The 55,883-nt window shown below is 66.2% G+C and carries 53 protein-coding genes (1 of these 53 running past the window's edge); 30 read left to right on the top strand and 23 right to left on the bottom strand.

The window, feature by feature from the left end; all coding sequences use genetic code 11:
- On the bottom strand, positions 1-490 hold the 5' portion of the coding sequence (locus tag ACTHN1_RS17985; protein WP_440472290.1) for an N-acetylmuramoyl-L-alanine amidase. Its footprint begins 77 nt before the window's first position; only the first 490 of its 567 coding nucleotides appear in the window; it begins with the start codon at positions 488-490; the stop codon falls past the left edge of the window.
- Between the two features lie 88 nt (positions 491-578).
- Here ACTHN1_RS17985 and ACTHN1_RS17980 point away from each other — a divergent pair, with 88 nt between their 5' ends.
- From ACTHN1_RS17980 to rlmKL, 4 genes are all read left to right on the top strand, one after another.
- On the top strand, positions 579-1,070 hold the full coding sequence (locus ACTHN1_RS17980) for an MOSC domain-containing protein (protein ID WP_440472289.1): 492 nt from the start codon (positions 579-581) through the stop codon (positions 1,068-1,070).
- A complete protein-coding gene (locus ACTHN1_RS17975) occupies positions 1,067-1,606 on the top strand; it encodes a hypothetical protein (protein ID WP_440472288.1) in 540 nt (179 codons plus the stop codon). Before ACTHN1_RS17980 ends, ACTHN1_RS17975 begins: the two co-directional genes overlap by 4 nt.
- A 181-nt stretch (positions 1,607-1,787) precedes the next feature.
- Positions 1,788-3,401, top strand: a complete 1,614-nt coding sequence (locus tag ACTHN1_RS17970; protein WP_440472287.1) for an ABC-F family ATP-binding cassette domain-containing protein — start codon at positions 1,788-1,790, stop codon at positions 3,399-3,401.
- A gap of 94 nt (positions 3,402-3,495) precedes the next feature.
- Positions 3,496-5,628: a bifunctional 23S rRNA (guanine(2069)-N(7))-methyltransferase RlmK/23S rRNA (guanine(2445)-N(2))-methyltransferase RlmL gene (gene rlmKL, locus ACTHN1_RS17965; protein WP_440472286.1), complete on the top strand. Its 2,133-nt coding sequence runs from the start codon at positions 3,496-3,498 to the stop codon at positions 5,626-5,628.
- 44 nt (positions 5,629-5,672) lie between these two features.
- Here rlmKL and ACTHN1_RS17960 read toward each other — a convergent pair whose 3' ends face one another.
- Complete coding sequence (locus tag ACTHN1_RS17960) at positions 5,673-5,888, bottom strand: SymE family type I addiction module toxin (RefSeq protein WP_440472285.1); 216 nt, start codon at positions 5,886-5,888, stop codon at positions 5,673-5,675.
- 699 nt (positions 5,889-6,587) lie between these two features.
- On the opposite strand from ACTHN1_RS17960, the gene ACTHN1_RS17955 reads away from it, so the two are divergent.
- The 5 genes from ACTHN1_RS17955 (at position 6,588) to ACTHN1_RS17935 (ending at position 10,356) form a co-directional block, all read left to right on the top strand.
- A complete protein-coding gene (locus tag ACTHN1_RS17955) occupies positions 6,588-7,034 on the top strand; it encodes a type II toxin-antitoxin system YafO family toxin (protein ID WP_440472284.1) in 447 nt (148 codons plus the stop codon).
- Positions 7,035-7,061: 27 nt separating this feature from the next.
- Positions 7,062-8,345 carry a hypothetical protein gene (locus tag ACTHN1_RS17950; RefSeq protein ID WP_440472283.1) on the top strand — a complete coding sequence of 428 codons (1,284 nt, stop codon included), beginning with the start codon at positions 7,062-7,064 and terminating at the stop codon, positions 8,343-8,345.
- Between the two features lies 1 nt (position 8,346).
- Positions 8,347-8,577 (top strand): hypothetical protein, encoded by a 231-nt coding sequence (locus ACTHN1_RS17945; RefSeq protein ID WP_440472282.1) that lies wholly within the window; start codon positions 8,347-8,349, stop codon positions 8,575-8,577.
- An 88-nt stretch (positions 8,578-8,665) separates the two neighbouring features.
- Positions 8,666-9,160, top strand: coding sequence for a DUF4440 domain-containing protein (locus ACTHN1_RS17940; protein WP_440472281.1), 495 nt, complete (start codon positions 8,666-8,668; stop codon positions 9,158-9,160).
- A gap of 650 nt (positions 9,161-9,810) precedes the next feature.
- Positions 9,811-10,356: a CbrC family protein gene (locus tag ACTHN1_RS17935; RefSeq protein WP_440472280.1), complete on the top strand. Its 546-nt coding sequence runs from the start codon at positions 9,811-9,813 to the stop codon at positions 10,354-10,356.
- 73 nt (positions 10,357-10,429) lie between these two features.
- Here the strand turns inward: ACTHN1_RS17935 and ACTHN1_RS17930 are convergent, their stop codons facing one another.
- Positions 10,430-10,864: a winged helix-turn-helix transcriptional regulator gene (locus ACTHN1_RS17930; RefSeq protein ID WP_440472279.1), complete on the bottom strand. Its 435-nt coding sequence runs from the start codon at positions 10,862-10,864 to the stop codon at positions 10,430-10,432.
- A gap of 51 nt (positions 10,865-10,915) precedes the next feature.
- Between ACTHN1_RS17930 and ACTHN1_RS17925 the strand changes: the two genes are divergently transcribed.
- Positions 10,916-11,497 (top strand): hypothetical protein, encoded by a 582-nt coding sequence (locus ACTHN1_RS17925; RefSeq protein ID WP_440472278.1) that lies wholly within the window; start codon positions 10,916-10,918, stop codon positions 11,495-11,497.
- A gap of 82 nt (positions 11,498-11,579) precedes the next feature.
- Here ACTHN1_RS17925 and ACTHN1_RS17920 read toward each other — a convergent pair whose 3' ends face one another.
- Positions 11,580-13,223: an FG-GAP repeat domain-containing protein gene (locus ACTHN1_RS17920; RefSeq protein ID WP_440472277.1), complete on the bottom strand. Its 1,644-nt coding sequence runs from the start codon at positions 13,221-13,223 to the stop codon at positions 11,580-11,582.
- A gap of 169 nt (positions 13,224-13,392) precedes the next feature.
- On the opposite strand from ACTHN1_RS17920, the gene ACTHN1_RS17915 reads away from it, so the two are divergent.
- The 3 genes from ACTHN1_RS17915 to ACTHN1_RS17905 all read left to right on the top strand — a co-directional run bounded on the left by ACTHN1_RS17915 (position 13,393) and on the right by ACTHN1_RS17905 (position 17,054).
- Complete coding sequence (locus tag ACTHN1_RS17915) at positions 13,393-13,827, top strand: hypothetical protein (protein WP_440472276.1); 435 nt, start codon at positions 13,393-13,395, stop codon at positions 13,825-13,827.
- Between the two features lie 73 nt (positions 13,828-13,900).
- Positions 13,901-14,944 carry a helix-turn-helix domain-containing protein gene (locus ACTHN1_RS17910; RefSeq protein ID WP_440472275.1) on the top strand — a complete coding sequence of 348 codons (1,044 nt, stop codon included), beginning with the start codon at positions 13,901-13,903 and terminating at the stop codon, positions 14,942-14,944.
- Positions 14,945-15,035: 91 nt separating this feature from the next.
- Positions 15,036-17,054 carry a serine hydrolase domain-containing protein gene (locus ACTHN1_RS17905; RefSeq protein WP_440472274.1) on the top strand — a complete coding sequence of 673 codons (2,019 nt, stop codon included), beginning with the start codon at positions 15,036-15,038 and terminating at the stop codon, positions 17,052-17,054.
- A 15-nt stretch (positions 17,055-17,069) separates the two neighbouring features.
- Here ACTHN1_RS17905 and ACTHN1_RS17900 read toward each other — a convergent pair whose 3' ends face one another.
- The 9 genes from ACTHN1_RS17900 to ACTHN1_RS17860 form a co-directional block, all read right to left on the bottom strand.
- Entirely contained in the window at positions 17,070-17,645 is a 576-nt protein-coding gene (locus ACTHN1_RS17900; protein WP_440472273.1) for a hypothetical protein, read from the bottom strand.
- A 51-nt stretch (positions 17,646-17,696) separates the two neighbouring features.
- Complete coding sequence (locus ACTHN1_RS17895) at positions 17,697-18,152, bottom strand: hypothetical protein (RefSeq protein WP_440472272.1); 456 nt, start codon at positions 18,150-18,152, stop codon at positions 17,697-17,699.
- A gap of 52 nt (positions 18,153-18,204) precedes the next feature.
- Entirely contained in the window at positions 18,205-18,570 is a 366-nt protein-coding gene (locus tag ACTHN1_RS17890) for a cupin domain-containing protein (RefSeq protein WP_440472271.1), read from the bottom strand.
- Between the two features lie 82 nt (positions 18,571-18,652).
- On the bottom strand, positions 18,653-19,213 hold the full coding sequence (locus ACTHN1_RS17885) for a dihydrofolate reductase family protein (RefSeq protein ID WP_440472270.1): 561 nt from the start codon (positions 19,211-19,213) through the stop codon (positions 18,653-18,655).
- A gap of 72 nt (positions 19,214-19,285) precedes the next feature.
- Positions 19,286-19,840 carry a gluconate 2-dehydrogenase subunit 3 family protein gene (locus tag ACTHN1_RS17880; protein WP_440472269.1) on the bottom strand — a complete coding sequence of 185 codons (555 nt, stop codon included), beginning with the start codon at positions 19,838-19,840 and terminating at the stop codon, positions 19,286-19,288.
- Positions 19,837-21,522: a GMC oxidoreductase gene (locus tag ACTHN1_RS17875; RefSeq protein ID WP_440472268.1), complete on the bottom strand. Its 1,686-nt coding sequence runs from the start codon at positions 21,520-21,522 to the stop codon at positions 19,837-19,839. The genes ACTHN1_RS17880 and ACTHN1_RS17875 overlap by 4 nt, the downstream gene beginning before the upstream one ends.
- 2 nt (positions 21,523-21,524) lie before the next feature.
- Positions 21,525-22,469 carry a 3-keto-disaccharide hydrolase gene (locus ACTHN1_RS17870; protein ID WP_440472267.1) on the bottom strand — a complete coding sequence of 315 codons (945 nt, stop codon included), beginning with the start codon at positions 22,467-22,469 and terminating at the stop codon, positions 21,525-21,527.
- Between the two features lie 212 nt (positions 22,470-22,681).
- Positions 22,682-23,251, bottom strand: a complete 570-nt coding sequence (locus tag ACTHN1_RS17865; RefSeq protein WP_440472266.1) for a cytochrome b — start codon at positions 23,249-23,251, stop codon at positions 22,682-22,684.
- Positions 23,248-23,919, bottom strand: a complete 672-nt coding sequence (locus tag ACTHN1_RS17860) for a dioxygenase family protein (RefSeq protein ID WP_440472265.1) — start codon at positions 23,917-23,919, stop codon at positions 23,248-23,250. Before ACTHN1_RS17860 ends, ACTHN1_RS17865 begins: the two co-directional genes overlap by 4 nt.
- Positions 23,920-24,044: 125 nt before the next feature.
- Between ACTHN1_RS17860 and ACTHN1_RS17855 the strand changes: the two genes are divergently transcribed.
- Entirely contained in the window at positions 24,045-24,596 is a 552-nt protein-coding gene (locus ACTHN1_RS17855; protein ID WP_440472264.1) for an RNA polymerase sigma factor, read from the top strand.
- On the top strand, positions 24,589-25,599 hold the full coding sequence (locus tag ACTHN1_RS17850) for a hypothetical protein (protein WP_440472263.1): 1,011 nt from the start codon (positions 24,589-24,591) through the stop codon (positions 25,597-25,599). The genes ACTHN1_RS17855 and ACTHN1_RS17850 overlap by 8 nt, the downstream gene beginning before the upstream one ends.
- 76 nt (positions 25,600-25,675) lie before the next feature.
- On the opposite strand, the gene ACTHN1_RS17845 is transcribed toward ACTHN1_RS17850, so the two are convergent.
- From ACTHN1_RS17845 to ACTHN1_RS17830, 4 genes are all read right to left on the bottom strand, one after another.
- Positions 25,676-26,158: a hypothetical protein gene (locus ACTHN1_RS17845; protein ID WP_440472262.1), complete on the bottom strand. Its 483-nt coding sequence runs from the start codon at positions 26,156-26,158 to the stop codon at positions 25,676-25,678.
- A gap of 249 nt (positions 26,159-26,407) precedes the next feature.
- Positions 26,408-27,274: a type II toxin-antitoxin system RelE/ParE family toxin gene (locus ACTHN1_RS17840; RefSeq protein WP_440472261.1), complete on the bottom strand. Its 867-nt coding sequence runs from the start codon at positions 27,272-27,274 to the stop codon at positions 26,408-26,410.
- 136 nt (positions 27,275-27,410) lie between these two features.
- Positions 27,411-27,800 (bottom strand): Na+:solute symporter, encoded by a 390-nt coding sequence (locus tag ACTHN1_RS17835; RefSeq protein ID WP_440472260.1) that lies wholly within the window; start codon positions 27,798-27,800, stop codon positions 27,411-27,413.
- Complete coding sequence (locus tag ACTHN1_RS17830) at positions 27,797-28,885, bottom strand: alpha/beta hydrolase family protein (protein ID WP_440472259.1); 1,089 nt, start codon at positions 28,883-28,885, stop codon at positions 27,797-27,799. Before ACTHN1_RS17830 ends, ACTHN1_RS17835 begins: the two co-directional genes overlap by 4 nt.
- A 212-nt stretch (positions 28,886-29,097) precedes the next feature.
- Here ACTHN1_RS17830 and ACTHN1_RS17825 point away from each other — a divergent pair, with 212 nt between their 5' ends.
- Complete coding sequence (locus ACTHN1_RS17825) at positions 29,098-29,490, top strand: GFA family protein (RefSeq protein ID WP_440472258.1); 393 nt, start codon at positions 29,098-29,100, stop codon at positions 29,488-29,490.
- 244 nt (positions 29,491-29,734) lie between these two features.
- Complete coding sequence (locus ACTHN1_RS17820) at positions 29,735-30,331, top strand: GatB/YqeY domain-containing protein (RefSeq protein ID WP_440472257.1); 597 nt, start codon at positions 29,735-29,737, stop codon at positions 30,329-30,331.
- Between the two features lie 109 nt (positions 30,332-30,440).
- Here ACTHN1_RS17820 and ACTHN1_RS17815 read toward each other — a convergent pair whose 3' ends face one another.
- Positions 30,441-31,217: a DUF3011 domain-containing protein gene (locus ACTHN1_RS17815; RefSeq protein WP_440472256.1), complete on the bottom strand. Its 777-nt coding sequence runs from the start codon at positions 31,215-31,217 to the stop codon at positions 30,441-30,443.
- A gap of 214 nt (positions 31,218-31,431) precedes the next feature.
- Between ACTHN1_RS17815 and ACTHN1_RS17810 the strand changes: the two genes are divergently transcribed.
- On the top strand, positions 31,432-31,836 hold the full coding sequence (locus ACTHN1_RS17810) for a VOC family protein (protein WP_440472255.1): 405 nt from the start codon (positions 31,432-31,434) through the stop codon (positions 31,834-31,836).
- 97 nt (positions 31,837-31,933) lie between these two features.
- On the opposite strand, the gene ACTHN1_RS17805 is transcribed toward ACTHN1_RS17810, so the two are convergent.
- Positions 31,934-32,416 carry a LuxR family transcriptional regulator gene (locus ACTHN1_RS17805; protein WP_440472254.1) on the bottom strand — a complete coding sequence of 161 codons (483 nt, stop codon included), beginning with the start codon at positions 32,414-32,416 and terminating at the stop codon, positions 31,934-31,936.
- 272 nt (positions 32,417-32,688) lie between these two features.
- Between ACTHN1_RS17805 and arr the strand changes: the two genes are divergently transcribed.
- A complete protein-coding gene (gene arr, locus ACTHN1_RS17800; RefSeq protein WP_440472253.1) occupies positions 32,689-33,090 on the top strand; it encodes an NAD(+)--rifampin ADP-ribosyltransferase in 402 nt (133 codons plus the stop codon).
- Between the two features lie 166 nt (positions 33,091-33,256).
- Here the strand turns inward: arr and ACTHN1_RS17795 are convergent, their stop codons facing one another.
- The gene (locus tag ACTHN1_RS17795; protein ID WP_440472252.1) at positions 33,257-34,060 is read right to left on the bottom strand and encodes a winged helix-turn-helix domain-containing protein; all 804 of its coding nucleotides are present in this window, start codon (positions 34,058-34,060) and stop codon (positions 33,257-33,259) included.
- A gap of 45 nt (positions 34,061-34,105) precedes the next feature.
- On the opposite strand from ACTHN1_RS17795, the gene ACTHN1_RS17790 reads away from it, so the two are divergent.
- The 3 genes from ACTHN1_RS17790 to ACTHN1_RS17780 all read left to right on the top strand — a co-directional run bounded on the left by ACTHN1_RS17790 (position 34,106) and on the right by ACTHN1_RS17780 (position 37,632).
- Positions 34,106-35,062, top strand: a complete 957-nt coding sequence (locus tag ACTHN1_RS17790) for a hypothetical protein (protein WP_440472251.1) — start codon at positions 34,106-34,108, stop codon at positions 35,060-35,062.
- Between the two features lie 88 nt (positions 35,063-35,150).
- The gene (locus ACTHN1_RS17785; RefSeq protein WP_440472250.1) at positions 35,151-36,605 is read left to right on the top strand and encodes a serine hydrolase domain-containing protein; all 1,455 of its coding nucleotides are present in this window, start codon (positions 35,151-35,153) and stop codon (positions 36,603-36,605) included.
- A gap of 130 nt (positions 36,606-36,735) precedes the next feature.
- The gene (locus tag ACTHN1_RS17780; RefSeq protein ID WP_440472249.1) at positions 36,736-37,632 is read left to right on the top strand and encodes a hypothetical protein; all 897 of its coding nucleotides are present in this window, start codon (positions 36,736-36,738) and stop codon (positions 37,630-37,632) included.
- Between the two features lie 3 nt (positions 37,633-37,635).
- Here the strand turns inward: ACTHN1_RS17780 and ACTHN1_RS17775 are convergent, their stop codons facing one another.
- Complete coding sequence (locus tag ACTHN1_RS17775) at positions 37,636-38,535, bottom strand: AraC family transcriptional regulator (RefSeq protein WP_440472248.1); 900 nt, start codon at positions 38,533-38,535, stop codon at positions 37,636-37,638.
- 96 nt (positions 38,536-38,631) lie between these two features.
- On the opposite strand from ACTHN1_RS17775, the gene ACTHN1_RS17770 reads away from it, so the two are divergent.
- From ACTHN1_RS17770 to ACTHN1_RS17760, 3 genes are all read left to right on the top strand, one after another.
- Positions 38,632-39,375 carry an SDR family oxidoreductase gene (locus ACTHN1_RS17770; RefSeq protein ID WP_440472247.1) on the top strand — a complete coding sequence of 248 codons (744 nt, stop codon included), beginning with the start codon at positions 38,632-38,634 and terminating at the stop codon, positions 39,373-39,375.
- Between the two features lie 230 nt (positions 39,376-39,605).
- A complete protein-coding gene (locus tag ACTHN1_RS17765) occupies positions 39,606-41,804 on the top strand; it encodes an EAL domain-containing protein (RefSeq protein WP_440472246.1) in 2,199 nt (732 codons plus the stop codon).
- 157 nt (positions 41,805-41,961) lie between these two features.
- On the top strand, positions 41,962-43,428 hold the full coding sequence (locus ACTHN1_RS17760) for a GGDEF domain-containing protein (protein WP_440472245.1): 1,467 nt from the start codon (positions 41,962-41,964) through the stop codon (positions 43,426-43,428).
- Positions 43,429-43,456: 28 nt separating this feature from the next.
- Here ACTHN1_RS17760 and ACTHN1_RS17755 read toward each other — a convergent pair whose 3' ends face one another.
- Entirely contained in the window at positions 43,457-44,086 is a 630-nt protein-coding gene (locus ACTHN1_RS17755) for a LysE/ArgO family amino acid transporter (RefSeq protein ID WP_440472244.1), read from the bottom strand.
- Positions 44,087-44,191: 105 nt separating this feature from the next.
- Here ACTHN1_RS17755 and ACTHN1_RS17750 point away from each other — a divergent pair, with 105 nt between their 5' ends.
- From ACTHN1_RS17750 to ACTHN1_RS17735, 4 genes are all read left to right on the top strand, one after another.
- A complete protein-coding gene (locus ACTHN1_RS17750; RefSeq protein ID WP_440472243.1) occupies positions 44,192-45,088 on the top strand; it encodes a LysR family transcriptional regulator ArgP in 897 nt (298 codons plus the stop codon).
- 79 nt (positions 45,089-45,167) lie between these two features.
- On the top strand, positions 45,168-46,895 hold the full coding sequence (locus ACTHN1_RS17745; RefSeq protein WP_440472242.1) for an amidohydrolase: 1,728 nt from the start codon (positions 45,168-45,170) through the stop codon (positions 46,893-46,895).
- Positions 46,896-46,935: 40 nt separating this feature from the next.
- A complete protein-coding gene (locus ACTHN1_RS17740; RefSeq protein ID WP_440472241.1) occupies positions 46,936-47,556 on the top strand; it encodes a glutathione S-transferase family protein in 621 nt (206 codons plus the stop codon).
- A 306-nt stretch (positions 47,557-47,862) separates the two neighbouring features.
- A complete protein-coding gene (locus ACTHN1_RS17735; RefSeq protein ID WP_440472240.1) occupies positions 47,863-48,498 on the top strand; it encodes a DUF6348 family protein in 636 nt (211 codons plus the stop codon).
- A gap of 318 nt (positions 48,499-48,816) precedes the next feature.
- Here ACTHN1_RS17735 and ACTHN1_RS17730 read toward each other — a convergent pair whose 3' ends face one another.
- The gene (locus ACTHN1_RS17730) at positions 48,817-49,218 is read right to left on the bottom strand and encodes a VOC family protein (protein WP_440472239.1); all 402 of its coding nucleotides are present in this window, start codon (positions 49,216-49,218) and stop codon (positions 48,817-48,819) included.
- 764 nt (positions 49,219-49,982) lie between these two features.
- Here ACTHN1_RS17730 and ACTHN1_RS17725 point away from each other — a divergent pair.
- Positions 49,983-55,883: toxin TcdB middle/N-terminal domain-containing protein (locus ACTHN1_RS17725; RefSeq protein WP_440472238.1), on the top strand; the 5,901-nt coding region annotated here is incomplete at its 3' end.

Genomic DNA, 55,883 nt, shown 5'->3' with positions numbered 1-55,883 from the left:
GCTGCACCTGCACCGACGGATCATCGCTTGCCGGCTCCAGCGTCCGATCCAGATCCTCATGTCCGGCCACCCACCGCAACGTCGGCACCTGCGAAGGCAGCCAGCGCAGCAAGCCAATCAACGTTTCAACCTGCGCCTCGGTATACGGCTCATCCATCCCCTGGTGATCGCTCGCCAGCCAATGCGGATAACGTCCCGTGTTCACCAGTTCGATCCCGATCGCCCGCGGGTTGTACCCCCGCACGTGATGGGCCACCCGATCCAGTGCGACGTACTGGTGAATGCTGCCGTCGCGATCGATGTAGTAGTGCCCGCTGTTGCCCGTGCCCGAGCCCGGGTACAGGATTTCCTCGCCGAATCCGCGCGCCATCGCCAGATCCGGCAGCTCGGTGCAGTGGATCACCACCAGATCCACCTGCGACAGCGGACGCGCGTCCAGCCGCGTTTCATAGGGCAGGGGATGGGGCAGGATGCGGGGCGCGTCGGACATGCCGCGCATGCTAGCAGGGGCCGATGCGGGCGCGCGGCTCAAGTAAACTGGCGGCCTGCGCCGCGGCCGTCGCGGCGGGATGCCCGCCATGCCCCTGTCTCCCGATTCCCCGCTTGCCCAGTTGATGGCCCGCCTGCCGCGCGCCGGCCAGGTTGAATGGATTGGTCTGCGTCCCGCGCGTGACGTGGCGATGGTGCCGGTGCAGCAGGTCGAAGCCGTCACCGGCATCGGCCTGGTCGGCGATCGCTACGCCAGCGGCAGCGGCAAGCGCGGCATCACCCTCATCCAGGCCGAACACCTGCCGGCCATCGCGGCGCTGGCCGCGCGCCCGGATCTGCAACCGGCGCTGCTGCGGCGGAACGTGGTGGTTTCCGGCATTCCGCTGATCGCGCTGAAGGAGCGCCGCTTCCGCATCGGCGACGTGCTGCTGGAAGGCACCGACGAATGCGATCCCTGCTCGCGCATGGAAGACGCGCTCGGCCCCGGCGGCTACAACGCCATGCGCGGCCACGGCGGCCTGTGCGCGCGCATCCTCGAAGGCGGCGTGTTCCGCCTGGGCGACAAGGTGGAAGCGCTGTGAGCCGGAATTCGCCGCGCGGCCACTGCATCCTCTCGCATGGTTTCGAAAGCGGCCCCGACGCCACCAAGGTCACCGCGCTCGCCGACGTCGCCGAGCGCCTGGGCTGGACCCACGAACGCCCCGACTACACCGATCTGGACGCGCGCCGCGACATCAGTTCGCTCGGCGACGTGCCCACGCGGCTGGAACGCCTGCGCGCGCTGGCGCAGGCGGCGGCCAGCCGTGGCCCGCTGGTGCTGGCGGGCTCCAGCCTCGGCGCCTACATCGCCGGCCGCATCTCGCTGGAAGTGCCCGTGCGCGGCCTGTTCCTGATGGCCCCGCCCACCACCATGGGGCCGCTGCCGGCGCTGGACGCCGCATCCGTACCGATCTCGGTCATCCACGGCTGGGATGACGAACTGATTCCCGCCCAGCTCGTGGTCGACTGGGCGCACGCCCGCCGCGCGCGCCTGCTGCTGGTGAACGACGCGCATCGCCTGTCCTCGCACGTCGAAGCCTCCGCCGAAGCCTTCGGCCAACTGCTCGCCTCGCTGTAACTCGCGCGCGTGGCGTTCAGCCCGCGTCTGGTCCCGCGCACGAGGTTGCCGCTAGAATCGCGGCCTCGATTCGTCCCAGGTGTCCACGCCCATGCGCCATTGATGCCGCCGTCGCTTGACGGCCCAGGTTCCCGCCGGCCTTCGCGCCGAGGGAGTTCCCGTGGCATCCCATGGAATCCGCATGACGAATCCTTTCCTGACGCTCGACCGCGCGTCGCTGTCCCTGCCCGACGGCAGGATCCTGTTCTCCGATCTCGACCTGCAACTGGACGGCCGTCCCACCGGACTGGTCGGACGCAACGGCGTGGGCAAGAGCGTGCTGGCGCGCCTGCTGGCCGGCGAGATCGCGCCCACTTCAGGCAAGCGCAACGCCAGCGGCCGCGTGCATTACCTGCCGCAGCAGATCCATGTGCCCGACAGCGCCACCGTCGCTTCGCTGGCCGGCGTGGATGCGTGGCTGGACGCGCTGGCCCGCATCGAAGCCGGCAGCACCGCCGTGCACGACTTCGATACCCTGGGTGAACGCTGGGACATCCGCCAGCGACTCGCACAGGCGCTGGAGGCGCAGGGCCTGCCGGATCTCGATCCGGATCGCGCCGCCGCCACGCTCAGCGGCGGGGAAGCGATGCGCGTCGCCCTGTCCGGTGCGTTCCTGTCCGACGCCGACTTCCTGATCCTCGACGAACCCAGCAACCACCTCGACGCCCCGCAGCGCCAGCGCCTGCACGCCCAGCTCGCGCAATGGCAGAACGGTCTGCTGGTGATCAGCCACGATCGCCGCCTGCTCGACACCTTCGCCCGCATCGAGGAACTGTCGCCGCTCGGCCTGCGCACGTACGGCGGCGGCTACGGTTTCTATGCGGCGCGCAAGGCCGGGGAACAGGCGCAGGCGCAACGAGAACTCGAACAGACCAAGGCCGCCGTGCAGCGCCAGGGGCGCGCGCTGCGCGAGCAGCAGGAACGCCAGCAACGCCGGCAGGCGCGCGGCAACCGCGACGCGCGCGACGCCAACCAGGCGCCGATCCTGCTCGGCCTGCGCAAGTCGCGCAGCGAGGCCAGCGCCGGTCGCTTCGCCGCCCGCCAGCAGGCCGCGCGCGAACAACTCGCCGACCAACTGCGCGCCGCCGCACGCAAGCAGGCACCTTCCGTCGAACTGGCGCTGTTCGCGCCCGACGCCAGCGCCGCGCAGGATCGCATCGCCCTGCGCATGGAGGGCGCAGTGCTGGCGCACGTGCCGGCCACCGCGAACGGGCTGGATCTGATCCTCACCGGCCGCCAGCGCGTCGGTGTCACCGGCCCCAACGGCAGCGGCAAATCCACCTTGCTGCGGGCGATGGCGGGGCAGGTCGCGCCATGGGCCGGATGCTGCATCGCGAACGTGCCGGTGGCGTGGCTGGACCAGCGCCTGGCCGGGCTGGATCCCGCCGCCAGCGTGCTGGCGCAGTTGCGCGAAGCCAATCCCGATGCCGGCGAGGCCGCGCTGCGCACCCGGCTGGCATTGCTGGGGCTGGACGCCGGTCTCGTCGAGGGCCCCAGCGGCCAGCTCAGCGGCGGCGAACGCCTCAAGGCCGCGCTGGCCTGCGTGCTGTACGCCGCCCAGCCGGCCGGCCTGCTGCTGCTCGACGAACCGGGCAACCACCTGGATCTGGCCGGGCTGGAAGCGCTGGAAAGCATGCTGCGCCAGTATCGCGGCGCGCTGGTCGTGGTCTCCCACGACGAGGCCCTGCTGGAACGGCTGGACCTGACCCATCGCCTGCACCTCACCCGGGAAAGCGCGGTCCTCTCGCTCGCCTGAGCGCGCGCGGGGCCGCTTTTCCGTGTGTTCCCACCCCCAATCCGGCAAAATTGACGCCATTCGCGCCGCCGCCGTCCCGAGTTTCGGAGTCCACTTGAAGTTCTTTGTTTCCTGCGCCAAGGGCCTGGAGTACCTGCTCGCCGACGAGCTGGCGGCGCTGGGCGCCAGCCGCGCCACCGCCACCATCGCCGGCGTCAACGTCGAAGGCGAGCTGCGCGACGCCCAGCGCGCCGTGCTGTGGTCGCGCCTGGCCAGCCGCGTGCTGTGGCCCATCGCCGACTACGACTGCCCGGACGAGCAGGCGCTCTACGACGGCGCGGCGGCGGTCGCGTGGGAAAACCATCTGCGCCCGGAACTCACCCTCGCGGTGGACGCGCACGTCTCCGGCCAGGCCATCACCCACGCGCGCTACGCCGCCCAGCGGATCAAGGACGCGGTGGTGGATCGCCTGCGCCAGCAGGGACTGGAACGCCCCTCGGTGGATGTCGAACAGCCGGACGTGCGCATCAACCTGTCGCTGCGCAAGGGTCGCGCCACGTTGTCGATCGATCTCGGCGGCGGTCCCATGCACCGGCGCGGCTGGCGGCGCGAGCAGAACGAGGCGCCGCTGAAGGAAAACCTCGCCGCCGGCGTGCTGATGCGCGGCGGCTGGCCCGCGCTGTACCACGCCGGTGGCGCGCTGCTGGATCCCATGTGCGGCAGCGGCACGCTGCTGATCGAAGGCGCGCTGATGGCCGCCGACGTCGCCCCGGGCCTGCAACGCCACGGCAACACGTTGCCGACCCGCTGGCTGGGCTTCGACGCGCAGGCCTGGCGCGATCTGTTCGCCGACGCGGTCGCCCGCGAGACCGAAGGCCGCCGCGCGCTGCAACCGCGCTTCTTCGGCAGCGATCTGGACGCGCGCGCCATCCGCGCCGCCAACGAGAACGCGACCCTGGCCGGCCTGGCCGGACAGATTCAATTCCAGACCCGCGATGTCGCCCGACTGGAAGCGCCCGGCGAAGGCGGCGGCCTGGTGGTCTGCAATCCGCCCTACGACGAGCGCCTGGCCGCCGACGCGGATCTGTACCGCCTGCTCGGTGACGCGTTGCAGCGCGCCGTGCCGGGTTGGCGCGCCAGCCTGCTGTGCGGCAACGCGGACCTCGCCCACGCCACCGGCCTGCGCGCGCAGAAGAAATACCAGGTGTTCAACGGCGCCATCGAGTGCGCGCTGATCGTCTGCGATCCCGTCGCCGCGCCGGCCCGCGAGCGCAGCGAACCGCGCCCGCTCAGCGAAGGGGCGCAGATGGTCGCCAACCGCATCCGCAAGAACCTCAAGAAGCTCAAGAGCTGGCGCGCCCGCGAGGACGTCACCTGCTACCGCGCCTACGACGCCGACCTGCCCGAATACGCCGCCGCCATCGACGTGTACGAGGCCGAGAACGATGGCGGCACGTACCTGCACATCCAGGAATACGCCGCCCCGGCCAGCATTCCGGAAGCCGACGTGCGCCGCCGCTTCAGCGAACTGCTGGCCGCCGCGCGCGAGGTCTTCGCCGCGCCCCCGGAGCGGGTGGCGATCAAGTCGCGCGCGCGCGGCAAGGGCGGCAGCAAGTACGGCCGCTTCGACCAGAAGGATCAGACCCTGTGGGTGCGGGAAAACAACGCCCGCCTGCAGGTCAACCTGTTCGATTATCTCGACACCGGCCTGTTCCTGGACCACCGCCCGCTGCGCCGGCGCATGGCCCAGGAAGCGCGCGGCAAGCGCTTCCTCAACCTTTTCAGCTACACCGGCGTCGCCAGCGTGCAGGCCGCCGTCGGCGGCGCGGCCACCACCACCAGCGTGGACCTGTCCGGCACCTACCTGGAATGGTGCGCGCGCAACCTGGCGGGCAATCAGTTCGGCGGCGCCCAGCACCGCCTGGTGCAGGCCGACGCCGTGCGCTGGCTGGAAGCCGAGCAGGGCGAATACGACCTGATCTTCTGCGACCCGCCCACCTTCTCCAACTCCGCCCGCGCCGACGACTTCGACATCCAGAAGGAACACGTCCGCCTGCTGCGCGCGGCGGTCGCCCGGCTTGCCCCCAACGGCGTGCTGTACTTCAGCAACAACTTCCGCCGCTTCCGCCTGGACGAAAACGAAATCGCCGCCTTCGCCCGCTGCGAAGACATCACCCCGCAGACCATCCCCCCGGATTTCGAGCGCAACGCCCGCATCCATAGGTGCTGGAAGCTCACTCCCTTCTGAGTCCGGACACCGTCGCCCCGCACCCGGGGCGACGGCCACACCCATCAATCCGACTTCACCGGCTCCAGCACCAGCCGGCCGGCGCGTATGCGCACCCGGATGGTCTGCCCAATCGAGAATCCCGCCTGCTCCAGCCAGCGGCCTTGCAGGCGCAGGGAGGGGAAGGGCGGGGTGGGCCGACCCTTGCCGGTGTGGGGGTAATAGGCGTAGCCGGTTTTGAGTTGGCGCTGCCGGGGAAACTTCCGTGATTGACCAGCCATCTTGGCTCCTAGCGGTTCGTTGATACCGCGCCCCTGTTGAAAGAGGCGACCGAGTACTTCAACACCGCCGCTAGACGGCCCCCAGCTTTCCCCGGCAAACCGGGTCTTGTATGACTGGGCGCTACTCGGCCAAAGGCTGGCCTTGGAGTTGGTCCATCTCTAGATTAGGGATGAGCCGCTAGCGGAGGTGTGTTGAGCACTGGTGCCTACGCTAGCCGCGTTCCATGCAGGCGGCCATAACGATATTTGTCGATTGAGCTGCAAACCATCCATCGGCTAGGGGCAGCGCTCAATTGGCCGACGGACGTCACAAAGGTCGACAAAATTCAATTAAATCAAGCAATTGAGATTAATTTGGCGTCGGCCTTCCTGAATTCTAAAGACCGCTTGCAGGCCCGCCCCTCGCCCTATTGACGAAATCCTGTCAATTGCGCGATACAATTCGTCAGTTTTTCATTTACGCAGGAAGCAGATATGGCCGCGCAAAAATGCATTGAGGTTGACACCTTCCGCGCTCCTGCGGAGCCCGTGAAAAAGGCAGACCACAAGAAGCTCGCCGTTTCAGCGGAATCTATTGCGCGCGCGCTCTATCAACGCCCAGCCAAGCGCTTCGATGTAGACAGCGCCCTCACGGCTTTTGTTGGCGTACAACGACGCCGAAATCCCTAATCGACGAGTCACCGTGCAAGGAGGCATGGGTTGTCGGTCAAACTTTCAAATGCGCTCAAGGCGCAATTGCTTGATAGTGGGATCGACTCCGAGGCATTTGCTCGTGAGTTCGCTACTTGGAAGGCAGGCTGGCCAAAAGGCGAGTACAACCACGCACTGTTCGGGAAAGATGCCGCATATGTGCGTCCAAAGGTCGGCACCGAGCTATACCGGCTTCGCCACGTTCACATCGTTCCATTTATCGATAAGCGAGCTCGAAAGCGCTGGTTTCGAGCATTCGAGTTTCGACGCCGAAAGACTAGCGATCGCCATTTGGTCTATGTCGCAGACGATAGAAGTAATTTCGGACTAATCTATATCTTAGATGAACCTGACGCGCATCGAATAGCGCTAATGGCTGGGGAAAAAGAACGACAAGTGATGGAGGGATTTGCTGTTATGGCAGAGAACTTTATCTTCGATGGAACGCTCGACTAGTGCTGCGGATCGCGAGGGGGAATACGTATGACGGCAGAAGTTGCTGTGTTGAACTGCTCTGGGGTTGCACTGGCAGCAGATAGTGCTGTCACAGTGGGTTCTCAGAAAATCTATAACTCTGCTGTCAAGCTATTTGCACTTTCTAAAGTCGCTCCTGTTGCGATTATGGTGTATGGAAATGCTGCTCTTTCAAACGTTCCTTGGGAAATTGTGATAAATGAGTATCGTCGTACGCTTGGTGCGACGAAGTTAAAAAAGCTTGACGATTATGTGTCAGGATTTATTGAATTCATTAGAGAGAGCAAAATACTGTTTAGTGCAGATGGTGATAATCTCTGGTTGTTTGAGCGTTGCGATTTCGTCGTTCAGGCTGCTCAGAAGTCTTGTATGGGTATGCTGCACAGCGAACTTGCGGAGGCAGATGGCCGTGGGCTCGGTGAGAAGGATGTAAAAGATTGTTTCAAGTTGGTGCTGAAGAAGTGCTTAGATAATTTGAGCACATGGCCTGATCTTGAGCCGTCGAAGGAGGTGCTTGATAGAGTCACTCCAGCGATCAACAAGATCGTCGAGCATGTGGGCAAGGATTATTTTGGGGATTTGTACCTGACAGTTGCTCGTACGCTAAAGAGATTGGCAATCGAAGCATTTAAGCGGGCTCATTTTCCCGGACCTTCGTCAGGTATTGTTATAGCTGGATATGGTGATGACGAGCTCTACCCAAACATCAGGACTTTAGAGTTTGATGGAGCAGTCAGTGGCTTTGCTCGACTAAAAAAGGATCTCGGTCGTTCAGAAACAATTTCTCCAGGAGACAATTCTGCCGCCATCATTGCTTATGCCCAGGAAGATATGGTCATGACCTTTATGGAGGGCATGAATCCTGCCGTTAGGACGTTCATCGACAGTTCCTTAACATCCCTTTTTGGAGCATTACCTGATGCTCTAATGCAAGGCATGGGTATTTCTGAGCCATCTATCCGAAACAGTCTTGTTCAGATATGCGACAACATAAAGCAAGGATTTCAAGAGAGTGCCGAGCGGCATCGTGATCAAGAACATGTTTCTCCGGTACTGCATATGGTTACTGCTTTGCCGAAAGACGAACTCGCGGCAATGGCGGAATCACTTGTTAATCTAACTGCCTTTAAGCGCAGAGTAACGGGTGCACTTGAGACTGTTGGTGGCCCCATTGATGTATGTGTTATTTCTAAAAGCGATGGGCTTGTTTGGGTTAAGCGAAAGCATTATTTTCCACCTGAATTGAATCAGATGTATCACCAAAATTACATGCGAGACATCGGGAGTGAGTGACATGCCAATAACTCGTGATGAGAAGCGGAATGAATCCGGACGATTCTATTCTTTGGCAGATGTGACTAAGCACTTCAAAATGCCGGATGTTGAAGTTGGGATGCAGGTCAATGCTCGGCATGCGCAACCACTGGCGGAAACTTTGAAGGAAGTGGTCACCTCCGCGATGCGGCGCAATAATGGAAAGAAGGCGGTTCAACAGCGTTCGCCTCGAACAAAAAAAGGGGGGTAGAGTAGATTTTCTAGCCCTCTGTAATACTGCCCACTTGTCGAGTCTCTATTCCGTCGTTTCAATTACTAACCTCCAATCGTCTGAGACCTTGAGCCGTCCTTTCCTCGCTGTTGTCGTCTTCGGCGTGATGTTGGTTGCCGTGCCAGTGCTTGGGCAGAATGCCCCAGAGCCAACCACGCTCAAAGAAGTCCCCAGCGTCACGCTGCCACCCGAACTGGACCGAGTACTCCGTGACTACGAGCGCGCATGGCGCGCGGGTGACGCGGCGGCCCTCGCGGCGCTGTTCGCGGCGGATGGCTTCATCCTGCAAAGCAATCGTCCGCCCGTCCGCGGACGCAAGGCCATCCAGGCCGCCTATGAAGGCGGAAACGGCGGCCCGCTGCGGCTACGCGCGCTCGCCTTTCACACCGAAGCCACGACCGGCTACATCGTCGGTGCCTACGGCTACGGCGACGGACCCGGCGACACCGGCAAGTTCACCCTCACGCTGCGTCGCACCCCCGGCCAGCCGTGGCTGATCTTTTCGGACATGGACAATGCGAACGCGCCACAGAACCACCGGCCTGCGTCGGGAACCCCCTGACGAGTAAGACCAAGCGTGAACATAGGCATGGAAGGTCAACGGTAATGCGCGCTCAAGTTGAATCGCTATCCGAGCTTCAGTTCAAGGACTTCCTAATCCGTCTTTGGGGGGAGTTGACGATTGCAGGACGGGCGATCTGGAGTGATGAGCGGCTGGATCAGGAAACTCAGCTTCGAGCCTTGAAGTGGCTCAATGAGATCCAACATCGCGTATCTGTGGCATACCGGCACGGAGATAAGGTGGGTCCTTCGTGGTTGCTTGATCGAGTTGTCTCGCATTGCGGTGAATCTCCGGCACTGGGGTTCCATGTGCGCGTCGCATTGGATCGGTCTCTTGCCGCCGTCGCTTCCGTCGAAGTTAGGCCACACGAAGTCCCTTAGAAAGACAAGGAAAGAACCCCTTTTCTTGCCCAACTTCATGGTGCCAATCCGTCTTTTTTTAAGCTCTTTTTGTCATTCGGTTGAAAAAGAGAGTCACGCGGCGGACGACCGCTTCCGAGCCTTGGAAGACTTTCCTTGCGATCTCGGGATTTGTATTAGGAAAGATCTGATGGACGGCGCGTTGATGGGTTGGACACGATCCCATGCCCGCGCTGAAGCCGCTTCGCGGCTCGACCCGCATCAGACATTATTCCCCCACATGGAGTGCCCATGAAGCTTCCAGAGTTCAAATACCACCCGGATCCCCTCGCCACCGGCAGCATCATCGAATCGGACGCGGAGTGCGAGTGCTGCGGCCAGGCCAGAGGCTTCATCTACACGGGCCCCGTCTATGCCGAAGAAGAATTGAGCGACGCGCTCTGCCCGTGGTGCATCAGCGATGGTGCCGCCCACGAGAAGTTTGATGCCACCTTCACAGATGAAGATGGCATCGGCGATGACGAATCTGGGGAATCCGTCCCGGAAGAGGTTGTGGCGCAGGTTTCGCAACGCACTCCGGGCTTCTCGGGATGGCAACAGGAGCGCTGGTGGACGCATTGCGGTGACGCGGCCGCCTTTATCGGTCGTGCGGGCCATGAGGAGCTGAGCGCCCATGGGCCGGAAGCCATCGCCGCCATCCAGGAGTCTGCGGGCCTTTCAGACGGAAAAGAATGGAACGAGTTCTTCGCAGCCCTGGACAAGGAAGGATCACCCACCGCGTATCTGTTCCGGTGTGTCCAATGCGGAGCGCTTGGCGGCTATCAGGATTGCGACTGACGAGAGAAGCACTTCATTCGAGCCGAACCCGCTTTGCGCGAGCGGCTTGAATCAGACATTGCGCGCCTTTCCTTCATCGAGGAGCGGGAGCGGCCTCATGGAACGGAATCGATAGGGCGCATCCCATGCCGTCGGAACGCGGTTCCGACAGCATCCGCCGCAGATGACCTTCTCCCCACACCCGCATGCCCTCGACCACCGGCAACAGGGTCTTCCCGTACTCCGTCAGTTGATAAATCACCGGCGCGGGTACGGGGCCGGTGGGGATACGGTCGACCAGGCCATCGGCTTCGAGTTCCCGCAACTGCTCGGCAAGCACTTTGTTTGAAATCGGCGTGACCCGGTTCTGCAGTCCGGCGAAATGCAGTTCGCCGTGCGCCAGCCAGTAGACGATCGTCAGTTTCCACTTGCCGCCAATGGCCGCGAACGCCGCCGCCAGCGGACAGCCGGCCAGCGGGCTGGGCGGGCTGGGCGGGGCATGGTTACCCGCGGGTACCTTCTTGTTCATGCCGGTCTCGCGTTCCTATCCTGCCCGCATCATGGGAGACGGAACGAGACGATGCAAAACCCCGCACGCAACTGGCTCGGCGGCGCCTGCCTGGCGATGGCGCTGCTGGCGATGAATGCGCCGGCCCAGCCGCCCCGGGACACGACCGGCGCTCCATCGTCCGATGGCCAGCATGATTTCGACTGGGAAATCGGCACCTGGAAGACCGAACTGCGACGGCTGGCCAAACCCCTGTCCGGCTCGCGGGAATGGGTCGAGTATTCCGGCACCAGCGTGGTGCGGGGCGTGCTGGACGGTCGCGCCAATCTGGTCGAACTGCGCGTGGCGAGCCCGGCGGGAAAGATCGAAGGCGTGAGCCTGCGTCTGTACAACCCGCAGGCCGCGCAGTGGAGCCTGAACTACGCCGGCGCGCGCAGCGGCAGCCTGACCCGTCCGGTCCACGGTGGATTCCGTAATGGTCGCGGCGAGTTCTACGGCGAGGAAGATCTCGACGGCAAGATCATCCTCGTGCGCTTCGTCATTTCCGACATCACCGCCAACTCCGCGCGATTCGAGCAGGCGTACTCCGACGACGGCGGACGCCATTGGGAGACCAACTGGATAGCGGTGGATACGCGCATCGGTGTGGAGTAAGGAGAGTCGGCCCTCATTGGCTGTGTCTGCTCCCATGGGCATCGCCACGGCGGATGCCGGTACGGGACGAGTTTCAGTTGCCTTAACGATATTCAATGCGTTCAAGACGTGCAGGAGTGCCTCGTGTCAGACCTTCTCTGACATTGTTGACATCCATGTTGCCGTTGTTCTGACGCACAAGCCGAGATGTCATGCCCGTTGCTCCGAGCCCCGGACCCGCCCCCCAGAGCGGCGGCAATTGACAATCGGCAACGGGTGGGCGAACGCACCCCTGGCCATATAGCAGCACAGGTGACTGACTCCACCGAGCCACTGCCAGATCGCCGCACCCGTCATGATTGAGATCGCCTGTCGCAAAGTAGTTGAGCCGCCCATGAAATTGATAGACGTCAATGACAGTTTCAGGCACGAAACCGGCTGCGGTCTGAAGGTAGTACCCGATATAGCTCCACCCGGTATGCGCGATAGCCAAGTCGGTCCGGCCATCACGGTCGAGGTCTGTAGCGATCAGGGCGCCGGAACCTCTCCGCCTGGCAATGTCGGGGCTGGGCACAAGGTTGCCTTGCGAATCCTGGAAATACAGGTGCAAGTTTGCGGAATCCTTAGCTTCTTCCAATGCCAAGTCTCCGCGGCCATCCGCGTTGAAATCGCCAACTGCGAGTGACCCGGTTTGGTTGGCATCAAGTGGCCGATAGAGTACCACCGGCGTGGCATACCCTCCTGATGCGAGTGCCCGATAGATGTGGAATTCCTGCAATGGCCTATTGAAGATCGTAGCAAGAATAAGATCATCCAAGCCGTCACCAGTAACGTCTCCCGTCGTCCGAACTGCGGACGAGGGCAACGGTAGCGTCGATGTACGGGAGATCCCGCCACGACCGTCACCATGAACGACCGTGGCCGACGTGTTGCTCGAGTCGACGAGAACGTCGAGATGGCCGTCGCGGTCGACATCAGTCACAACCATTTCGGCGGGATTACCGGCCACGACCGTGCTGGACGTAAACGTGCCATCCGCATTGGAGCGTAGCACCATGACGCCATTGACGGTGGCGGTAATGATGTCGCCTGCACCGTCACGGTCCAGATCAGAAATCAGTAGCTGGTATGCGAGATTGTTGCCCGACTCTGCGATCTTGACGGCTGCATCGAGGCGACCATCGCTGCGCTGATAGACAGCGTAGATCTCCATGCGATTATTTATCGGATTGGGTGCTTCTCGCAGGGACAGAAATATGAGGTCGTCCCGTCCATCGCCGGAAACGTCACCCACGGCAATAGAGCGTGCACGAGTTGTCGCGGGATCGGAGAGGAATTCAGGTGCAGACATCGAGTAGGCCTGCTGCGTCAGGGACGCCGGTAACATCGATGAGAGGGCGGCAGTTGTTCGGTCGTTCTGGTTTGCAGGAACGTTGGCCCATGGCCGCCCAGAGGTCCGGCGAGCGAAGATTGGCCGGCGGGCCACACTTGGCCGACCTCCCGCGCGTGCATCGGACAGTACACCCGTCGGAACATCGGCCCGCGAGCCAGACGGTCGGTGAACGAAGTCGGCCAAACTCTGCGAAGCCAAGATCAAGCCAGCGCACATACCGCTGGCCATGATCACCAGCACCACTCCCGATTGCTTGTGCACGTCCCTTTCCCCATAGTTTCCCAGGCGGAGTATATCAATAGGTGCGGGGCCGGCGATGGTAGTTTGTTGTCGCCGCTGTTTCCAGTTCTTCATTTTGCATTTCCCGATCTAATTGGCGTTTCCAATTGCTGGGCTGGTCTCTCCAACTGCGGACCGGTTTCAGGAAGTTATTGCGCAAGGCTTCCCAGCAATGAGGGTATGCCCAAATATTTCGGAGAGGCCGACGCTGCCTCGCGGCTTCAACTAACCTGGGAGTCCGCACATGACTAGATTCATCGCGACCTTGATGCTCCCGTTGCTGGCCGGTTGCGGCTTCGTCAGCTACGAGGACGTCAGTCATGAGCCCGAGTATTCGATGTATGTGGGGAAGCAGTACAAGACCAAAGAGGACATGCAGATCTATCGCATCAGCATGGAACGAAACTACGGTCCTTCTCCCAGCATCTACGAGATCGTCCGATCGCCGGGATTTGGTGGGTCGGAGGCCCTCTCCCGCGACGATCTTCCCGAGGGTTCTGTGCTGCAGATCCTGGCGGTCAAGCGATGCAAGGACTGCTACCTGGACGAGGAGCCTAGGATGCACGTCGTGGTTCGCCTGGCGTCTGATCGGCGATTCGACGACTGGGAAGTGCAGGCGGATATGGGGTTGCTGTCATCCCATATGCAGGCAATCCAGCAGACTGATTCCCGCGAATGATCTACCGCATGGTGGAATGGAAGGTTGCTGGATTTAGTAGTATCGCCGCCGCGCTTTCATCCATGCCCACCGAATGATCGCCCCCTACCTTCTCTTCTTCTTCGCTGCCTTGGGCGCCTTCAACGGACTGGCGCTGGCGGCCTATCTGTTGCTGCGGCGTCCGGCGACGCCTGCGCAGCGCTGGCTGGCGGTGCTGATCCTGGTCATCAGCATCCGCACCGGGAAGTCGGTGCTGTTCTATTTCTATCCGGAGATTCCCCGGCCGATCCTGCAGGTGGGGCTGACCGCGTGTTTCCTGATTGGGCCGTGCCTGCTCGGGTTCGTGCGGGCGTGGGCGGATCCGGTGGGTGAGCGGACGCGTATGGACGGGCGGTGGGTGGCGGGACTGCTGGCGGTCGCGGTGGGCTATGGGCTGATCTTTCCGTACGCGAGCCATCCGGAGATGTGGGGCCGGCCGCTGTGGGGGGTGATCAGTTACGGCTGGCTGGCGTGGATGCTGCTCGCCCTGGGCGCGTACCTGCGCGCGGTGCGGGCGGAGGGGGCGCCGGCGGCGGGCGACGGCCTGGGCCGGGGCCACGTGGCGGCGGTCATCGCCGGAGTGGCGGTGGTGTGGCTGGCCTATTACACCGCCGGATTGACCTCGTACATCGTCGGGGCGCTGTCGTTCTCGCTGGTGCTGTACCTGGGCGGCATCGTGCTGCTGGCCCGCCGCAAGGCGCGGGTCGCCGCCGAGCCCTACCAGGACCGCAAGATCACCCCCGACCAGGCGCAGGCCGACCTGCAATCGCTGCACCGGCTGATGACCGAGGAGGCGCTGTACACCGATGCCCGGCTCAGCCTGGCCCGGGTCGCGCGCCGGCTCAACATGCCGCCGGCGCGGCTGTCGCAACTGCTCAACGACAACCACAAGACCGCCTTCAAGCCCTACTTGATGCAGCTGCGGGTGGAGGCGGCCAAGCGGCTGCTGTGCGCGCCGGACCCGCTGGGGATGGAGCAGGTGGCCGAGGCGTCGGGTTTCCTGTCCATGTCCACCTTCTACAGCAGCTTCAAGAAGGTGGAAGGGATGACCCCGGCGGCCTGGCGGCAGGCCCGACAGGCGGGCGGCATCGACTCCTGAAACAGGTTTCCGGAGTGCAGGAACCGGAGGCGGGAGCCGGATGCGTGTGCGGCTTCGACAGAATGGCCCGGTCCCCGCACCGGAGCCCGTCATGTCGGAAGCCGCGCCGAAGCGCACGTCCTCGTCCCTGGCCTTCACCGTCCTTCGGCGGTGCGCGCTGCTCCTGCTCCTGGCCGGCGCGCCGGACGCCGTCGCCTGGGCGCAGGCGACGGTCCACCCAGCGGCGACCTCCGACACACAGGCGACGACCGCGTCCGGGCACCGCTTCATCGTGCCGAAGGACTGGACCCTGACACGGCGGGGCCGTGCGGCCATCCTGCGGGCACCGGAGGGCGATTCGTGGATTGCGCTGGTGGAGACCGACGCAGGCAATGCGAAGGACGCGATATCGCAGGCCTGGCAAAACTATGCCGACCGCCCGCCGCCGGAGCCGCTGATGACGGTACCCCTGGCCAACGGCGACGGCTGGGTCGATGGCCTCAACCAGGTGTACCGCACGCCGGCGGGCGAGCCGCGCCAGCTGACCGCGCGCGCCCTGCGCAACGGCGACCGCTGGGTGGTGCGCATCGACGATCTCGCCAACGCGGTGGCCGGCAAGCGCGCGGCGGACCTGAGCCTGATCCGCGACGAGTTCCTGCCGGCCGGGCACGTCCGCGAAAGCTTCGCCGGGCGCCAGGCGCATGCGCTGGATGCGGCGAAAATCGAACAACTGAAAGCCTTCATCCGCCAGTCGCAGCAGGCGCTGGACGTGCCGGGCATTTCCATCGGCCTGGTGCAGGGCGGCAAGGTCGTCTATGCCGGCGGGTTCGGCGTGCGCGAGGCCGGCCACGCGGAACCGGTGGACGCCGACACCCTGTACCTCATCGCCTCCAACACCAAATCGCTGACCACGCTGATGCTGGCCAAACTGGTGGACGAAGGCCGGTTCCGCTGGGATACGCCGGTAACCGACCTGATGCCCGCGTTCGCGCTGGCCGATGCGCAGGCCACCGGGCAGATGCAGGTCCGGCATCTGCCCTGCGCCTGCGCCGGCCTGCCGTATCGCAACCTGGACTGGGAATTCGCGCCGCCGGACTCGCCGGCATCGCTGGTGTTCGACATCCTGCCGCGGATGCGGCCCACCAGCGCCTTCGGCGCCAGCTACCAGTACACCAATCCGCCCGCCGCCGCCGCCGGCTACGTCGGCGCCCACGCCCTCTATCCGGACATGGAAATCGGCGCGGCCTACGATCGCGCGATGGCCACGCGCGTGTTCGAGCCGCTGGGCATGACCCGCACCACCTTCGATTTCGACCGGGCGATGCGCGGCAATTACGCGCGCTCGCATGGGGTAGGACTGGACGGCCGCCTCGCTTTGGTCGACCCGCGACGCGACCGGCAGATGCATGCGGTGCGCCCGACCGGCGGCGCCTGGAGCAGCGTGAATGATCTGCTGGCCTACGTGAAACTGGAATTGAGCGGCGGCAAGCTCGACGACGGCCGCCGCCATCTCTCCGAGTCCGCGCTGGGTGAACGCTGGAAACCGCAGATCAGCACCGGTCGCCATTCCTGGTACGGACTGGGCCTGGATACCGATGTCTCGACCGGCACCGTGATGCGCTTCCACGGCGGCCGCCTGTACGGCCAGCGCAGCAACATGGTCTGGTGGCCCGAACACGACGTCGGCCTGGTCATCCTGATGAACGCCAGCACCGGCAACGTGTTGATGGACGCCTTCCCGCGCAAGCTGATGGAACTTCTGTTCGACGCCGAGCCCGAAGCCGACAGCATGGTCGCCGCCGCGGTCGCCAATGAACGCGAGAGCCGCGAAGCCCGCCGTCGCGCGTGGGATTTTCCGGTCAAGCCGGAACAGGCCGCCGTGCTGGCCTCGCGCTACCGCAACGACCTGCTGGGCGAACTGCGGGTGGAGAACACCGGCGGCAATCCGGTTTTCCACTTCGCCGCCTTCGACATGCCCATGGCCGCGCGCGTCAATGCCAACGGCGCGGTGGAATTCGCCGGTGCGATTCCCAGCCCGCCACCGCCGTTCGTCGCCGGCACCTCGTCGACAGGGCGGACGCTGACTCTGCGCGATGCGCAGAACGAGTATGTGTTCATGGAGGTGGAGTGAGCGCCACGGGCGTGGCTACCAGAACTTCCACCAGGGTTTCGAGGATGCGGAGACTTCCCGGGCAAGGACTTCGAAAGGCTCCGGATCATCCAATTCCGGTTCCTTGTCATGACGGTACGACGTCATTGTTTCGGCGAGTACGACAGGCACCTCGAAGATGTGATCGACATCCGCATCGGCGCCGCCTGCTGCGTCCTGCTGCATTTTCAGGGTGGCGTGGATCCGTGCAAATCCGGAGGGGGGATTCCCCTCCGATGACAGGTGGTAGATGTCCTGCTGCGCGTCGTGCTCCACATGCCACATCCGCACGCCATCTTCAAGACAGGTCGCAGCGCTGTACATCACGTGCTCCTCGACGCGGCATGCCACCAACCTGCAGCCAGCGGAAAGTGAAGCGAGCGTCGCCTGCGAGGACAGCGGGGAGTCGAACCGGTTGATGTGGACGAGAAACCATCCTCCAGGCAGTTCAACGCAGCTGAGCCCGGAATCGGGAAACTCTTCTTTCTCCCCGGTACGCGACAAACCCAATGCGCCGAGGACGTGTTCCGGGTCCTTGCCTTGAACGGCAAACCAACTGGCGGAAAACCCCATGGGAAACCTCGCTGCTTCTGTCGGAGAACCATCAACGTACCGAATCTGAGCCTATCTGGCGTCCGAACCTTCGAGGACAAGGCTGCGGAAATGGTGCATGTATCCTGCGCCCAAAGCCGGCTCCAGCCGTTTCATCGAGTCAAGCGCCGCGTGGACATCGATCGGACGTCCCTCGAGAATCGCCAGCGCCTGATTGTGGAGCGCGTATGCGAAATCGGCCGCTGCGCCGACCGAATCCTCGCCCTGGCCGATGTGCGCCGCCAGAAGTACCCGCATCTCGGAGAGCGCCGCCGCCATCAATCTTTTTTCCAGGTCCTGCTCGGGGTGCTTCATCTGGGCCTCTTGGTCGGAAGACCACTCCGGATTGGACGTCATCCACGCCGTCCTGGATTTTTCAGGGGGCATTTTCCTCTGCATTACGGTGGCTTGGAAATGCATCGCCCGGGGAATGACAGCCAGAGCAGGGCAGCGGCTATCCGCTTCAAGGACTTCTATCTCAAGATTCATTTCTGGCCGTGGGATGGTGTCCAGGCGCGGAGTGAGGAGCAAGGGAAAGACGCTACACCCACACATCGTTCTTCGCGGTATAGGCCCCGCCCGCGTCGCCCGTGTTCACCACGCCGCGCGGCTCCACCAGCAGGATGCTGCATTCGCGGGCGGCGACGGGGCGGTGTTCGACGCCCTTGGGGACGACGTACATTTCGCCGGCGGCGAGGCGCACGGCCTTGTCGCGGAATTCGAGGGTCAGCTCGCCGTCCAGGACGATGAAGACTTCATCGGTGTCGGCGTGGGCGTGCCAGACGAATTCGCCCTGGACCTTGGCGAGCTTGAACTGGTAGTCGTTCATCTCGGCGATGACGCGGGGGGACCAGTGTTCGGAGAACCGGGACAGCTTGTCCCGCAGGTTGATCGCGACGTCCGACATGGAGCACCTGTCATTCGGGTGGGGCCGCGCCATGTTTCCCGGAAAGGAGCGGCGGGCAGAGCGTAGCATCCAGGCCGGGTGGCTAGCGGCGGGGCTCATACCTCAGCGCCACCGCTCCGCCGCCGAATTCATGCTGGCCCACGAGCTTCAGGTCGATGCCCGCCGGAAGGCCCGCGAACAGGGTAGGGCCGTGGCCGGCCAGCCGGGGATGCACGATGAACTCGTACTCGTCGATCAAATCCAGTTCCGCCAGCGCCTTGGGAAGCGTGACGCCACCGGTGAACAGGCCATTGCCCGGTTGCCGCTTGAGCTGGCGGACGGCCTCGGCCAGATCCCCGCGCAGCAGTTCCGCGTTCCAGTCGACCTGCGCCAGGGTGTTCGACACCACGTATTTTTTCGCGGCGTCGATGGTGCGGGCGAAGGGCAGCATCCACGGTTCCATCCAGTCGGGCACGACGCCGGTCTGGACAGGCGGCCGGAACGCCTCCTCCATCATCCGGTAGGTCACCCGGCCGAACAGCAGGGCGTCGGCGCGCGCGATGTTTTCGGCCGCGTGCCGATGCAGTTCCTCGTCGGTGGATACGCCTTCGTGATGGCAGCAGCCGTCGAGGGTGAGGTTGATGGAATAGCGAAGGGGACGCATGGTGCCTCCTGGCGCGTTCTGGCTAGCGGCTGACGGGATTCCGGCGGACGACCGCCCGAACGGACGCGCGGATCACGCCCACGCCGGTTGTCCGGGTTCGAGTGGCACACATCCGTCGTAACGCCCGGGAACGGGGACGTAGCGCATCGCCCGGGTCAGGCCGACTTCGGACGTGAAGTAAGCATTGAGCGCGAGCATGCGCACGCTGTTGAACCAGTGGGCGTCGCCTTCCTTCTGCGCGATGGCATCGATATCGCGGATCAGGCGTTCGCGTTCGGCCAGGGGCAGTGATGCGAAATCGCCGCCGCGCGCGCGGCAGGTGTCGCGGAAGGCGCGCAGGCCGGCGGCGACCCGTTGCTGGGTTTCCGGGCTTTCGCAGTCGGCCAGCACCCGCGCCATCATCGTGCCGACGCCCGCCGCCTTGGCGCCGGGCGAGGCGGTGGTGGTCGGCAGCAGGATGTCGGCGATGTCTTCCAGCAGCACCTGGTCATCCTGCGCGGTGGAGGACGCCGCCCCGGCGATGCCAGGCGTGAAGCCGCCCAGCAGGCCGGTCGCGGCCAGCGCGCTTCCGGCCAGGCCGGCCTTCAGCGCTTCGCGGCGGGTGAGATTGCGGGGCGTGCCGCTCACAGGTTCTGCCTCCCCATTTCCTCGACCGCATGGTTCACCGCGCGCGCGGTCAGCGCCATGTACAGCAGCGACGGCGACTGGTTGCCGGTGGAGGTCATGCAGGCGCCGTCGGTGACGAACACGTTGGGGCAGGCATGCAGCTGGTTCCATGGGTTGAGCATCGAGGTGGCCGGGTCGCGCCCCATCCGGCAGCCACCCATCTCGTGGATGTCGCGTCCGGGATACCACTGGGTGTCGGCGGTCTGGATGTCTCGGCAACCGGCGACTTCCATCATCTCCTTCGCCTGTTCGCGCCAGTCGCGCACCATCTTCTCGTCGTTGTCGTCGTAGTCCACCGAGGTCACCAGCTGCGGGATGCCCCAGGCATCCTTGAGGCTGTCGTGCAGGCGGACGTGGTTGCTTTCCTTGGGAATGGTCTCGCCCTGCATGTACATGTAGACCTTCCACTGGCCCGGTTGCGCCTGCGCGTCCTTGTAGACGCCGCCCAGCCGCGCGGACGACGGCGCGCCGCGCTCGCGGAAGGCGCCGGTGAAGGTGGTGTAGCCGCCGACGAAATCCATCTCGTGCCGCTTGAGGTTGCGGAAGTTGGGAATGATGCATTCGGAGGGCCGGCGTCCGTAGTAATAGCCATCCTCGAATCCGTCGATCAGGCCGCCGCCGTTGGCGCGATAGCTCTGGAAGGCGACGTACTGGCCGAGCAGGCCGTTGTCGTTGCCCAGCCCGTGCGGAAAGCGCGCGGAAATCGAGTTCAGCAGGATCAGCACGGAGTTCAGCGCGGAGGCGTTCACGAACACGATGCGCGCGCGGTACTCGGTGATTTCCTTGGTGTGCGCATCGACCACCCGCACCCCCGCGGCGCGACCCTTGCGCTCGTCGTGGATGATCGAGTGCACCACGGCGTCGGGTCGGATGGTCAGATTGCCGGTCTTCGCCGCCCACGGCAGGGTGGAAGAATTGGAGCTGAAATAGGCGCCGTAGGGACAGCCGCGCCAGCACATGTTGCGCGACATGCAGGGGCCGCGCCCCTGTTCGATGTGGATCGCCTCGGGCCTGGTGAGGTGCGCCCAGCGGCCCTGCACCACGTAGCGATCGCCATAGTGCTTGCGGATGCGCTCGCTGTAGGCCTTCTCCACGCAGTTGAAATCGAACGGCGGCTGGAACTCGCCGTCGGGCATCGACTCCAGGCCGTCGGCGTTGCCGGAGACGCCGATGAATTTCTCCACGTGCGAGTACCACGGCGCGATGTCGTCGTAGCCGATCGGCCAGCCGATGCCGTAGCCGTCGCGCTCGGGCGCCTCGAAGTCGTAGCGGCTCCAGCGCTGGCAGGCGCGGCCCCACATGATCGACTTGCCGCCGACCTGGTAGCCGCGGATCCAGTCGAACGGCTTTTCCTGCACGTAGGGATGATCGGCATCCCGGGTGAAGAAATGCAGCACGTCCTCGGCGGCGATGCGCGAGGCGACCGGGTTCTCCTCCCGGTACTTGCGGGTCAGCGCGCCGCCGTGCGGCAGCTCCCACGGCGACAGCCACGCGGTCGGATAGTCCTTGATGTGTTCGACGTTGCGGCCGCGTTCCAGCACCAGCGTCTTCAGGCCTTTCTCGCACAGTTCCTTGGCGGCCCAGCCACCCGAAATGCCGGAGCCGATGACGATGGCGTCGTAGGAATTCTCGTCTTTGGCCATGCTCACAGCGCCGGGGTGAGGGTGATGTCGCGGAATTCGACGAAGCCGTGATCGCCCTGCAGCAGGATCGGCCCGGGCGCGCCTTCGTCGCTGTCGAGCGCGCCGCCGGTGATGCCGGGAATCTCGCGGTCGCAGATCACCGTCTTGCCGTTGACCACGACGGTGACCTGCCGGCCGACCAGGGTGATGTCCAGCGTCTGCCATTCGCCCGGTTCCGCGGACGCGTCCACGCTGGGCGCGAGGAAACCGTAGATGGCGCCAAGGCTGTCACTGGCCGGTTCGCCGAAGGTGTCGGCGATCTGCACCTCGTGTCGGCCGCGCAGATACACGCCGCTGTTGCTGCCCTTGGGGAAACGCAGTTCCACGTGCAGCTTGAAATCCTCGAAGCGGCGTTCGCTGACCAGATTCGCGCCGGCCTTGGCGTTGCGCAGCACGCCGCCTTCCACCGTCCATTGCGACGACGCGCCGAGCGCGCGCCAGCCGTCCAGGCCCTTGCCGTCGAACAGGCGGATCGGTTCACCCCAGCGCGGCGGTGTGGTGCGGTGCAGCGACGGCGCGCGCACCGCGCTCCAGGTCTGCTGCCTGCCGTCGGGCAGTTGCAGGGTGCCGGAAAGCCTGCCGTCGCGCAGGCGTCCGTCGAATGACAGATCGCCCTGGCCGCCTTCCCATTGCGGCGGAATGGCGAAGTGCAGGGCGTCGCCATTCGCGTCCACCCGCGATATCGGCCGCGCGCTGCCGGCGGTGCCGACGAACTGGCCGACCAGCGTGTTCGCGCCGGAACGGCGGATTTCCAGCCACGAGGGCAGATCGCCGTCGGAGGAGTGGATCGTGATGTCCCATCGGCCGGGCAATTCATCGCCGTTCGCCGACGGCGTGGCGGACATCGCGGGCGGGATGGCAGCCAGTCCCATTACGAGCAGGACAGGCAGGGACCGGCGTGGGCGCATGCGGTTCTGGTCCGGAAAACGGAGGCGACGGCCGACTGTAAACGATGCCGGCGGGAGGCACCATGCGCGTTCTGTGTTGTCGCGCGACGCGGAAAATGAACACGGCCATGGCGTGAATCCATTTGCGTACCAATGGCCGGTTCCTTCATTGTCGCGGTCGCACGCGGGCTTCACTCACCGCGCCGCCCGCGGGTTCATTTCGCCATGACGCTTCAGTCCGCCGTCTTGCGCATGCCGCCGAATCCCATGCGCCGCGTGATGAAGCCATCCTTTCGCCGCCACGCATGCGACATCGCCGCCGCGCCATGCAGGCAGGCCAGTGCCAGCAATGTCCACGCGCCATACACGTGCACGTACCAGGCCAAGGCGCGTCCGGTTTCCTCGTCCGGTGGCACGAAGAACGCGGGGATTTCGAGCGCGCCGAAGAAGGTTCTATCCGCGCCCATCCATACCCAGATGACGTGGCCGCTGATCGGCAACAGCAGGACCAGCGCGTACAGCAGGCCATGCACGGCGGCTCGGAGCCGGTGACGCCACGGCGATTCGCCTTCCTCATGGCCGGGCACCGGCAACGCCAGGCGCAGGGCGAGACGCAGGAGCATCAGGCACAGGATCAGGATGCCCAGCTGGAAGTGGAACGGAAACAGCAGGTCGGAAGTCGCCCGCGGGGTCCAGCGCTCAGCGGCGAAGCCGAGCAGGATCTGCGCGGCCAGCAGCAGCGCCAGCAGCCAGTGCAGCACCCGCAGGACGAGTGGATACCGCTGCGCGCCCGACGCCTTCATGGCGCGCATCCCGGATGGCCGGGAATGTTGCGGCCCAGCACGATGTCGCGGGTCGCCTGCCAGCCGTCCGCGACCCGCACCGGCGTCACGATGCCCGAGCCGCCGCGCCCCTGATCCGCCTTGCGCGCGACCGTCGGCGTCAGGTGCGGATCGTCGCGGAACAGCACGTCGTCGATGTAGTACAGCGCGCAGCCGGTCTCGATGACGTACAGATGGATGTGCTGCGGCATCCGCGTGCCGGGATAGCTGCCGGGCCGGACGGTGAGGAAGGTGTATCGCCCGTCCGCATCGGTGGTGGCCCACGCGCGCAGGCGGCCGTGCCGCCGGGCGCCCGGGTCATCGTCCGAACGTTCGCCCGGATAGACGCCGCCCTGGTTGGTCTGATGCGCATACACGATCACTCCGGCGCGCGGCCGGCCCCGCGCATCGATCACCTGTCCGGTCAGGCGCAGGCGTTCGCCGGGTTCCTCGTCGGTGGCCAGCCGGGCGACGGCGGGCGGCGCGGCGGGCAGGCCAATCAGCGGCACCTCGCAGTCCTCGCAGGGCAAACCGACGATGGGCGTGGTGCCGGCATCGGCCGGTGTGCAGGCAGCCAGCAGCAGGAGCAGGATTGGAACCCGGACGATGTCCACGGTCCGGGCCAGGACCCGGGGCAGGGGATGATGCATGGGAGCGCTCGGTCGGAAGGTGCCGATGAAGAGCCCCCGTCGCGGCGCGGCGTTAACCGCGCCCGGCGTGTTAACACTTCGGCTCCCGGTACCCTCTACTTCTAGGTCCCCCGGACCCTCAGGACATGAAGGCCGTACTCCATCCCGACGACATCGCCAGGCAGGTGCAGGAAGCCCGGCGGGGATCGCAGGCGGCCTTCACCTGGCTCTATCGCGCGTTCGCGCCGCTGGTGCATGCCATCCATCTGGGCATGAGCGCGCGCGCGCGGGCGGAGGATCTGACCCAGGAAACCTTCGTCATCGCGTTCGGCAAGCTGGACCAGCTTCGCGAGCCGGCGCGCTTCGGCCCCTGGATCGCGATGATCGCGCGCAGGACGCGCCACGTCGCGACGATCGAGGAAAGCGAACTGGCCGATGCCGACGCCGCCGCGTGGCCGGGAGCGGGGCCCGAGTCGACCGCGCAGGCCAGCGAGGCCCTGCACGCCATCCGCGGGTTGCCCGAGGCCTATCGCGAAACCTTGATCCTGCGACTGGTCGAAGGCCTGAGCGGGCCGGAGATCGCGAATCTCACCGGACTGACTCCGCAGTCGGTCCGGGTGAACCTTCATCGCGGCATGAGCCGCCTGCGCGACGCCCTGGGCATCGCCAGCGCGCAAGAGGAGATCGCCGATGGTTGAGCAACGGCTTGAGCCGCCTGATCCGCTGTGGGATCCGGATCTGCCGGGCGACCGCGAACTCGAACGCCTGACGTCGTTGCTGGGCGCGTATCGCCACGTGCCCAGGACCGGATTCACCTGGGCGGATGCGCGCGCGTCGAAGCCGCGCAGGCGCGGGCGGCGCGGTTTTCTCGCCGCCGCCGCGCTCGCCGCGTGCGTGGCCGGCGTCGCGGCCTGGGTACCCTGGCGTCTGCAATGGAACGAAAGCCGGCATTGGACGATCGAAGCCAGCGCCGGTGTTCCCGCGACACTGGAAGTCGGCCAGACCCTGGCGACCTCCGCGCGGCAGTCGGCGACGATCCAGGTGGCGCGCATCGGCCGGATGGACGTCATGCCGGGAACCCGGATAAGACTGTCCGATACGCGGACCGGGCATCACCGTCTGGAACTGATCGAAGGGCGCGTGCGTGCGCGCATCTGGGCGCCGCCCGGGTATTTCGGCATCGCGGCGGGCGCCAGCGAAACCATCGATCTGGGCTGCGAATTCGACATGCGTCGCGATTCGCGCGGCGAAGGCACCATCCACGTCACCAGCGGCTGGGTGATGCATCGCGTCAACGGGCAGGAAACGCTGGTGCCCGCGGGCTCGGTGCTCGCCTTCGACGAAGCGCGCAGCGGCATTCCGTTCGCCACCACTGCCACCGATGAATTCCGCAACGCCGTCGCACAACTTGACCGATCGATGGCGGCGGGGACGCGCGCACCCGGCACCGAGGCGGCCATCGCGCGCATGGCGACGCCTTCGGATCGATTCGCGCTGCTGACCCTGCTCACCCGCCATCCGGCGCTGGCCTCCGGGCCGCTCTATCCGGAACTGGCGGCGATGTTCGGCGAACCCGCGTTCGATCCCGAGCATCGCAAGGCGTGGGTACGCGGCAGCGTGCATGCCATGAACCGCTGGTGGGAAAGGATTCCCCGACCGCCCAAGGCGTGGTGGCTCAACTGGCGCGATGCGCTGGGGTGAGGCCCGTCGCGGCCATGAGGTCGCCAATCGGACGCATGGCCCGGAAGCGTTCGCCTCCGGGCGCTTGCGCGATGCGTCAGGACGCCAGTTCGCCTTTCACCGGAGGCCGGGGCGGGATCGGATCGATATGCTTGACCATGTGCACGACCAGGCCGGCGTGGATGCCCAGCCAGATGCCCAGGCCCTTGATGATGCCGAACGTGGTCCATTCATAGACGTCCGAACCATTGATGTAGACATCCGCTCGTTCCAGTTGCCAGCGATCGGATCGCGGGTTGCCCGCGTGCGGCTGGAAGCGGATGTAGACCGGAAATTTCTCCAGGTTCTCGGTCTCCAGGTAGTGCGCGGTGGGATCGTTGAGGTCCGGGTGTTCGACATTCCGGTCGCTGTGCTTGTCGCCGAGGATGTACGTGCGCGAGGCGCCCTTCTCGAAGTCGTCCTTCGAGGAGTCGATGTAGAACTCGCGACCGCACAGGCCGAGATAGACGTCTCCGTCGGTGCCGGCGTCGCTCTGCTCACCGGTTTCCAACTGGAGTTCGATGCGGGTGATCTGTGGCATGACACTCTCCATGTGACGGGATGTTCGGTACCCCGCGTGCGCCGTGGGTCGGGCGGGTCGATGCGGCGCGCGCGGGAAGGACGGCGGCGCTCCGCCGTCGCCTGGGTAAACGCCCGTGCCGGAAGGCCAAGGTCACCGTTCGTCGTCGCGACGTGAGGCGGGCGCGTTGGTCCGGGGCATGAAACAACGGCGGATGGCCATGCGGCCGGACGCGAAGCAGGCCGCGTCCCCGTCTTCAAGGCGCCGTGTTCACCGATACGGTCCCGGGCCGCGCCAGACCAGTTCGCCCTGCTTGTAGACCTGGAGCATGGTGACCGCTTCGCGCGCGTCGCCGATGGCTGCCATTTCAGGCGAATCCGGATCCAGCGCGCGGCATTTGCCGGAGCCGCGCCGCAGCGCGATCTCCAGCGGGCAGACCATGTAGTAGCGGGTGCCCGGCAGGGGAATGGAGAGTTCCTTCATGCCATGCCGGGCCCATGCGCGCAGCCGTTCCTCGCTGAGCACGTCGTAATAGACCAGGTAGCCGCCCAGTTCCATGCTGGGGCCGTTGGCGGTCATGTCGCGTCCGCGGCCGTTGCGGATCGCGGGGCTGTTGGCCAGTCCGGCGTTCTGCGGAGCGAGATCTTCCTCGATCAGTCCCGGCGGGCGTCCGGTCCAGGTTTCAGGGCGACGTCGCGCGGGTGAGGACGGACTGGGCGGCTGCGGTCGCGATTCGTTCCGGCGTTCGGAGGGCGAAGGCGCGCGGCGCGCGCTCAGGCTGTCCGACGGCACCGGTGCGTCGGGTGGAATCGGGTTGTCGGCGCGATCGACCAGGGTGGAACGCAGGCGCGAAGCCGCGCGCGCGGGTGGAACCGGATCGGAGGCGCGGGTCGGAGGCGGACTGGGCGGCGCCGGGGTGGACTGGTCCGACTCCTGCGGCTCGCCGATGAAGTCGACTTTCACCCGGCCGCCGCTGGCGGCGCTTTGCGGCGAGGTCACCACGGGCTTGGAGGAATACAGCAGGACCAGCAGCAACAGCAGATGCAGCAGCGCGCTGGAAATCGCGGCGATCGATGATTGCAGGCGTTCGCTTCTGGACCCGAGCCAGGTCTCCAGGCGGTTCAAGGCGAGACTCATGCCGCCGGAGCTGCATCGGGGGTGCGGGCCTTCATGGGGGAGATCGACAGCATGCGGCGGGAGGGAGTTCCGCATGGTAGCGCGTCGCGGGGCCGGCGCAGTTCGTTCCCGTGCCCGGCGGCCGCGGAGGGCGGGATCAGCGATCGCCGACCCGCACGCCCATCATCCGCAGCAGCGGGCCGGTCACCAGCGCGCCCAGCAACGCGCACGGCGTCCCCCACAGCAGGACCGCCACATAGACCATGGACGCGCCGGCGCCGGTGTAGGGCGCGACGCAGTCCGTGTGATAGGCGAACCACAACCAGGGAGAGAACAGCGGGCAGGCGCCGACCGCGCGGAGCGGATTGGCGGTCAACAGCGAGATCAGCGCGGGCAGCAGGGGAACCAGCAGGAAAAAACCCACGACGCCCAGGAACGCGGTGAGCGACTGGTGGTAGCAGGAGAAACTGCTGAACGCCTGCTGCGCGAGGACGGCGAAAACGGCGGCGATGCCCAGGGCGAGGGCGGTCCGGCGGGAAACGATCATGGGGTTCCGGCGCCCGGCGCTTCGGCCGCCGCCTTCAACGCCGCGATGGTCTGCTCATCGGAAAATCCGCAATGGCCTTCGCCCACCGCGGGCAATACCGTGGGCGGAGGCGTCGCGCCGGCCTGCGCCGCCAGCCGCGGATAGATCGCCTGCATGCGCGGCGTGATGGTCGGGTCGCGCTGGTTGAACTGGATCACCAGCGGTTGCCGAAGCATGCCGGTGAGTGCCGGCGCAGCGGTGAATCGATCATGGGCGGCCGCATCCGGCGCATGGCGCCTGACGCCCGCGTTGAACGCGTCGTCGTCGCCGAATCCGCGATAGACCGTGTCCCGGTTCCCGACCGGCATGCCTCCCGAGCGTTTCGCCATGTCATGGAAGACCAGCGCGTGCAGGCTGATGACGCCCGCCAGTTCCCCGGGCATCACTTCCAGCCGCCGGGCCAGGCGTTGGGCCACCTCGGGTCTGGTCTGCAATGCCGCCGCGATTCCCTGGTGCAGCGCCATCTGCGGCAGGTCCGCCGCCGCCGGTGATGCCAGCCCATCGGCCGGCAACCCCGGCGCGTCCGGGAAGAAGTAATCGAAGGCCACCAGCGTGGTCAGCAATTCACCGGCCAGCGCTTCGCCCGGCAGGTTGGCGCCGCACAACGAGACGCCGCCGGCGTAGTGATCGGGTTGCTGTTCCAGACTGGCGATGGCGATCGCGCCGCCCATCGAGAAGCCGAGGATCCAGGTGCGCCGCGTGCCGGGATGAAGGCTCACGAAGTGCCGGCGAAGACGCTCGGTGTCCGCCACCCCTTCGGCCACCGCCCAGCCCTGCGTGCGGTAGCCACTCTGCGCCACCGCGTAACCGGCGCCCAGCAACGCGGGCGTGGCCTCGTTCGCGGGCCAGGCGGATTCACGCGGCGCGCCGACGGGCTCGAACCCATGCGCCAGCATCACCAGTTCGCCGTTCCAGCGCTCCGGGACATCGATGCGCCACGGAGCGCCCTGCAGCACGCCGGTTTCCGTCACCAGCCCCTTGGCGAGCGAGATCGGGGCGAACAGGGAAACGCCAATCAGCAGGGCGAGTCTGGCAACTGCGGGCATGGGATCCCTCCGGGTGTGAGCGGCCGGGCGAACATAGCATCCGTGCGGGTTCCTTTCACCGCGTGAAGACCGAAAAGGGCGAGAATGCGTGCGATGCTGCTTCGCCCGGCATCGGGTTGTTCATCATCGTGCGGAATCCTGCGCAGGAAGACGCATGATGCCGATGCGCGGCGTCGTGTGCGACCCGACGACCGAACTGAAGGAGGTTCCGGATGGAGCGATTCAATGGAGGCTGCCTGTGCGGCGACATCCGGCTGGTGGCGACCGGACGTCCCCGCCGGGTCGGCATCTGTCATTGCCTGGACTGCCGCAGGCATCACGGCGCGTTGTTCTATGCCGCCGCGATATTCCCGCGCGAGGCGGTGGACATCGAAGGCGAGACCCGCGACTACGCGGGACGGCATTTCTGCCCGCGCTGCGGCTCCTCCGTCTTCGCCCGCAGCGGAGACGAAATCGAAGTGCATCTGGGCGCCCTGGACGCGCCGGATCAGTTCGTGCCGACCTACGAGTGCTGGACGATCCGTCGCGAGCGCTGGCTGCCCGCGTTTCCCGCCATGCGCCGATACGAGCGCGACCGCGAGGGCTCGGGCAGTTCCGAGGCGTAGTTTCTACCGCTGAATCCGATCGGGAGACGTTGCATGGAAACCGGGACGAGAAAACGGTTCGAGCGCTACGAGCGCCTGTTCGCGCGGGCGCTCGCGGGCGAGGTGGACGTGGAGGCGGGGTCGCTTCTGGTCAGGTGACCGTGGCCCGGACGGCCTTGCGCGCAAGCGGGCGCGCGAACTTGCCTTCAGCGTCGGCGATGGACACCATTGCGGTCGTCGCGCAACGCAGGTGGCGGGTTCTCGGATGGCGGACTTCCCGGGCAAGACAATCGTCGCAACGGAAGCTTCGTATGCGGTCCGGAGCGGACCGTTCGGGCTGGCTTCCATCGCCATCCGCCTGGCGCCGTTCCAGTTCGATGCGGAGCGCCACGATACGTCGCTCCGCTGCGATCAGATCGATCTCGACCTGGGTGATCTATCCGCGCTGGCGGGAAAAGTGTTCGATTTCCCCTTCAATCCCGAGCCCGGCTACATCGATGGCAGCCTCTATCTGCTGAACCGACATGTCCTCTTCCTTACCCGGCGCCTGTCGTTCGGCGTGGTCACCCAGGATGCGATCCCGTTGAAGATCGAGGGATTGCTGGAGTTCAGCAGCAGCGGCTTGCCCGGGCACGCGGACGTTGAACTCTGCCTGGAAACCGCGCTCCCGCTCCCGCCGACGCCTGCCGAACTGGGACGGCTGGTGGAGCAAGCCATCAACGAGACGGGGGCGCGGTCGCCGCGCGATGTCGGCAAGGTCATGGCGCTGCTCGCCCGGAATCCTCGCGCCCGCGACCGGCTGGCCGAGCTCAATGGCGAGGTGCGCCGGGTACTTCTGGCGCGGGACGGGCGGGACCGCTGAGCGGTGATCCGCGCCCGTGGAGACAGACAGTCCTTTGAGAGCTTGAGCGAAGCGCGGAAAGTGACGCCTCGCGCCACGAGCATCGGATGAGCGGGCGTCGGCGGGTTGCCTATTTCTTGCGCAGCCTCGTCAGCGACTCGACCAGTCCGTCATTGCGCACCATGCACAGGTAGCGGCCATCCGGATAATCGACGATCAACTCGGTGACGCTGTCGTTGACCGGCACCCGGGTGACCAGCGCGCCATCCGCCTGCGCGCGCGCGTTGCAGGCACCCAGCAGCGGCGCATCGGCGCCCGGACGCGTGCCGGTTGCCGGCACGCTGTAGCGGTTGCCCGAGACATTCCTGAAAACCGCGCGGCAACCGTCCTTCACCCAGACGGAGTGGTGGTAGAGGCCCCAGGTCTGGCCTTGTTCGCAGCGCGCCTTGCTCAACTGGCGGACCAGCCGCACATCGCCGTGGGTATCCATCGGGCATTCGGCTTGCCGCTGATCCTCGGACTCGCAGGTGACTTCCGCGGCGCCATCGGACCGGGCGTCCGACCGGTTGCCCCTGCCTGTATCCGCACTGGCCGTGGCGGCCACGTTTCCTATCGTACAGACGCCGTTCGCGCCACCTTGGCCGGTATAGGAAAGCTGCACGCCTCCGTCCGGCGACTGGCTGATGGAGAGTGTGACGCCGCTCTGCGCGTCGTGGGCCTCGAAATAGTTGTCGTTGACGCGCTTGAGCTGGGTTTCCCGGCCGTTGACGTAGACCGGGCCACCGTCGTCGGCATGGACCTCGATCGCGCCCGGGCAGGTGGCGTTGAAGCCGGGAATCGCGGCGGCGGCCTGGCCGCCGAGTCCGAAGGACAGGACGACCGCGCCTGTCAGCATCCATCCGTTCATCCCGGTCATCCTTTGCTGGTGGTGAGGTGGAGAAGCTTACTCCCGCGCAGCTTCATCCGAACGCGGGGTTCTGTGACCCCTGGCGGATTCGGCGCATCCGGCGCCGGATGCGAGGGAACCTCCGCCATTGACGCGCGAAGCCGGCCGCCGGAGCATGCTGTCACCTCCCGTGATCGGGCAGGGGAATGCTGGGGCTCAATCGAAGGGGACGAAGATGGCACGGGTTACCGGAATCGGCGGCGTCTTTCTGAAATGCCGGGGCGACAGCGCCGCGCTGGCCGCGTGGTACGAAAAGCATCTGGGCATGCCGCTGGAGCCCTGGGGCGGCGCGGTGCTGCGCTGGCCGGACGACAAGGCCGGGGACGGGGGCCTGACGGTATGGCATCTGGCCAAGCCGGACAGCCAATGGTTCAGCCCCAGCGAATCGTCTTTCATGATCAACTACCGGGTCGATGACCTCGACACGCTGCTGACGCAGTTGCGCGCGGCCGGAGTGGACATCGTCGGCGGACCGGAATCGCACGAGAACGGCAAGTTCGCCTGGATCATGGATCCGGACGGCAACAAGGTCGAACTGTGGGAACCGATGCGCTGGGACGAGAAGAACAAGGGCGGGTGAGCCGCGTCTCGAATGCACGATGCCCACTGGGCGGCACGGCGAAGCTGTGCTGCTTTCGATGGGGAGGGAAACAGGCGCATCGCGCCCGACGCAACGCTCAGGGAATGCGCGTGAACGTCGTGGTCTGCAGGATCGGGCTGCCTTCCTTGCTGAAGAACGCCTTGGTCTCGGTCAGCGTCCTGCCGTCCCCGTTCACCGTGTAGATGCGGGTGGACGAGGGCGTGCCTTTGTAGGCCAGTTGCAGGACCAGCACGTTGGGCGCGGGCATCTTCATCGCCGACACGTCGGCCCAGTAATCGCCGGTGACCGGGCCCGGGGTGCCATCCAGCGGCAGCAAGGCGTCCGAATGCAGGGTGCTGCCATCCGGATTGACGATGTTGACCTGCGTCGTCCACTTGCCATCCGCATGATCGTGGAACTCCAGGGTCACGCTCTTCGGGCGCGCGTCCGGCGGCATCGGCAGCTTGTCGACATCGATGGCCCATTTTCCCGCCAGGGGAGACGAGGCGGGGGAATCCGCGAAAGCCGGTGAAGCGTGCAGCGCGGCGGCGGTCAGCAGGGCGGCGAACAGGATCTTCATGGGCATCTCCAAGGGGAGGGGTGGAACCGGGACGCGACGGGAACCCAGCGTACCTCCCGGGTCGCGGGATGTATTTGACGGATTCCAACATCCTGCGGGAAGGTCAGGTCGAGTCCGCTTCACGCGCCAGGCGGCCCCGGACAAAAAAAGAACGGGAGGCGCCGCGCGCCTCCCGCCATGAATTTATATAACGCCGGGGGGCTTGCGGCAAGGCCCGGCGCGTGCGGCAGCATCGCCGTCCTGTCGAAACGGCAACGCAACGGAGCCACGCGATGACGCAGTCCCCGACGTACTACCACGGCACCCGGATCGCCTTTCAGCCAGGCGACCTGATCACCCCGGGCCATGTCTCCAACTACGGCGCCCGCAGGCAGGCGAGATTCGTCTATCTGTCCGCCACCCTGGACGCGGCGATCTGGGGCGCCGAACTGGCGGTCGGCGACGGGCCGGGCCGGATCTACATCGTCGAACCCACGGGCGCGCTCGAGGACGATCCCAATCTGACCGACAAGCGGTTTCCCGGAAATCCCACCCGCTCGTACCGCTCCGCGCATCCGTTTCGCGTCATCGGCGAGGTCGCGTCGTGGGAAGGGCACTCGCCGCAGCGGCTCGCGGAGATGCGTGCGCATCTCGAACAGCTGAAGCGGCAGGGCATCGAGGCAATTGAGGAATGAACGGGGCGGCGCGTCGAGGGCTTCATTGTGCGCATGGTATTGAACGCCGCGGTCGAGGCCTGGGGGAGTCCCCGGGAAACCGGCGCCGGCCCGCCACGCCTGTGAAGAAAAATCCGTTCTGTCCGCCCGTTTTCGCGATGCGTCCGATGCGACACGCGGGCCCCTCTCAGGAGCGCTTGTCCAGCGCGCCGGACAGTCCGGCCGCCATGCGTTCGGCCAGTGAGCGCTGCAACGGCACGTAGTCGTCCATGTCCGTCTTGCCGCTGTATTCGCCCGACCACAGCAGGCGGCCCTCCCGCCTGTCGACCAGGGTCAGCACGACGACGGTCTGCTGCGGCGTCTGTCGGACGCTGACGCGGGCGTGCAGGTCGGCTTCCCGGCTGTCGGTGGCCACGCGGTAGCCGGCGGGCAGGCGATGGCTGATCTGCGCGGTCAGGCTTTCGCGCAGGCCGGCGTTGAACTTCGGGAACAGCACGTATTCGCACAGTCCCTGCACCGGCTCGATGGCGATGCGATGCTCGGGCGGTGAAAGCGCCGCATGCGCCCAGAGCGCACCGCCGATGCCCAGCGCCACGGCGAGCAGGCCGCCGGCCAGCGGCCACCGGGCCACGGCGCGTGGCATCGGGCGCGGCGGGGCCGGCAGCGGCACCAGGGCGTCATGTTCATCGGCCAGCGTGCCGATGAAGCGATATCCCGCGCGCGGCCGGGTCTGGATGTAGCGCGGGGTTTCGGCATCGTCTTCCAGCAGGGCGCGGATGCGGCGGATGCAGGTGTTCAGCGCGGCGTCGCCTCCGGTGCCGGCGCGCGGCCAGAACCGTTCGAGTAGTTCCTGCCGGGTCACGATCCGGTCGCGGTGCGCGATCAGGCAGGCCAGGACATCCACCACCTGGGGTGGCGCGTCCAGCGGAATGCCGTTCCGGAACACCTGCAAGGCGACCGGGTCAAGCCGGAAATCATCGAAGCGCAACATCATCTCCTCCCTGTTCCACCGGCCTGGAAGCCTTGCGGTGACGACATGTCAGCCAATGTCACGACATGTCATTGGGCGATTCTGACAGAAGGCCTCAGGCTTTTCCGGACCGCTCGGCCACCGATCTCGGGAAGCAGCCTCGCCTTCGCGATCCCGGCCACAGCGGACATGCGGGTGGTGACGATGCCCGTTCGTCATCGCCCTTCGTTTTCTCGCCGGAGCCCGTTCATGCATTTCGCCGTGCGCGTCGCGTGGTGTGTCCTTTTCCTTGCCGGGATGGGCCTCGCCGGTCCGGCGCGTGCCGAGCGGACGGAGGTGGAAGTCCGTGTGCTGGCGCGAGGAGCCAAATTCCTCGGCGGATACACCGCGCCGGTGCGGGTGGTCCTGAGCGACGCCGATACCGGCGAAGTCCTGGCCCGCGGCCAGACCATCGGCACCACCGGCGATACCCGGACCATCCTGGGTACGGGGACTTCTCCGGGCGGAAAGCGTTCCAGTGCGGGTTCGGCGGTATTCCGGACATCGCTCGACCTGGACCATCCGCGCCGGGTCACGGCGAGCGTGACCGGACCGCTCGGCCAGCCGCAGGCGCTCACGACCGCCACCAGTACGCAATGGGTATTGCCGGGCCGTCACGTCACCGCCGGCGATGGTTGGCTGCTGGAACTGCCCGGCCTGATCGTCGACGTGGCCAGCCCGGTCGCCTATCGATGGCTCAGGACGGGCGCGAAGCTGCCCGTGCGCGTGGGCGTCACGATGCTGTGCGGCTGCGCGATTTCCGAACAGGGGCCCTGGCGCGTCGGTGACACCGAGGTCGACGTCCATGTGACGGTCGATGGCGGCGCCCCGCGCCGCTACCCGCTCCGCTTCGATCCGGATAGCGGATTTTTCGGCGCGGACTTTCCCATCGACCAACCCGGGTTGTATGAACTGGAAGTGCGCGCCTGGATGGGGACGAGCAACAATGCGGGCGTGGCGCGCACCGCCTCCTTCGTTCAATGAACGAGCATCCGGGCGAAGCGATGGCAGGGTATCCGGCATAGGTTGGAACGCTGGCGTGATGAAAACAAAGGGAAACCGGAGAAACGACATGAAGGTCAGGGGACTCATGGCTTGGCTGCTCGCGCTAGCTTGCCTGTCGCCTTGCGCGGCATTCGCGGGCGACAGCGTGTTGTCGCGCTCGCTGCAACGGCAACTGGAGGTCAATCGCGAGCGCTACGGCATCGCTGGCCAGGCCCTGCTGGTCGTCCATGATGGCCGGGTGATATTCCGCGGAGTGGATGGTGAGGCAAACCTGGAAACGCATCGGCCCATCGCGCGTACCGATGTCTTTCCCGCGTATTCGCTGGCCAAGCTGTTCACCAGCACCTTGATCATGCAATTGGTCGAGCAGGGGCAAGTGGATCCGGAAGCGCCCGCGAGTGTGTACCTGCCTGGACTGCCCGCCGCCTGGCGGACGATCGCCGTGCGCGATTTTCTCGACCACAGCTCCGGCGTGCCGGAATACTTCGACAACCGGAACGGCGCCGGCGCCGCGACGGACACCGTCTTCGCCGGGGACGCGGCGAGCGTATTCGCGTCGCTGGCGGAACGACCGATGCAGTTCGCGCCCGGCACCGACACGCGCTACACGCAGACCAACTATCTGGTGCTGGCCGCGTTGCTGGAAGCCCACTACCGGAAGCCATACGCGCGGATCGCGGAGCGTCGCATCCTGCGCAGGCTCGGCATGCGCCACACCTGGCTTGGGCCGGTCGGCTTGCCCCGGCGGGGCGTGGTGACGAGCTACATCGGCCGGGAGGGGCGACTGCGCGAGGACAAGGATCTGGCCTGGCCGGCCTACGCTTACGGCCACGCCGGCCTGTATCTGACGCTGGACGATCTGGGCCGTTTCCTGCAGGCGATGACGTCGGGCGAATTGGTGGGCAAGGCCACGCTGCGCCGCTTCTGGCAACCGCGCACCCTGACCGGCGGAAAACGCGGCTGGTTCGCCGCCGGTTGGGAATATGGCGAGAGCGACGGGTATCGCCAGGTCGGCCACGACGGCGGCACCCGCGTCCGTGCCCGCATCGTGTTCAAGGATTTGCTGGACGCAGATGTCTTTGCATTCGCCTACATGACCAACGGCAGCGCGAGGAATGTCTGGTCGCGCGTGCTGATGGACAGCGCGATGGCGGCAACAGCGCCGGAACGGTTTCCGGCGGAAGCCTTGGCGGAGAAGTTGACCGCCCATGCCTTGGCGAAACCGGCCGGGAGCGACATGCGGGCCTGGGCTCAGTCGATTCGCATGAACGGCGCGCTGACCGACGCCGAACTGGAGCGGACCGTCAACAACACCGGCTATACCCTGCGCGAGAACCTCGGCGCGGGTGCGGCGTCGCCTGTTTTTGAACTCAATACCGTCCTGTTCCCGGCGTCGGCCAACGCCTGGGACAGCCTGGCCGAAGCCCACGCCGCCAGGGGCGACACGGATGCGGCAACCGCAGCCCGCGAGAAGTCGCGACAGCTCGCGATACCGGCGGGAAGCGACCACCCAGGGCGTTGAAGCGACACGCGGCTGACGTAGTATTCCGCATCGCTGGTCTTGTCCTGTTCGAGGAGAGTGCGGTGGTGACAAGGATTCTGGAACGACAGGATGGGCCATGGAGGGTGGCGCTTCGCGACGGCGACCGTTGATGACGGATCATTCCCGCAAGGAACTGCTTGTTTTCGCCATGGCGACGGATGAGCGCGGCCTGTTCGTTTTCGCCAATGAAAGTGAAGCGACCTCCTACTGCGAAGGCCTGGATGTGGAGGCCGGCGGATGGTTTTTCTGGAATTCGGGTGGTGTTCCGTTGGAGCCCGAATTTCTCATGCCGAACACGCGAGGAAGGTTCTCGGTCGGAAACGGCCGCTATCGATTGATCCGGGCGGCGCCGGATCATCATGCGGACCTCGCCGGAATGCTGGACGGGATGGCGCTTCTGGAGCCGAATCCATTCTTCGCGTCCGTGGCCGAAGTAAAGGCGCACCTTGCCGGTCGGGGCGGGCGCACGAGCGCCCCGGAGGACGCTGGCGAATCATGGAATGCGGATGGGGCGCGTGTTCCATCAGGCCATGGCCAGTTTCCCGGCAATGGGCACGGACAGGGGCATGGGGAACATGACGCAAACGGATTTCAGCGCCGGAGACGTGAACTCATGGCGCCACGCTGGCTGGAGATTTGCGTCGGCCTGGCCCTGATGCCCTTCACGCTGATGTGCCTGGCGGGTTCGGTGATGATGATTGCGTGGCCTGCGAAGAAAGCCCCGAACCTGTCCATCGCGCTCGGACTGGTTTTCGTCCTGGTATGCCTCTGGATCCTGGCCGTCAGCGTTCGCCTTGTCCTCAATCGGCCACGGCAGGGAGGGCTGCTCGGTCCTTTTGCGCTTCGCGCCTCGGCTGTGCTGTTTTTTGCGCTGCCGATAGGAGGATTGTTCACCGGGCACTATCGGGCGTTTGGTCTCGTCGCCATCGGACAAGCCATCTGTTATCTCCTCGTGGCGGGGAAGCTGTGGTCACTGGCCGGGCAACGCGCACGCAGGACCCGGTGATTATCATCCCGTCTGCCGCGCGTACCTTCCGGGCGACATCCCCACGTACCGGCTGAATGCCGCGCTGAAGGCGCTGAGCGAACCGTAGCCCACGCGTTCGGCGGCTTCGCCGACGCTAGCGTCGTGGTGGCGCAGCAGATCCCGGGCCAGCGCCATGCGCCAGGACAGCAGGTACTCCATCGGCGCGACGCCGACCTGGCGGGTGAAGCGATCGAAGAACGCCGAGCGTGACAAGGCGGCCCGCTTCGCCAGTTGCGCGACGGTCCAGCCGTGCCCGGGGCGCGCATGCATCTCGCGCAGGGTGGGGGCCAGGCGGGCGTCGGCCAGTCCGCGCAGCAGGCCGGGAGGATGTCCTTCGCCGCTGGAAGCACGCAATGTTTCCATCAGCAGCAGATCGACCAGGCGCGCGAGCACGATCTCGCGGCCCGGATGATCCGCGTCGGCTTCTTCGCCCAGCAGGTGCACCAGCATCGACAGCCGCGGCTGGCCGCGTATGTGCACCAGCGCCGGCAGCAGGGAGGCGAGCAGGGCCGGGTCGTGCGCGTCGAACTGGAACCAGCCGCCGAGCAGCCGCACGTCCGGCGGGCCGTCCGGTCGTCCGTGGCGGATATCCGCGGTGCGGGCGGCCGCGGCATGCGGGTCGATCCGGGTGGGGAGATGGGTGTCACCGCTGCCCAGGGTGAAACCGGGCGTCGCCGGCAGCAACACGAAATCGCCGGCTTCCAGCGCGACCGGCGCATGGCCATCGACAGCCAGCAGGCAACCGCCCTCCCGCACCACGCAGAAGCTGGGTTCGCCGAATTCGGTGTAGCGGACCGACCAGGTGCCGGCCCCGCTGATGCCCTTGGAGAACACCGCGCGGGGCCGGAGGAGGCGGACGACATCGGAGAGTGGGTCGCTCATGGCCGGATGATGGCTAAACAAATGAGGACTTTATCGCATGGATAGTCCGGATGCGCGTCTCTATCGTCTGTACTCCCTTTCCTGGAGTCTTCTGCAATGAAAACCGTCCTGATCACCGGCTGTTCCTCCGGCTACGGCCTGGAGACCGCCCGCCACTTCCACGCGCAGGGCTGGCGCGTGATCGCCACCATGCGTACTCCGCGTCCGGACCTGCTGCCTTCGGACGAGCGCCTGAGTGTCCTGCCGCTGGATGTCACCCGGCCGGAGAGCATCGCCGCGGCCCTGCGCGCCAGCGGCCCGATCGACGTGCTGGTCAACAACGCCGGCATCGGCCTGTTCGGCGCCTTCGAGGCCACGCCGATGCGGACGGTGCGGGACATCTTCGAAACCAACACCTTCGGCGTGATGGCGATGAGCCAGGCGGTGATTCCGCAGTTCCGCGAGCGCGGCGCGGGAACGATCATCAACGTCACCTCCAGCGCCACGCTCGCACCGATGCCGCTGGTGGCGGCGTATACCGCCAGCAAGACCGCCATCGAGGGCTTCACCGCCTCGCTGGCGCATGAGATGGAAACGGTGGGGGTGACGGTGAAGCTGGTCGAACCGGGCTACGCGCCCACCACCCGTTTCGCCGTGAACGGCGAAGAACGCATGCGCGGATTGATCCCCGAGGCCTATGCCGGTTTCGCCAACCGGGTGTTCGCGGCGTTCTCCGAGGGCGGCGACTTCACCCGCGAAGTGGATGTGGCGCAGGCGGTGTGGCGCGCGGCGACCGACACGAGCGGTACCCTGCGCTTTCCCGCCGGCGCCGACGCGGTGGCGCTCGCGGGGGCGAGATAGTCGGCGTACCGGCGGCGTCTTTCGCCAAGTCGGGAAGACCGGAGATGAACGATACGGTCCGCGTCGTCATGGATGGCGTTCATCCGGATGAACATGCGTGGGCCCCGTCGTTGTCGCCACGACGGAAAAGTCGGAGTAGGGTGGGGCCATCGTGACGGGATTCCGGTGAGCCGGATACCCGCATGGCAGCAGGGGGACGCCGGTTGGAGTCACTTGGTCGCCGATGGTGGGTGGATGCGGGCCTGGTATCGCTGGCCTGCGTACTGCTGCAGAACATCGACGTCAGTTACGACGCGCGTTTCTTCAACCAACCCTGGCTCGGCGGACGCGCTTCGCTGGTGCACGTGCAGACGGGGTTGCTGTTCGCGGTCGCGTTGTTGCGCGGTGATCGCCGGATTCTCGCCAGCGCGTTCGTGGCGAGTTTCCTGAGCTGGTGGTGGCGTGCGCGCACGCAGATGCCGCTGGAACCCGGCTACATCGCCGGCGTGGCGATTTCGCTGGGCCTGCAGTGGCGATGGACGGAGGCCTGCGCGCGCTGGGCTGGCGGCCCGTTCGGCGGCCGTCGCTGGTTGCAGGCCGCGGGCGTGGGGCGTTACGTGCTGGTGGGGCTGCTGCTGTTTCCGGCGGGCTGGGCGGCGCTGACCGCGGGACTGTATGCGGTGGCGGGCGAGGCGCCGGCCTCGGTCGCCAATGTCGCCCTGCAGTTGTTGATCGCCAAGCATGTCGGCGTGGGCATGCTGACCCTGCCGCTGCTGCTGTTCTGGAGCGACGACCGCCTTGTCCGGGCGCCGCGCCAGCGCGAACTGGCCGCGCTGGCCTGGCTGTGTCTGGGCCTGCTGGCCGGCCATCTGCTGGAAGCGCAGGACGGCGCGTCGACATGGATCTGGATGACCTGGATCTACGACTATCGCGCGCTGGTGGCGGCGCTGCTGTGCGTGGTCATGCTGCGCTGGCGGGTCGAGTTCTCGATGCCGCTGCTGACCCTGGTGCACCTGCTCATGCTGCACGCGCTGACCGGGCAGGCCCAGTACGCCACGACCACCGCGCAGATGGCGCGTTTGTCGGTGCACCTGGTTGAATGCAACTTCATCGCCCTGATGCTGGCGATGCTCTTCCTGATCAATCGCGAACGGTTGCAGCGTTTCCGGCATGTCCGCGAAATGGGCCGGCATGACGCCAGCAGCGGGCTGGCGAACGCCCATGCGTTGCAGGAGACCTGGCGCTCCCTGCCGGCGCCGCCACCGGTGATGGGCTTCCTGTTGCTGGATCAGATGGAGCGCGTGCTGGGCAGCTATGGGTGGCGCGCGCAGACCTCGCTGCTGCGCGAGGCCGGCCGGATCATGGCGCCCCTGGCGCAGGCGCACCATCTGGGGGGCGGGCAGTTCGTGCTGCTGCCGCGTGCCGGCGACGCCACGGCGGGCGCGGCGCAACTGGCGGATGTCCTGAAGCAATTGCAGGTCCGCGTGTTCAAGTGGCACGACGCGCAGCTGCGCCTGAATCCCTACATGGGCCTGGCGTTTCCGGCCGGACCGGGCGCGCGTGCGTTGGAGGAATGCGTGGCCGACGCCTGCGACGCCGCATTGCGGGCGCGGCGCAGCGGCGAGCGCCACCCGTTGTCCGCCAGCGCCGCGCAGCAGGCGGAGAACACCCCGCAATCGCGCCGGGAGCGCATGGTCGCGACGGCGGAAGCGGTCGCCGCGGTTCATGCCGGCCGCATCGAGCTGCATGTGCAGCCCATCGTCCGCATCGACGGCGGCCCACCCAGCCCGGGCTTCCAGGGCGAAGTACTGTGCCGACTGCGGACCGCCGACGGACGCCTGCTGCTGCCCGGGCAGTTCATGGCCGAGATCGAGGAAGGCGGGCACGCGGCGGATCTGGACATCGCCGTCATCGAGACCCTGTTCCACTGGTTGCGCGCGCATCCCGAACGGCTGGCCGGGATCACCCGCATGGGCATCAACCTCAGCGGCCGGAGCCTGGCGTCGGCCTCGTTCCGCGCCCGGCTTTCCGCATTGCTCGAACGCTCGCCGCTGCCGCTGCACGCGCTGTGCTTCGAATTGACCGAAACGGCGGCGATCACCAGCCAGGCTTCCGCGCTCGAACTGTTCCGGGAGCTGCGCACCCACGGTTGCCGGCTGGCGCTGGACGATTTCGGCAGCGGCGTGCAGAACTTCGAACGACTCAAGCAGGTGCCGGTGGACTGCCTGAAGATCGATGGCCAGTTCGTCCGCAACCTGCAGAACCAGCGAAGCGATCTGGAAATCGTCCGCGCGGCGGTCGCGGTCGCCAACGCCCACGGCCTGACCACCGTGGCCGAGTATGTCGAGACCGCCAGCCTGGCCGAGGAACTCGGCACGCTGGGCGTGCAATGGGGGCAGGGCTATCACCTGGGCCGGCCTCAACCGATCGCGGTATGGCTGCCGGCGTAGCGGCGATTATCGAATGCCGGGAACCGCGTTCCGGAGCTTCCCGCGCCCGCGAGATGGAAGCTGCACGCTTCGACGCGGCTTCCGCCATGCACACCCCCTTGACCGGCGCACCCGCAAGGATCCATGTTCTTGACCGGATGCCCCAAGGGAGAAGGGGATGCCCCGCATCGACAAGACCGCCCTGCCGGCGCTGCTGTTCGTCGCGCTTCACGCCGGTGCGATCGGGTTTTCCGGCGGCGCGCCGCTAGCGTCCTATCCCTTTCTGATCGCCGCGCCGCTGCTGGCCGCCGCCAGTTGCCTGCGACGGGCGTGGCGCGGACAGCGACTGCTGGAGCAGGGCTGGGCCGCCGCCGCGCTGGCGATGCTGCTGTGGGCGGCGGGCATGGCGATGGCGCTGTGGCAGGCGATGGGCGGCGGCGATGCGGCCAGCGCCGCGAGCCTGCTGCTGTATGTGCTCTACGGCGTGCCGCTGACTTTCGCGATCGCCAGCGTGGGCAACGAGGCGTGGTATCTGCGGCTCATCGATGTGCTGCTGGTGGTGGCGCTGGGGACGCTGTACGCCATCCATACCGTGATCCTGGCCACCGACCAGAGCGTGGGCAGCCAGAGCTTCCTGGATCTGCGGCTGACCCTGGATCTGGAGAACCTGTTCATCGCCGTGTTCGCGCTGGCGCGGTTCCTCGCCGGCACCACGCCGAACACGCGCGATTTCTTCCGCGCCCTGTCCGGTTTCGCCATCGCCTACCTGCTGGTGGCGGGCGTCATCAATCATTTCTTCGCCGATGTCGACTATGGCGGATACCCCGACCTGATCATCAGCCTGCCGTTCCTGTGGCTGGCGATGCGCGCATGGGCGCCGCCGTCGCCGCGCCCCGCGCGCGCGCCTTCTCCGCGTCGCGGGCACCTGGTGCGCGCGGGCAGCCACCTGTTCCTGCCGCTGACCCTGCTGGTCATCTCCGCGCTGGTGGTGGCGCACGAGCCGTGGCTGGGCAGCGTCGGGTTCGTGATCGCCACCCTGGGCGCGGGCGTGCGCGGCATGCTGCTGCAGATCCGGACCTACGAGGAGCGGGATCACCTCGATACGCTGGCGCGCATCGACGGCCTGACCCGGATTCCCAACCGCCGCCATTTCGAGGAATCGATGGAGCGCGAGTGGCGCCGTTCCCTGCGTTCGGGGGACTCGCTGGCGCTGCTGCTGGTCGATATCGATCATTTCAAGCGGCTCAACGACACCTATGGCCACCCGGCCGGCGACCGCATCCTGCAGAACGTGGCGCGGGCGCTGGCCGCCTGCGCGACCCGCTCCTCGGACACGGTCGCCCGTTACGGCGGCGAGGAATTCGCCGCGCTGCTGCCTTCGATCGGGCGCGAAGGCGCGCTGAAGGTCGCCGAGGCCATGCGCGCGGCCATCGAGGGGCTTGCGCTGCCTTCTCCCGCCGGTACCGGCCGGATCACCGTCAGCGTCGGGTTGGCCTACATCGTCGCGGTCGAGGGCGGATATCCATCGGAACTGCTCGCGCAGGCGGACGAAGCGCTGTACCGGGCCAAGGCGGAAGGACGCAACTGCGTGCGCGAGGCGACGCCGGCGGTGATGTCCTGGCAGCGGCCGCAGACCCAGGTGTAGGCGATACCGGCGGCAGGTTAGGGCCGCTTCACGCCATCCCGCGCGGAAGCGGCCGCAGCAGCAACAGCAGGCACAGGCCGAACATGAATATCGCCATCACCACGTCCAGCACGCGCCATGCGCGGGGATTGCGGAACACCGGCAGCAACAGTCGCGCGCCATAACCCAGGCTGGAAAACCACGCCACGCTGGCCAGGCAGGCGCCAACCGCGAAGGCGACGCGTGCGCCACCGGCGTAGCGCGTGGACAGGCTCCCCAGCAGCACCATGGTGTCCAGATAGACGTGCGGATTGAGGAAAGTGAAGGCCAGGCAGGCCAGCAGGACGCGTCGTCCGTCGGCATCGCCACCGGTCGTGGGCGCCAGCGCGCCGCCGCCCTGCCAGGCGCGGCGCGCCGCCATCAGGCCGTAGATCGCCAGGAAGGCCGCGCCGCCGTAACGGAGCGCTTCCAGCAGGGAAGGCCATCGATGCACCAGCGCGCCGATGCCGGCCACGCCGCAGGCGATGAGCAGGATGTCGCCCGACATGCAGGTCAGGACCACGCGACCGACATGCCGGCGCAGCAGCCCCTGGCGCAGGACGAAGGCGTTCTGCGCGCCGATGGCGATGATGAGCCCGGCGCCGGCGGCGAATCCGGCGGATGCGGCAGGGAGGAGCATGGACGACATCCGGCGACGGGGCAGCGCAGACTGCCGCGCCGGGTGGATTAAGGCCAGCTGATTTTGCTTTAGGCTGTGAAGCAAATCTAATCTGGAGTTTCGGCCGTGGACCTCATCCACCCGCAACTGGCCGCGTTCGCCGCGGTGCTGGAGGAAGGCAGTTTCGAGGCGGCCGCGCGCCGCCTGTCCGTCACGCCCTCGGCGGTCTCGCAACGGATCAAGGCGCTGGAGGACCGGCTCGGACAGGTGATCGTCGTGCGCCAGGCGCCCTGCCGGCCCACGCCCGCCGGCGAGAAGCTGCTGCGGCGCGTGCGGCCGATGCAGGCGCTGGAGGCCGAGGCGCTGGCCGACTTCCTGCCCGAAGCGGCGGACGCGTCGACGTCGCGCTCGATTGCCGTCGCGGTGAACGACGACTCGCTGGAAACCTGGTTCCTGGGCGCCCTGGCGCGGCTGCACCGGCAGCACGGCTATCTGTTCGACGTGCGGGTGGACGATCAGGACCACACCCTGGAACTGTTGCGCGACGGTTCGGTGCTCGGCGCGGTGACCGCGGAGTCGCGTCCCCTGCAGGGATGCAACGTGCATCCGCTGGGCACGATGCGTTACTGCGCGATCGCCTCGCCGGCCTTCGCCGCGCGCCATTTTCCCCGGGGCGTGGACGCGGCGGCGCTCGCGCGAGCGCCGATGGTGGTCTACAACCGCAAGGACGAACTGCAGGCGCGTTTCGTCCGCCGCATCACCCGTGCGCGTCTCGCGCCGCCCACCCACTACCTGCCCACTTCCACCGGTTTCGTCGACGCCGCCGCGCTTGGCCTGGGCTGGTGCCTGGCGCCGGAATCGCTCGCGGCTCCCGCGTTGAAGGCCAGGACCATCGTCAACATCGATCCCGCCCGCTGGATCGACGTGCCGTTGTATTGGCAGCACGCGGCGGTGAGGTCGAGCACGTTGAGGCAGGTCAGCGATGCCCTGCGGGAGGCGGCGACCGGCGTGCTGCGCCTGTGAAAGGGCGTGGGCCGACACGGAAACCCGACGGCGTGTCTGGCTAGACTGGCGGCGTCAACCACGGGACAAGGAAACGCTCATGTGCATGGCATGCAATCCGGGTGCGGCGGAGTTCCTGCGGATGCGGCGCAATGTCATCGGCGGAATGGTCGGGCTGGGGATGGGAGCCTGGCTCGGCGGCACGTCGCCGGCGCGCGCGTTCGCGGGCAAGGGAGACGCCGATACCATCTTTCACAATGGCCCGATCCTGACCCTGGCGGGGCATGGCAGGGCCGAAGCGGTCGCGGTGCGCGACGGTCGCATCGCCGCGGTGGGCGCGCGGGCGGAAGTGAACGCCCTGCGGGGCCCCCGGACCCGCATCATCGACCTGGCCGGACGCGCCCTGTTGCCGGGGTTCGTCGACCCGCACATGCACTCGGCCATGGCCATCCTGGCGGAGTGGCTGGACCTCACCGCCTTCACCACCCCGACCCTGGCGGACGCACTCTCCAAGGTGGGGAACGCGGCGCGCCGGGCCCGCCCCGGCGAATGGGTCATCGGGCAGGGCATCGACCCTTCGCTGATGCCGGGGGAACCGCTTACCCGGCGATCGCTGGACGAGGCGGCGCCGGAAAACCCGGTCTTCATCCTGGAATCGAACGGCCACGTGGGCTACGCCAACAGCGCCGCGCTCGCGCTTGCGGGCATCGGCGCCGAACGCCCGGATCCGCCGCAGGGACGCTACGTCCGTGTCGATGGCGAGCTGACCGGGCGACTGGAGGAATCGCCCGCCTTCAAGCCGATCATGGCGGTGATGCCGATGCCCGACGCGAAGCGTTTCGTGGCCCTGACCCGCCGGCTTTTCGATGAAGCCGCCGCCGCCGGCTGCACCAGCCTGCACGACGCCGGCATCGGCGGCGGCGGCGTGCAGGATCTGGATGCGCTCGATGCGGTAATGGCGGCCAATCCGCCGGTCCGCTATTCCGGCTTTCTCACCTCCGACCTGATGGACGACTGGGTGGCGCGCGGGCTGAAGCCCGGGCACGGCGGGGACCGCTTTCGTCTCACCGGCATCAAGTTCTGGTCCGATGGGTCCAACCAGGCCCGGACCGGCTACCAGCGCGAACCGTACATCGGAACCGACAGTCGGGGAGCGCTGAATTACACCCGCGAAGCACTCATCGAAGGCGTGCAGCGGGCACATGATCTGGGATGGCAGGTGGGCATCCACGCCAATGGCGACGCAGCCATCGACACCACCCTCGACGTCTACGAGGCGGTCCTGCGGAAATCCCCGCGGCGCGACCACCGGCACCGCATCGAGCATTGCAGCCTCCTGCATGGCGATCAGATCCGCCGGATGCGGCAACTGGAGCTGTCGCCGTCCTTCCTGATCGGACACATCCATTACTGGGGGCGCGCGTTCCGGGACGACATCCTGGGGCCCGAGCGGGCGAACCTGTACGATCCCTGCGCCTCCGCGCTGAAGGGCGGACTGCGCATTTCCCTGCATTCGGATTTCAACGTCACCACGATCGAACCACTGCGGTACATCGACAACGCCGTCAACCGGAAGATGCGGGATGGCGGCGAGGTGCTCAATCCGTCCGAATGCATCACGGTCGAACAGGCCCTGCGCGCGGTCACCATCGATGCGGCCTGGCAGTGCCGGATCGACGACATCACCGGCAGCCTCGAGCCGGGCAAGTACGCGGATTTCGTGATCCTGGATCGCGATCCCACCGCCGTGAGGCCGGAAGAGGTGGGAATGCTGGCAGTGCGGGAAACCTGGCTCCAGGGTGTGCGACGCTACCCGCATCCGGACTAGGGCGGATATCCCGCATGTTTGGCGAACACGGAGAAACCACGTGCTGAAAATCTGGGGCCGCATCAACTCGTCCAATGTCCGCAAGGTCCTGTGGGCGGCGGAAGAGCTCGGGCTGGCGTACGAATCCATCAACGCGGGCGGCGCGTTCGGGGTGGTCGACGGACCCGAATACCGTCGCAGGAATCCGAATGGCCGGGTGCCGATGATCGAGGTCGGCGATTTCGTGCTGTGGGAATCCAACGCGATCGTCCGCTACCTGATGGCGCGCCATGGCGGGGAGGATCTCCATCCGTCCGATCCCGCCGCGCGCGCCGACGCCGACAAATGGATGGACTGGACCACGTCCACGTTCGCCGGACCGTTCCGTGGCGTGTTCTGGGGCGTGCTGCGGACACCGCCGCAGCAGCAGGACTGGGCGGCGATCCGGGCGGGCATCCGCGAAATCGGCGCATTGCTGCGGATTCCGGAGCAGGTGCTCGCCATCCAGCCGTATCTTTCCGGACAGGCGTTCGGCATGGGCGACATCCCGCTGGGCAGCTTCATCTACGCCTGGTTCGAGATGCCGATCGAGCGGGCGCCGACGCCGCATCTGTCCGCCTGGTACGAACGCCTGAAGGCGCGTCCGGCGTATCGGAAGGCGGTCATGACCGCGCTGACCTGAGGCGCGACGGCGACGGCGGCATGATGCGGATGCGTTCGACGACACCTGGGCGGACCGGTAGCGCGTGAGGGTGGCGCGCCGGTGCGGGGACAGGCCGGGCGGTTCCCGTGTTCGCGACCGAAGCGTCTGACAGCGGAAATCCGCGTCATGGGAAAGCGGCCGGCGCATGACGCGCTGGCGCGCGTGCGGTCGTCTCCCGCGTCGATTGGCGCGGAAGCAAGGGACGAACCCCGTTTCGCTGCATGGCGCTTGGCGGATGCGCCGTCAACCGCGAAGATGGCGGCTGCCGACGACGCTTCCCGCCCGATGATCACCTCCACCACGACCGAATACCTGTCCCGTCTGTTCGACGCCCACGGCATTGCCCATGTCACCGAAGGCGACTGGATCGCGCCGGACGGCGAGTTGCCGGCGATGCGCGCGATCTGGCATCCCGGTGACGCGACCGGTCGGCTGGACGTCCACGTGGTGCTGCCGGACAAGACCATCATCGAGGAGAACTTCGCCGGCATCGGCGAAGCCGAGGATGGCCTGAACGACGGCATGGCGAATTTCACCCGCAATTCCTTCCACGTATTCCTGTCGGCCCTGTGGGGTCGGACGGACGAGGAACAGGTGACGATGGAAAACTGGTCGATGGGCGACCGGGCGTACATGGCGCATATCGGCAATTTCGGCACCCGTGGTTCGGCGGGGATGCAACCGCCGATACCCGATGGGCTGTTCGGCCGGCTGGAAACCGCCATCCGTGCCGAACCACTGACCGCGCCCACGCACTGGTTCCGCTTCTTCTTCTGCAATCTCAACGGCGACTTCACCGTCGAGGCGTTGCGCGACAACGAGCCCTGGGATGCCGGAGAACACGCGCTGCGCTCGGCTGGCTGGTCCGCGCAGGATGGCTATTACAGCGTTCGCCTGTTCCTGATGCTGCGGGCGGTTTGACGCCGGCCGGTACAGGCTGGAATGTCGGAACAGGTTTCAAACGGTCGACGACGCCATTCCATCGCCGGCTTTCTCCGCCGTCGTTACAGATACCGTCACTCCCGCTACTGTCATTCCAACGAACGCTGGAATCCCTGTCGGCGCGATGTCGCGGGACTTGGAGATGGATCAGCCGCCCGTGGAAAAATGGGTTCCAGCGTTCGCTGGGACGGCGGGAACGTCGATGAAGTCGTCAAGGTTCGGCCCTGAGCAGGAAACGATGTGCTCCAGGCGCGGTGCCCATCGATATTGCCCTCCGCTCCCGTATCCAGCCCTCCGTCAACCTAGATCTCCGCGATGGACCAGATGGATCTTGTTGCCGTCGGGATCGCGCAGATAGGCGCCGAAGTACCCCTTGCCATAGTGTGGGCGTTCGCCGGGTTCGCCTTCGCTGCTGCCACCCGCCTGCAGCCCCGCGGCGTAGGCCTGCCGCACCTGCGCCTCGTCGTCGGCGAGGAACGCCAGCATGCTGCCGTTGCCGGCACTGGCGGGCTGCCGATCGAACGGCTCGTAGGCATAGAACCGGGGCAACGCCTGGCCCGGCTTGATCCAGCAGCGGGCAGCGGGGCCGCCGTCCGGCGTCACTTCACGCTGCCGCAGACCCAGCGGCAACAAGATGGCGTCGTAGAACGCGGCTGCGGCATCCAGATCGCGGACGCCGACGGTAACGTGACTGAACATGAGTGCCTTTTCCGGGGACGATGATTCTTGTGGCCGGAACAGTATCAGCGTTGTCGACGACGGCATAGCTCGGATGGCGTTGGCCGCCATGTTCGATGCACGAAGACGGACCGCTAAGGCGCATGACGCCGTTGGCGCCGGTGACGAAAGCGGTGCACTGTCCCCGCCGATCATTGGAAGCACAGCGGAAATCCGTCTGGATCGCCGACATGCAACTGCTTCATCCCGCAGGGCGCGATCCACGGTGGCTGGATCAATATGGTTTCGCGGTGGGCCATCGGTTGCAGGTCGCCGGACGGGGGCGGGTATTCCGTTGAAGCTGCCCGGCGACTGATCGGCTGCATGGCGAGGGGCGTCCTGTACCACACTCCTGGCAAGCATGTATGCGGTCCCGAATCACGTGGCCCGGGGGCCGCACGGCGCATCGACGCGTTGCGTTTCGGTCATCGAAACCGGCTGCGGCCATGATCACGCGGGTCCTCGGCAGACGGATGCTGCCCCGGTGCGCTGGCGAGGAATCGCTGGAGTGGCCACGAGAACAAGTGAGAGAAAACAGTTCCAGCGGAGAAGCAAACAAGAAGATTGAAATTGCAATTACACAGGAGTAAAACGGCGCGCAGATGCCGGGGAAGATGAGGGCATCGAGGATCCTGTCGCTCGGTCGGGGTAACGGCGCGGTTTGGGCTTGAGACCGTCTGGCAGGCTGCTTACGGACAAAGCGCGCCAGGATGCGGATGCAGGCGCGAGCCATCGGGGATTCCGTCGTGCCTATCGAAAGTTCCACTCCCTCGCCGCGTCTGGCGGGCCTCCTGCTGGTCATCGTGGTGGGCGTTCTGCTGGCGCCGTTGGGTCTGCGCCTGGCGGACGTCATTGCGCAGGTCACAGGCAATGGTTCACCGCCGGGCGTGGTGGTTTATGCGGATCCGGTATCGGATGCGGTGTCGGCCACCGCCGCCGAGTTTCGTGTGGACGAGTCCGGCGCGGCAACCTACGACGTGCCCTTGTACGCGGTCCCGGGAACCGCGGGCGTGGAACCCCGGCTGAGTCTTTCCTATTCCAGTCAGGCCGGCTACGGCCCGCTGGGCAAGGGCTGGTCAATCGGTGGCCTCTCTTCGATTACGCGCTGTCGCGCCACGCGGGAAGCCGGCGATTTCCTGGGCGCGGCCACGCCGGATGGCGATTTCCGTCCGATCAACTTCTCCGCCTCCGATCGCTTCTGCCTGGACGGTCAGCGGCTGGTGCCGGCCGCGGTGAGCTGTCCCGCCGCGGGCGGCATGAGCGGCGTGGCGCTGGCGACCGAAATCGATTCGTTCCGCCGCGTCTGCGCCTACACGGCCAACGCCGCGCTGGGACCGGCCTTCTTCACGGTGGAAGGCAAGGACGGCTCCGTCAGCTGGTACGGCGATCGCGACAACAATGGCAGCGCCAACCGACCGGATGGCTATGTCGAAACCACTTCGCCGCTGCGACCCGGCGCGGCGTTGTTCTGGGCACAGACGCGCTTCCAGGATTCCACCGGCAACTACATCGATTACGTCTACGCGGAAGATCCCTCCGGTGCGGGCACCGGCGAACATCTTCTGGCGGAAGTGCGCTACACCGGCAAGACCGCATTGCCAGGGCAATCGGCCAGCCAGGCGCCATACGCCAAGCTGCAGTTCAACTACAACGTGCGGCCCGCGGCCGAATGGACCCGCGCCTATGTGGCCGGTGGGGTGGTCACCGGTTCGCACCGGCTGGACAGCATCACCAGTTGCGCCACCGCCGGCAGCTGCGCCAAGGAGCAGCAAGCGCGCCATATCCTGCTGACTTATTCGGCCGCCCCCTCGGGCAGTGGTCTGGATACCCTGGTGGGGTTGCAGGAATGCCGGGACAACACCGCGGCGGTGTGCAGCGCGCCGACGGCTTTCCTGTGGAGTGAGGGCGCCCACCAGTTCGCCAGCTATGAGAAGCCGGCCAATCTTTCCCTGGCCACCGATCATTTCAAGCACTTCAAACTGGGCGATTTCAACGGCGATGGGCGGCAAGATCTCGCGGTGCTTTACCTGGCGGGGCAAGGGTGCACCGGTGGAAGCTGGATCATCAGCATGCTGGGAGCGCTGGATACCGCGGGCCGTCCCACTTTCACCAACGCGACCTACAACTGCGTTCCCGTCGACATCACCGCCCGGGGGGAGGGCGCCTGGCACTTGTTGGACTACAACGGCGATGGGCGGGACGATCTGTTCGTCTCGAGCGCCGCGGGACTGGGGTGGCGTGTTCATCCTTCCAATGGCACGCATTTCGACATGACGGTGGATCTCATCGCCGGGCTTTCTCCGGTGGTGCCTTCGGACAATGCTGCGAACCAGCAGGCGCAGGTGGCTGATCTCAACGGAGACGGTCTGACCGATATCGTCTATCCCTCCGCTTCGGGGATGCGGGCCCGCTTGATGGAGCGTCAGGCGGCAGGCTTTGCTTGGGGATCCGAGCGGATGGTCCAGATTGATCCTGCCGATCTACAGGCGGCATACACCTGCGCACCAGGGGATACCTGCACCAGTACCGCGGCTACCGCGCCGAGTACGCTCGGAAGTTTTACGCAACTGGCGGACTTCAACGGCGATGCCGCCTCGGATCTCCTTATCCAAGTGACAACACGGATTCGTTTCGCGGAACCGATCTGTGATCCGCTGATGGCTGCGCGCAGCTATGAGAATGTGATCGTCGACTCGACGCCGGACACCGCGAACGCGCCGGCGCGCCCACCCTGTGTGACTGGGGGCACGGCCTACAACCTGACAGCTTTCAGCGTGAAGTCGCTGACGTCGACTACGGTGACGCTGGGGGCCTACGGCGCGGTGGCCACCGGGTCGGTGTCCACGTTGCAGTTGGCTGATCTCAATGGTGACGGATTGACCGATTCGGTTTATCGCCGTATCGGAACCGGCCCTTGGCTATATCGGATCAACACCGGTGCAGGCATGCAGTATGACGTCGAGCTTCCGGTGCCTGGCGGATTGGAGGATTACGCGAAATTTGCCGACGTGAATGGCGACGGCCGCGCCGACGCACTCTATCTCGTGGATGTAGGCAATAAGGTTTACTACTGGCGCCGCGCGTTGGCCACGGGAGGGTTCGCCCCCGGTGCACCGCTGCCCGGCGGCAATGCCCGGCATTGCGATGGCAACTGCAATCCCGCCCAAAGTGCCGCTTGGTTCTCCGACACGGATGGCGACGGCAATCCGGATTTCCAGACCCTAAGTTTCTACGGCAGCACCGTCGCTTTGTATTTTTCGCGAGGCACCCAACTCTTCAGGCCCCGGGACGTCATCACTCGCGTCACCAACGGGCTGGGTCTGGAAACCGACATCACCTACGCCCCGCTGACCAATGCGGCCGTGTACCGGCGCGACACCGGTTCGCGCAACGGCCTGAACTGGGGGCGTGGTTCCGCGGTGATGGATCTGCTCACCCCGAACTATGTAGTGGCGCGGGTCGCCAGCTCCTCGCCGGTGGCGGGTGATCCCAGCGCCAAGGCCAGCGTCCACTATCGCTATGCCGGTGGACGCATTCAGGGCGGCGGGCGCGGCTTCCTCGGTTTCCGCGAAATCGCCACCGTGGATACCAACCAGTCCGGCGGTCATGTCGTGACCACCACGACCTACGCCCAGAACTTCCCGTACGTGGGCATGCCGGTGCAGACCGTGAAGTCGGCCGTCATCGGACAGGCCTACGCGGTGTCCCCCTGTCTGGCCGGCACTGTCAACGACAGCTGTTTCGCCACCCCGGGCCAGGCCTTCCCGTCACTGGGCGGCAGCTGGTTCTCCAACCAGATACAGAGCTGGGAATCGGCGCCGGCCACGTTGTCCGCGCAGGCGCCCCTGCACACCCGCACGCAGGGTTCGGAGGAATACCTGCGCGATCCCTACACCGGCGCGGTGACCAGTCGCGTGGCGACGGCCTTCAGCTACGGCGCGAACGGCAATGTCAGCCAGACCGTGGTGGATACCTATACCGGCGACAGCGCGCTCGTGTCCACGCTCATCACCAGCAACACCTACACCGATGACGTGGCCCGTTGGCGGCTGGGACGGCTTACGGCGAGCACCATCACCCATCGCCGCCCCGGGCAGGCCGACGTAGTGCGCACGACCGGCTTCGGTTATGCGATGGCCGGCGCGGCGACGGGGCTGCTGAACGAGGAGCGCGTGCAACCCGGCGGGAGCGCCGATCTCGCTTCGACCAAGGCCTATCTGCTGGACGAATACGGCAACCGCATCCAGTCCACCACCTGCGCCGCGCCGGCCACCAACTGCTCGACGGCGGGTTTCGCGTTCCATCCCGCCGCTCTGGACGCGGTCCAGCGCTACTCACGGGTGGAGTACGACGCAACCGGACGCTTCCCGGTGGCGACCTTCGAGCCGTTCTGGTCCGGTGCGGGCGCGCAGGAACTGCGTACCACGTTCGTCGCCGATCGCGACATCTTCGGCAATCCCGTCAATACGCTCGACGTCAACAACGTCCGCACCATGAAGATGGCCGGCCTGCTGGGGCGGGACTACTTCACCTGGGTGCGCACCGCGCCCAACGCCAACCCCGGGCAGGGCGGCGCCAGCGCCACTACCACCTACCGCTGGTGCGGCACTGGCGCCAATGCGGTCGAATGCCCGGATGGCGCCCGCTTCCGCCAGCAGGTGGCGGCGACGGAATCACCCCGCCAGTGGACCTACTTCGATGCGATGGGCCGCCCCCTGCTCAAGGCGGTGGAGAGTTTCAACGTCGGCGTGAACGGACAGGATGTGTCCGCTGTCTGCACCCAGTACGACACCGTGGGCAGGCCGACCCGCACCTCCAATCCGTTCTTCCTGCCGGGCGTCGCCGGGACCACCGGACCCACCGGCCTGGGGGCGGTCTGCGCCTCCGGCGAACGTCTATGGACCACGACCCGCTACGACATCCTCGGCCGGGTCACCGCCACGCAGACGCCCGATGGCAACCAGGTCACCACCACCTATGCGGGTCTGAGCACGACCACCCGTGACCAGCGAAACAACCCGGCCACCCAGATCCGCAATGGCAAGGGGGAACTGGTGAGCTCGGTCGATGCCAACGGCATGCAGACCGATTTCGCCTACACCGCCGACGGCAACCTGCGCAGCGTCAACCGCAATGCGGGCAACGGGGTCATCAGCAACAGTTTCAGCTACGACGTGCTGGGCCGGAAAATCCAGCAGAACGATCCGGATACCGGCATCACCCTGTTCCAGTACAACGCCCTGGGCGAGTTGATCGCCCAGACCGACAATGGCGGCTACCGGGTGGAACACGAACTGGACGCGCGCGGCCGTGTCTGGCGCAAGACCGCCAAACTGCCCGGCGGCGCCGTGGAAACCGTGTCCACTTTCGATTTCGACAACGCGGTCAACGGCGCGGGACAACTGGCCAGCGAAACCATCGCCGGCAACTACGGGGCCTGGTCCGGACAGACCGGAACCGAGCTGGCTTACTCGCGCCAGTACTTCTACGATGCGCTCGGCCGCCCGCAGGGCAGCCAGGCGACCGTGGACGGGCAGTGGTATTTCAGTTCCCAGGAATACGATCTGCTGGGTCGCCCCTGGAAATCGCAGGATGCCAGCCTGCTGTGGACCAAGACCCAGTACGGTTCGCGCGGTCCCATCGCGATCTGCGCCAGCGACAGCGTGGACGTCAATGTGGCCTGTGGCAGCGGCCCGGAAACCTACCAGCGCACCCTCGCCACCGACGCCTGGGGCAACGTGGTGCGCGAGCGCCGCGGCGAGTCGGCGGCGATGGAAATCGTGCGCCAGTACCACGCCCAGACCGGCCGCATCGCCGAAATCTGCGCGGGCAACGCCGCCTGCAACCTGGTCAAGGAGGCCTATGCGTGGGACGCCGCCGGCAACCTGAGCACCCACCAGAAGGAAGGCCGCTACCTGGAGACCTTCACCTATGACGCGCTCAACCGCCTGACCGAAGGGCGATTGGCGTGGGCCAACGGGGTGCCGGTCAACCAGGCCACGCTACTCAATGCCTATGACGGCCTGGGCAACATCTGCAGCAAGAACGGCACCGGCTACGCCTATCCCGGCGGCGACGGCTGCGTCGGCGCGCTGGCGATGCCGGTGGCCGGACAGATGCAGGCGGCGCGCGACCTCAGCAGCTACCTGCTGCCGATGGATAAGCGCGCTTCCCAGGGCGCCATGACCGGCGCCGCGGTCTCGTCGCAGCCGCTTGGGTCGCAGGCCACCGGCAAGGAAACCTCGGGTATGTCGCCTTCGCGTTCGAGGGCATTCCAGCGTTCTGCCGTCGCCGCGCGCTCGAAGTTCGTGAATGCGCGCACGGCGTCCGCATCCCCCTCGTCACTGCTGTCAACCAGCAGCATCGTCGCACTGGGCGCCATCACCGGCAGTCCGCACGCGGTCAGCCAGACCGGGCAGGGCGCTGCGGCCGAGTTCTATTACTACGACGAACGCGGCAACCAGACCCTGCGCGATGCGCCCGGCACGGCAAACGACCGCACCGTCCGCTACAGCGCCGACGGCAAGGCGCATGAAATCCAGATGGGCAACGGCCAGCGGGTACGGTTCTGGTACGGTCCGGACGGACAGCGCTACAAGCGCGAGGAAGCCGGCAAGGTGACGCTGTACCTGGGCGGGGTGGAACTC

This window comes from Pseudoxanthomonas sp. (assembly GCF_051953815.1).
In the GTDB taxonomy this organism is placed as follows: Bacteria; Pseudomonadota; Gammaproteobacteria; order Xanthomonadales; family Xanthomonadaceae; genus Pseudoxanthomonas_A.
Note: the sequence above shows the minus strand (reverse complement) of the source record. Positions and strands in the feature narration are given on the sequence as shown.

Bases quoted from the DNA above. Each gene is read 5' to 3' on its own strand.
- ACTHN1_RS17920 (WP_440472277.1), bottom strand. From the start codon at position 13,223: ATGAAGAACTGGAAACAGCGGCGACAACAAACTACCATCGCCGGCCCC.
- ACTHN1_RS17840 (WP_440472261.1), bottom strand. From the start codon at position 27,274: ATGAGTCTCGCCTTGAACCGCCTGGAGACCTGGCTCGGGTCCAGAAGC.
- ACTHN1_RS17885 (WP_440472270.1), bottom strand. From the start codon at position 19,213: ATGCGTCCCCTTCGCTATTCCATCAACCTCACCCTCGACGGCTGCTGC.
- ACTHN1_RS17910 (WP_440472275.1), top strand. From the start codon at position 13,901: ATGATCGCCCCCTACCTTCTCTTCTTCTTCGCTGCCTTGGGCGCCTTC.
- ACTHN1_RS17905 (WP_440472274.1), top strand. From the start codon at position 15,036: ATGTCGGAAGCCGCGCCGAAGCGCACGTCCTCGTCCCTGGCCTTCACC.
- ACTHN1_RS17860 (WP_440472265.1), bottom strand. From the start codon at position 23,919: ATGCATCATCCCCTGCCCCGGGTCCTGGCCCGGACCGTGGACATCGTC.
- ACTHN1_RS17785 (WP_440472250.1), top strand. From the start codon at position 35,151: ATGAAGGTCAGGGGACTCATGGCTTGGCTGCTCGCGCTAGCTTGCCTG.
- ACTHN1_RS17895 (WP_440472272.1), bottom strand. From the start codon at position 18,152: ATGAATCTTGAGATAGAAGTCCTTGAAGCGGATAGCCGCTGCCCTGCT.
- ACTHN1_RS17890 (WP_440472271.1), bottom strand. From the start codon at position 18,570: ATGTCGGACGTCGCGATCAACCTGCGGGACAAGCTGTCCCGGTTCTCC.
- ACTHN1_RS17845 (WP_440472262.1), bottom strand. From the start codon at position 26,158: ATGCCACAGATCACCCGCATCGAACTCCAGTTGGAAACCGGTGAGCAG.
- ACTHN1_RS17925 (WP_440472278.1), top strand. From the start codon at position 10,916: ATGCAAAACCCCGCACGCAACTGGCTCGGCGGCGCCTGCCTGGCGATG.
- ACTHN1_RS17820 (WP_440472257.1), top strand. From the start codon at position 29,735: ATGGCGGACTTCCCGGGCAAGACAATCGTCGCAACGGAAGCTTCGTAT.
- ACTHN1_RS17915 (WP_440472276.1), top strand. From the start codon at position 13,393: ATGACTAGATTCATCGCGACCTTGATGCTCCCGTTGCTGGCCGGTTGC.
- ACTHN1_RS17855 (WP_440472264.1), top strand. From the start codon at position 24,045: ATGAAGGCCGTACTCCATCCCGACGACATCGCCAGGCAGGTGCAGGAA.
- ACTHN1_RS17945 (WP_440472282.1), top strand. From the start codon at position 8,347: ATGCCAATAACTCGTGATGAGAAGCGGAATGAATCCGGACGATTCTAT.
- ACTHN1_RS17900 (WP_440472273.1), bottom strand. From the start codon at position 17,645: ATGGGGTTTTCCGCCAGTTGGTTTGCCGTTCAAGGCAAGGACCCGGAA.
- ACTHN1_RS17970 (WP_440472287.1), top strand. From the start codon at position 1,788: ATGACGAATCCTTTCCTGACGCTCGACCGCGCGTCGCTGTCCCTGCCC.
- ACTHN1_RS17950 (WP_440472283.1), top strand. From the start codon at position 7,062: ATGACGGCAGAAGTTGCTGTGTTGAACTGCTCTGGGGTTGCACTGGCA.
- ACTHN1_RS17875 (WP_440472268.1), bottom strand. From the start codon at position 21,522: ATGGCCAAAGACGAGAATTCCTACGACGCCATCGTCATCGGCTCCGGC.
- ACTHN1_RS17805 (WP_440472254.1), bottom strand. From the start codon at position 32,416: ATGAAGATCCTGTTCGCCGCCCTGCTGACCGCCGCCGCGCTGCACGCT.
- ACTHN1_RS17870 (WP_440472267.1), bottom strand. From the start codon at position 22,469: ATGCGCCCACGCCGGTCCCTGCCTGTCCTGCTCGTAATGGGACTGGCT.
- ACTHN1_RS17745 (WP_440472242.1), top strand. From the start codon at position 45,168: ATGTGCATGGCATGCAATCCGGGTGCGGCGGAGTTCCTGCGGATGCGG.
- ACTHN1_RS17775 (WP_440472248.1), bottom strand. From the start codon at position 38,535: ATGAGCGACCCACTCTCCGATGTCGTCCGCCTCCTCCGGCCCCGCGCG.
- ACTHN1_RS17960 (WP_440472285.1), bottom strand. From the start codon at position 5,888: ATGGCTGGTCAATCACGGAAGTTTCCCCGGCAGCGCCAACTCAAAACC.
- ACTHN1_RS17735 (WP_440472240.1), top strand. From the start codon at position 47,863: ATGATCACCTCCACCACGACCGAATACCTGTCCCGTCTGTTCGACGCC.
- ACTHN1_RS17795 (WP_440472252.1), bottom strand. From the start codon at position 34,060: ATGTTGCGCTTCGATGATTTCCGGCTTGACCCGGTCGCCTTGCAGGTG.
- ACTHN1_RS17770 (WP_440472247.1), top strand. From the start codon at position 38,632: ATGAAAACCGTCCTGATCACCGGCTGTTCCTCCGGCTACGGCCTGGAG.
- arr (WP_440472253.1), top strand. From the start codon at position 32,689: ATGACGCAGTCCCCGACGTACTACCACGGCACCCGGATCGCCTTTCAG.
- ACTHN1_RS17825 (WP_440472258.1), top strand. From the start codon at position 29,098: ATGGAGCGATTCAATGGAGGCTGCCTGTGCGGCGACATCCGGCTGGTG.
- ACTHN1_RS17755 (WP_440472244.1), bottom strand. From the start codon at position 44,086: ATGCTCCTCCCTGCCGCATCCGCCGGATTCGCCGCCGGCGCCGGGCTC.
- ACTHN1_RS17935 (WP_440472280.1), top strand. From the start codon at position 9,811: ATGAAGCTTCCAGAGTTCAAATACCACCCGGATCCCCTCGCCACCGGC.
- ACTHN1_RS17760 (WP_440472245.1), top strand. From the start codon at position 41,962: ATGCCCCGCATCGACAAGACCGCCCTGCCGGCGCTGCTGTTCGTCGCG.
- ACTHN1_RS17980 (WP_440472289.1), top strand. From the start codon at position 579: ATGCCCCTGTCTCCCGATTCCCCGCTTGCCCAGTTGATGGCCCGCCTG.
- ACTHN1_RS17930 (WP_440472279.1), bottom strand. From the start codon at position 10,864: ATGAACAAGAAGGTACCCGCGGGTAACCATGCCCCGCCCAGCCCGCCC.
- ACTHN1_RS17830 (WP_440472259.1), bottom strand. From the start codon at position 28,885: ATGCCCGCAGTTGCCAGACTCGCCCTGCTGATTGGCGTTTCCCTGTTC.
- ACTHN1_RS17730 (WP_440472239.1), bottom strand. From the start codon at position 49,218: ATGTTCAGTCACGTTACCGTCGGCGTCCGCGATCTGGATGCCGCAGCC.
- ACTHN1_RS17850 (WP_440472263.1), top strand. From the start codon at position 24,589: ATGGTTGAGCAACGGCTTGAGCCGCCTGATCCGCTGTGGGATCCGGAT.
- ACTHN1_RS17780 (WP_440472249.1), top strand. From the start codon at position 36,736: ATGACGGATCATTCCCGCAAGGAACTGCTTGTTTTCGCCATGGCGACG.
- ACTHN1_RS17865 (WP_440472266.1), bottom strand. From the start codon at position 23,251: ATGAAGGCGTCGGGCGCGCAGCGGTATCCACTCGTCCTGCGGGTGCTG.
- ACTHN1_RS17835 (WP_440472260.1), bottom strand. From the start codon at position 27,800: ATGATCGTTTCCCGCCGGACCGCCCTCGCCCTGGGCATCGCCGCCGTT.
- ACTHN1_RS17810 (WP_440472255.1), top strand. From the start codon at position 31,432: ATGGCACGGGTTACCGGAATCGGCGGCGTCTTTCTGAAATGCCGGGGC.
- ACTHN1_RS17815 (WP_440472256.1), bottom strand. From the start codon at position 31,217: ATGAACGGATGGATGCTGACAGGCGCGGTCGTCCTGTCCTTCGGACTC.
- ACTHN1_RS17790 (WP_440472251.1), top strand. From the start codon at position 34,106: ATGTCAGCCAATGTCACGACATGTCATTGGGCGATTCTGACAGAAGGC.